This is a genomic window from Serratia sp. N21D137, assembly GCF_047530005.1.
GTDB classification, from domain to species: Bacteria; Pseudomonadota; Gammaproteobacteria; order Enterobacterales; family Enterobacteriaceae; genus Chania; species Chania fonticola_B.
In genome coordinates, this window is sequence record NZ_JBLJAJ010000020.1 from 57,672 (window position 1) to 101,287 (window position 43,616).

36 protein-coding genes and 1 pseudogene (1 of these 37 only partly in view) are annotated in these 43,616 nt (G+C 54.0%); 16 read left to right on the forward strand and 21 right to left on the reverse strand.

Annotation, left to right across the window (positions count from 1 at the left end):
* From otnC to ACMV5H_RS16345, 4 genes are all read left to right on the forward strand, one after another.
* Positions 1-430: the 3' portion of a 3-oxo-tetronate 4-phosphate decarboxylase gene (gene otnC / locus ACMV5H_RS16330; RefSeq protein ID WP_414822116.1), read on the forward strand. 203 nt of this gene lie to the left of the window's left edge; 430 of the gene's 633 nt are visible here — the last part of the coding sequence; its start codon lies off the left edge, out of view; it ends in the stop codon at positions 428-430.
* Between the two features lie 3 nt (positions 431-433).
* Positions 434-1,210 (forward strand): HPr family phosphocarrier protein, encoded by a 777-nt coding sequence (locus ACMV5H_RS16335; protein WP_021180527.1) that lies wholly within the window; start codon positions 434-436, stop codon positions 1,208-1,210.
* Between the two features lie 111 nt (positions 1,211-1,321).
* Complete coding sequence (locus ACMV5H_RS16340) at positions 1,322-2,692, forward strand: GntP family transporter (RefSeq protein ID WP_059200275.1); 1,371 nt, start codon at positions 1,322-1,324, stop codon at positions 2,690-2,692.
* Positions 2,693-2,791: 99 nt separating this feature from the next.
* Positions 2,792-3,322, forward strand: coding sequence for a GNAT family N-acetyltransferase (locus tag ACMV5H_RS16345; protein WP_021805116.1), 531 nt, complete (start codon positions 2,792-2,794; stop codon positions 3,320-3,322).
* Here the strand turns inward: ACMV5H_RS16345 and ACMV5H_RS16350 are convergent.
* Positions 3,305-4,180 (reverse strand): LysR family transcriptional regulator, encoded by an 876-nt coding sequence (locus tag ACMV5H_RS16350; protein WP_115159214.1) that lies wholly within the window; start codon positions 4,178-4,180, stop codon positions 3,305-3,307. The genes ACMV5H_RS16345 and ACMV5H_RS16350 overlap by 18 nt on opposite strands.
* A 94-nt stretch (positions 4,181-4,274) precedes the next feature.
* Here ACMV5H_RS16350 and ACMV5H_RS16355 point away from each other — a divergent pair, with 94 nt between their 5' ends.
* Positions 4,275-5,276, forward strand: a complete 1,002-nt coding sequence (locus ACMV5H_RS16355) for a nitrilase family protein (RefSeq protein WP_414822103.1) — start codon at positions 4,275-4,277, stop codon at positions 5,274-5,276.
* 118 nt (positions 5,277-5,394) lie between these two features.
* Here the strand turns inward: ACMV5H_RS16355 and ompX are convergent, their stop codons facing one another.
* Positions 5,395-5,913: an outer membrane protein OmpX gene (gene ompX / locus ACMV5H_RS16360; RefSeq protein ID WP_021180522.1), complete on the reverse strand. Its 519-nt coding sequence runs from the start codon at positions 5,911-5,913 to the stop codon at positions 5,395-5,397.
* Between the two features lie 393 nt (positions 5,914-6,306).
* On the opposite strand from ompX, the gene rhtA reads away from it, so the two are divergent.
* Together rhtA and nanQ are read left to right on the forward strand one after the other, a co-directional pair.
* Positions 6,307-7,194: a threonine/homoserine exporter RhtA gene (rhtA, locus tag ACMV5H_RS16365; RefSeq protein WP_414822104.1), complete on the forward strand. Its 888-nt coding sequence runs from the start codon at positions 6,307-6,309 to the stop codon at positions 7,192-7,194.
* 133 nt (positions 7,195-7,327) lie between these two features.
* Positions 7,328-7,795, forward strand: a complete 468-nt coding sequence (gene nanQ, locus ACMV5H_RS16370; RefSeq protein WP_021180520.1) for an N-acetylneuraminate anomerase — start codon at positions 7,328-7,330, stop codon at positions 7,793-7,795.
* A gap of 44 nt (positions 7,796-7,839) precedes the next feature.
* Here nanQ and ACMV5H_RS16375 read toward each other — a convergent pair whose 3' ends face one another.
* The 6 genes from ACMV5H_RS16375 to ACMV5H_RS16400 form a co-directional block, all read right to left on the reverse strand.
* On the reverse strand, positions 7,840-9,045 hold the full coding sequence (locus ACMV5H_RS16375; protein ID WP_414822105.1) for an aldose 1-epimerase family protein: 1,206 nt from the start codon (positions 9,043-9,045) through the stop codon (positions 7,840-7,842).
* Positions 9,046-9,315: 270 nt separating this feature from the next.
* Complete coding sequence (locus tag ACMV5H_RS16380) at positions 9,316-9,849, reverse strand: shikimate kinase (RefSeq protein WP_414822106.1); 534 nt, start codon at positions 9,847-9,849, stop codon at positions 9,316-9,318.
* Positions 9,850-9,915: 66 nt separating this feature from the next.
* Positions 9,916-10,878, reverse strand: a complete 963-nt coding sequence (locus tag ACMV5H_RS16385) for an aminoimidazole riboside kinase (protein WP_414822107.1) — start codon at positions 10,876-10,878, stop codon at positions 9,916-9,918.
* Positions 10,879-10,901: 23 nt separating this feature from the next.
* Positions 10,902-12,269 (reverse strand): carbohydrate porin, encoded by a 1,368-nt coding sequence (locus ACMV5H_RS16390; RefSeq protein WP_037375082.1) that lies wholly within the window; start codon positions 12,267-12,269, stop codon positions 10,902-10,904.
* Between the two features lie 182 nt (positions 12,270-12,451).
* Positions 12,452-13,885: a glycoside hydrolase family 32 protein gene (locus tag ACMV5H_RS16395; RefSeq protein WP_414822108.1), complete on the reverse strand. Its 1,434-nt coding sequence runs from the start codon at positions 13,883-13,885 to the stop codon at positions 12,452-12,454.
* An 18-nt stretch (positions 13,886-13,903) separates the two neighbouring features.
* Positions 13,904-15,145, reverse strand: coding sequence for an MFS transporter (locus ACMV5H_RS16400; protein WP_037375204.1), 1,242 nt, complete (start codon positions 15,143-15,145; stop codon positions 13,904-13,906).
* Between the two features lie 245 nt (positions 15,146-15,390).
* Between ACMV5H_RS16400 and ACMV5H_RS16405 the strand changes: the two genes are divergently transcribed.
* The 6 genes from ACMV5H_RS16405 (at position 15,391) to glnQ (ending at position 20,261) form a co-directional block, all read left to right on the forward strand.
* Positions 15,391-16,398, forward strand: a complete 1,008-nt coding sequence (locus ACMV5H_RS16405) for a LacI family DNA-binding transcriptional regulator (RefSeq protein WP_021805126.1) — start codon at positions 15,391-15,393, stop codon at positions 16,396-16,398.
* 365 nt (positions 16,399-16,763) lie between these two features.
* Entirely contained in the window at positions 16,764-17,267 is a 504-nt protein-coding gene (dps, locus tag ACMV5H_RS16410; RefSeq protein WP_021180512.1) for a DNA starvation/stationary phase protection protein Dps, read from the forward strand.
* Positions 17,268-17,421: 154 nt separating this feature from the next.
* Positions 17,422-17,688 carry a DksA/TraR family C4-type zinc finger protein gene (locus tag ACMV5H_RS16415; protein ID WP_021805127.1) on the forward strand — a complete coding sequence of 89 codons (267 nt, stop codon included), beginning with the start codon at positions 17,422-17,424 and terminating at the stop codon, positions 17,686-17,688.
* Positions 17,689-18,025: 337 nt separating this feature from the next.
* A complete protein-coding gene (gene glnH / locus ACMV5H_RS16420) occupies positions 18,026-18,769 on the forward strand; it encodes a glutamine ABC transporter substrate-binding protein GlnH (protein WP_021805128.1) in 744 nt (247 codons plus the stop codon).
* Positions 18,770-18,882: 113 nt separating this feature from the next.
* Positions 18,883-19,542: a glutamine ABC transporter permease GlnP gene (gene glnP, locus ACMV5H_RS16425; RefSeq protein WP_021805129.1), complete on the forward strand. Its 660-nt coding sequence runs from the start codon at positions 18,883-18,885 to the stop codon at positions 19,540-19,542.
* Positions 19,539-20,261, forward strand: a complete 723-nt coding sequence (glnQ, locus tag ACMV5H_RS16430; RefSeq protein WP_021180508.1) for a glutamine ABC transporter ATP-binding protein GlnQ — start codon at positions 19,539-19,541, stop codon at positions 20,259-20,261. The genes glnP and glnQ overlap by 4 nt, the downstream gene beginning before the upstream one ends.
* Positions 20,262-20,380: 119 nt before the next feature.
* Here glnQ and ACMV5H_RS16435 read toward each other — a convergent pair whose 3' ends face one another.
* From ACMV5H_RS16435 to ACMV5H_RS16490, 12 genes and pseudogenes are all read right to left on the reverse strand, one after another.
* A complete protein-coding gene (locus ACMV5H_RS16435) occupies positions 20,381-21,685 on the reverse strand; it encodes a methyl-accepting chemotaxis protein (protein ID WP_115159208.1) in 1,305 nt (434 codons plus the stop codon).
* 283 nt (positions 21,686-21,968) lie between these two features.
* Positions 21,969-22,934 carry a 23S rRNA (adenine(1618)-N(6))-methyltransferase RlmF gene (gene rlmF, locus ACMV5H_RS16440; protein WP_181817530.1) on the reverse strand — a complete coding sequence of 322 codons (966 nt, stop codon included), beginning with the start codon at positions 22,932-22,934 and terminating at the stop codon, positions 21,969-21,971.
* 93 nt (positions 22,935-23,027) lie between these two features.
* The gene (locus tag ACMV5H_RS16445; protein WP_414822109.1) at positions 23,028-24,047 is read right to left on the reverse strand and encodes a glycosyl hydrolase family 8; all 1,020 of its coding nucleotides are present in this window, start codon (positions 24,045-24,047) and stop codon (positions 23,028-23,030) included.
* Between the two features lie 2 nt (positions 24,048-24,049).
* Positions 24,050-24,535 (reverse strand): cellulose biosynthesis protein BcsD, encoded by a 486-nt coding sequence (gene bcsD, locus ACMV5H_RS16450; RefSeq protein WP_414822110.1) that lies wholly within the window; start codon positions 24,533-24,535, stop codon positions 24,050-24,052.
* A gap of 2 nt (positions 24,536-24,537) precedes the next feature.
* Positions 24,538-28,527, reverse strand: coding sequence for a cellulose synthase subunit BcsC-related outer membrane protein (locus tag ACMV5H_RS16455; RefSeq protein WP_414822111.1), 3,990 nt, complete (start codon positions 28,525-28,527; stop codon positions 24,538-24,540).
* A gap of 36 nt (positions 28,528-28,563) precedes the next feature.
* Complete coding sequence (gene bcsB / locus ACMV5H_RS16460; protein ID WP_115159206.1) at positions 28,564-30,990, reverse strand: cellulose biosynthesis cyclic di-GMP-binding regulatory protein BcsB; 2,427 nt, start codon at positions 30,988-30,990, stop codon at positions 28,564-28,566.
* Positions 30,987-33,098, reverse strand: a complete 2,112-nt coding sequence (gene bcsA / locus ACMV5H_RS16465; protein WP_414822112.1) for a UDP-forming cellulose synthase catalytic subunit — start codon at positions 33,096-33,098, stop codon at positions 30,987-30,989. Before bcsA ends, bcsB begins: the two co-directional genes overlap by 4 nt.
* A gap of 17 nt (positions 33,099-33,115) precedes the next feature.
* Positions 33,116-33,922, reverse strand: coding sequence for a cellulose biosynthesis protein BcsQ (bcsQ, locus tag ACMV5H_RS16470; protein WP_037375089.1), 807 nt, complete (start codon positions 33,920-33,922; stop codon positions 33,116-33,118).
* A complete protein-coding gene (locus ACMV5H_RS16475) occupies positions 33,913-34,446 on the reverse strand; it encodes a cellulose biosynthesis protein BcsO (RefSeq protein ID WP_094982957.1) in 534 nt (177 codons plus the stop codon). Before ACMV5H_RS16475 ends, bcsQ begins: the two co-directional genes overlap by 10 nt.
* 443 nt (positions 34,447-34,889) lie before the next feature.
* Complete coding sequence (ybiB, locus tag ACMV5H_RS16480) at positions 34,890-35,843, reverse strand: DNA-binding protein YbiB (protein WP_414822117.1); 954 nt, start codon at positions 35,841-35,843, stop codon at positions 34,890-34,892.
* A gap of 37 nt (positions 35,844-35,880) precedes the next feature.
* Positions 35,881-36,513 (reverse strand): annotated as a pseudogene (locus ACMV5H_RS16485) (FMN-binding negative transcriptional regulator).
* A gap of 220 nt (positions 36,514-36,733) precedes the next feature.
* Positions 36,734-38,152, reverse strand: coding sequence for an MFS transporter (locus ACMV5H_RS16490; protein ID WP_414822113.1), 1,419 nt, complete (start codon positions 38,150-38,152; stop codon positions 36,734-36,736).
* Positions 38,153-38,250: 98 nt separating this feature from the next.
* Between ACMV5H_RS16490 and ACMV5H_RS16495 the strand changes: the two genes are divergently transcribed.
* Positions 38,251-39,081 carry a helix-turn-helix transcriptional regulator gene (locus ACMV5H_RS16495; RefSeq protein ID WP_021180495.1) on the forward strand — a complete coding sequence of 277 codons (831 nt, stop codon included), beginning with the start codon at positions 38,251-38,253 and terminating at the stop codon, positions 39,079-39,081.
* Here the strand turns inward: ACMV5H_RS16495 and dinG are convergent, their stop codons facing one another.
* On the reverse strand, positions 39,082-41,283 hold the full coding sequence (dinG, locus tag ACMV5H_RS16500; RefSeq protein ID WP_059200254.1) for an ATP-dependent DNA helicase DinG: 2,202 nt from the start codon (positions 41,281-41,283) through the stop codon (positions 39,082-39,084).
* A gap of 364 nt (positions 41,284-41,647) precedes the next feature.
* Between dinG and ompC the strand changes: the two genes are divergently transcribed.
* Both ompC and ACMV5H_RS16510 read left to right on the forward strand, forming a co-directional pair.
* Entirely contained in the window at positions 41,648-42,742 is a 1,095-nt protein-coding gene (gene ompC / locus ACMV5H_RS16505; RefSeq protein WP_021805140.1) for a porin OmpC, read from the forward strand.
* 192 nt (positions 42,743-42,934) lie between these two features.
* Positions 42,935-43,492, forward strand: a complete 558-nt coding sequence (locus ACMV5H_RS16510; RefSeq protein WP_414822114.1) for a GNAT family N-acetyltransferase — start codon at positions 42,935-42,937, stop codon at positions 43,490-43,492.
* Positions 43,493-43,616: the final 124 nt, after the last annotated feature.

The following is a 43,616-nucleotide window of genomic DNA, read 5'->3' on the forward strand; positions in this document are numbered from 1 at the left end:
GATTTCTGGCGACAAGCCCTCGAAAGAGATCAGCTTTCACCGCGCGCTGTACCAGAACAACCCGGCGTGCAAGGCGGTAGTGCACCTGCATTGCACCTATCTGACCGCGCTTTCCTGTCTGCAAGGGCTGGATACGGCAAACGCCATCAAGCCGTTCACCCCTTATGTGGTGATGCGCGTCGGCCAGGTGCCGGTGGTGCCTTACTACCGCCCCGGCGATCTGCGGCTGGCGGAAGATCTGGGCAAGCTGGCCCCAAGCTACAAGGCTTTCCTGTTGGCGAACCACGGCCCCGTGGTCACCGGTGAGAGCCTGCGGGAAGCCGCGAACAATACCGAAGAAATGGAAGATGCGGCCAAGCTGATTTTCACCCTCGGCAACCGCCCAATTCGCTATTTAACCGATGATGAAATTGCCGAGTTACGGAGCTGAACCATGCCAAAATTTGCTGCCAATTTATCAATGATGTTTACCGAGCACTCGTTTCTGGATCGTTTTGATGCCGCTGCGGCGGCCGGATTTAAAGCGGTAGAGTTCCTGTTCCCTTATGATTACCCTGCCGATCTACTGGCGGATAAACTGCAACAAAATGGTCTACAGCAGGTGTTGTTCAATACCGCGCCGGGCGATGTGGGCGCAGGCGAATGGGGGCTGGCGGCATTGCCAGGCCGCGAGCAGGATGCCCGTGCGGATATCGATCGCGCTCTGGAATATGCCATCGCCCTCAAGTGCCCTAGCGTTCACGTGATGGCTGGCGTAGTGCCGCCAGGGGAAGATATTGCACGCTATCGGGAAACCTTTATCAGCAATATCCGTTACGCCGCCGACGCCTTTGCCCCTCACGGCATCAAGGTGTTGATCGAAGCGCTCAGCCCACCGATCAAGCCCAACTATCTGTTCTCCAGCCAGCATCAGGCGGCAGAGCTGGTGGCCGCCATCGATCGCCCGAACGTGTTTATTCAGTTCGACTTCTTCCACGCGCAGCTGGTGGACGGCAATATCGGCAATCTGATCGCCTCATTGGCCGGGCGCTATGCCCATATCCAGATCGCCTCGGTGCCAGACCGTAATGAACCCGATGACGGTGAGCTGAATTATCCTTGGCTATTCGCCCAGTTGGATAAGGTGGGCTACCAAGGCTGGATCGGTTGTGAATATAAACCTCGTGGAGAAACGACGGCGGGTCTGGGTTGGGTGAAACCTTACCTGTAATCAAGAACTCGTAGCGCCAACACCAGTTCCAATAACATAAAAAATAAACGCACCCGTATCGCCCCAGGGCGATCGCGGTGCCGGACTCTTACCTGAATTAAAGGCTATGCTATGTCTCCAACTATGCTACTGATCATTGCCGTACTGGGTGTCGTACTGCTGCTATTGATGGTCATCAAGGCGAAGGTTCAGCCGTTTGTCGCCCTGCTGGTCGTTAGTCTACTGGTCGCGCTTGCCAGCGGGATCCCAACCGGTGAAGTCATGAAAGTGATGACCGCCGGGATGGGCGGTGTACTCGGCTCGGTGACCATTATCATCGGCCTGGGTGCCATGCTGGGTAGAATGATCGAACATTCGGGCGGCGCAGAATCCCTGGCGCAGCGTTTCAGCAAAGCGCTGGGGCCAAAGCGCACCATTGCCGCGCTAACCAGTGCCGCATTCGTCCTGGGCATTCCGGTGTTTTTCGACGTCGGCTTTATCATCCTGGCCCCGATCATCTATGGCTTTGCCAAAGTGGCTAAAGTCTCACCGTTGAAGTTTGGCTTGCCAATGGCCGGTGTGATGCTGACGGTCCACGTTGCTCTGCCACCACATCCAGGCCCGGTCGCGGCGGCGGGGCTGTTGAATGCCGATATCGGTTGGCTGACCATTATCGGCCTGGTCATCTGTATCCCGGTGGGCGTTATCGGTTACTTCGCGGCAAAATATCTCAACCGTAAAGCCTACCCCCTCTCCATTGAGGTGTTGGAACAGTTGCAACTGGCAGCCCCTGAGCCAGCACCAGAGGGCAAAGCCCCACTCAGCGATCGGATCAATCCGCCGAGCGCCGGGTTGATTACCGCGCTGATCGTTATTCCTATCGCCATCATTATGCTGGGCACCGTTTCTGCCACCATGCTGCCACCAGGTTCAGCGCTGCGTGATGCCTTGTCATTAATCGGCTCACCGGGCGTAGCGTTAATGATCGCCCTGGTGTTGGCGTTCTATCTGCTGGCTATCCGTCGCGGCTGGAGCCTGCAACACACCAGCGATGTGATGGGAGGCGCGTTACCGACAGCGGCAGTAGTCATCATGGTTACCGGTGCGGGCGGAGTGTTTGGCAAGGTGCTAGTCGAGTCTGGCGTGGGTAAAGCACTGGCAGATGTGCTGACCACCATTGGCCTGCCGTTAATCCCGGCTGCATTTATCATCTCGCTGGCACTGCGTGCCTCGCAGGGGTCGGCTACCGTCGCCATTCTGACGACCGGCGGGTTGCTGTCCGAAGCGGTTATCGGGCTTAACCCGATGCAGCTAGTGTTGGTCACGCTCGCCACCTGCTTTGGCGGTCTGGGGTTATCCCACGTTAACGACTCCGGCTTCTGGATTGTCACCAAATACCTTGGCCTGTCAGTGGCCGATGGCCTGAAAACCTGGACGGTATTAACCACCCTGCTCGGTTTAAGTGGCTTCGTCTTTACCTGGCTGCTGTGGCTGGTAGTGTAACTTCCCGGTATTGCTAGAGCCAAAGCAGTTCGGCTACAGTGGTGAGTATCTTGAGGCGTTGCTCCGGCAGCGCCTTTTCTCTTGTTCAGGAAGCGAGCCATGACCATTCACACCGTTGCCCCCACCTTGATCACCGAACGTCTGATCCTGGATGCCCACCGGCTGGAAGATTTTGACGATTTGGCCGCCATGTGGGCCGATCCTGCGGTGGTGCGCTATATCGGCAGTACGCCACGCGACAAGGAGGACAGCTGGGGCCGCCTGTTACGCTATATCGGTCACTGGAAATTGCTGGGTTACGGCTACTGGGCGGTGCGGGAGAAAAACAGCGGCAGGTATATTGGCGGCATTGGCTTCGCCGATTTTCACCGAGATATTCAACCCGCACTCGATGTCCCCGAAATGGGCTGGACGCTGATCACGGCTGCACACGGTAAAGGCTATGCTACCGAAGCCTTGAACGCCGCGCTGGTCTGGGCCAAAGAGAATTTCTCACAGGACAAAGTCGTTTGTATCATCTCGCCGGATAACCGCCCTTCGCTTGGCCTGGCGAAAAAAGTCGGCTTTGTGGCAAGCCACCGCAGCGAATACCACCAACTGCCAACGGTGGTGTTATACCGACCGCTCTGAGTCCAAGATATCCTGGATAAAATTATCCCGTAGCGCATCAGGCCGCTGCGGGTTCCACGCCAGCCCAACCTGCCACTGCGTCTGCTCGCCGCTCAACGGCAGAATGTCGATCCCAGCCGGAGCAATAAACGCAATGCTATGTGGCAACAGGGCCACGCCTATCCCCGCCGCCACCAGCGCCAGCAAGGTTTGGATGTCCTCTGCCTGCTGCACCACGTTTGCCCGCAGCCCCTGAGCGGCAATAAAACGCAGCGCTTGCTCACTCAACCCTCGGCCACGCGAAGGTTCCAACTGCAACAGAGGCAAACGGTGGAAATCCGCCAACAGGTTCTCCTCCTGCAACGCCATCGTTCGCGGTGCGGCCAGCACCAGCCGATCGTTCAGCAAAGGCAGTGCCTGCAGAGGAGCAACAACGGGCAAACGCACAAAGCCAGCCTGTAGATCGCCACTTAGCAACAATTGGTATTGCCGTTCCGAAGGAAGATCCTCCAGGCCCACCACCACCGTAGGAAAGCGCTGGCGAAAAGCTGCCACCCGTTGCGGGGCCAGATGAAAACTGGAAAGCCCAAAGCCTAAGGCCAGACGCCCGGTTTCCCCCTTCACTACCTGCAACGCATAAAGATGAAACTGCTGGTAATGGGTCAATAATTCCCGCGCTCTGGGGAGGAGAGCTGTACCGTTGGCAGTCAGTTGTGCACCTTGCCGGCCCCGTTCAAACAGGCGGGTGCCCAACTGCAGTTCGATGGCTTGAATTTGCTTGCTCAACGCGGGCTGGGTGATGCAGAGCCGCTCAGCAGCCAGGTGATAGCGCCCCAGTTCGGCCAAGGCAACAAAGGCACGTAGTTGACGATTATCCATTCCATTAGGTTATCAAAATAGGATTTTAATTGATTATACAGTAATAGATACGGCTGCTGTAATTAACGGACAAAAAACCCCACAGGAGCTTGCTATGACCACGACCCTTCGTGCTGCGTCGGTACAATTTCAACACCGCGCCAACGACAAGAACTACAATCTCGGCGTTATGGAAGACTTTATCGCCCAGGCCGCCGCCGATAATGTGCAGGTCCTCGCCTTCCCGGAAATGTGCATTACCGGCTACTGGCACGTACGCCATCTGGCCGACAGCGAAATCACCGCTTTAGCTGAACCTATCGCCACCAGTCCTTCGTTGGCGCGCATCCGCCCACTGGCAGAACGGTACCAGATGGCCATCGGCGTTGGATTGATTGAGCAGGGTGAAGACGGCCAGCTGTACAACGCTTATGCGGTTTGCCTGCCGGATGGCCAAACCCATGTGCACCGCAAGCTCCATCCTTTTGAACACCCGCTAATCGCTAAAGGCGATAGTTATACCGTGTTTGATACCCCTTGGGGCGTACGCATGGGGATCCTGATCTGCTGGGACAACAACCTGGTGGAGAACGCCCGTGCCACCACGTTGCTGGGTGCCGATATTCTGTTCGCGCCTCACCAAACCGGGGGGACAAATTCACGCAGCCCGCACGGAATGAAGCCGATACCGCTGGCGCTATGGCAGCAACGTAAAGAAAATCCGACGGCTATCGAAGAGGCTTTTCGCGGCGAAACTGGCCGCGGTTGGCTACTGCGCTGGCTGCCTTCTCGCGCCCATGATAATGGCCTGTTTATTTTGTTCAGCAACGGCGTGGGGCGAGACGATGATGAAGTGCGCACCGGCAATGCGATGCTGCTGGACCCTTATGGCCGTATCCTGTCAGAGACCTGGGCGGCGCAGGACGCCATGGTCACCGCCGATATGGATCTGAGCTTAATCCCCATGAGCAGCGGGCGGCGTTGGATCCACGGCCGTCGGCCAGAGCTCTATGGGCTGCTGACCGAGCCGCAGGGATATGAGCGCGATCCCCGTACGGCGCGTTTTTCATTGCAACCGACCACGGTATTGGGCAAGCCAAATAAATCGATGGATTAACACGTTTGTCTGCAGTTTCAATCTGTTACTGGCAAAAAAAATCCGCCCCTAAGAGGCGGATTTTTATTGAGCATGGCCAGCAAGGCCACGCGCTCATGCCCGAAGGCATGGGGAAATCTTAGAAGCGGTAACCTACGCCCACGTTCCAGGTGCCAACGTCAACGCTGCGGATACGGCTCTGCTCGTAACCCACGTCCAGAGCAACCTGTTGCATTGGGTTGAACTGCAGACCAGCACCGTAGGTGAAGCCGTAGTCGCTGGTGTTGTTGTTGTCAGTACCGTTTTGAGCGTTGGAAGTGAATTTACCATAGCCCACACCGATCACACCGTAGATGCTCGCCCAATCGTTGAAACGATAAGCCGGGCCGGCAGTGATGGAGTTGTATTGTGCTTTGTTGTAGAAGCCGTCTTCAGAACCGTTCTTTTCCAGATGGGTGAAAGAACCGATCACACCCAGTGGGCTGTTGTCGTACTCGTAACGGTACTTCAGGTTGAAACCGTCGGCCTTGTTGGCAACGCCTTGGAGATCGCCCTGGGCATAGCCAGCGGACACGGTGCTCTCACCAGCAAATGCGGTACCTGCTGTTACGGCCAATACACAAGCTGCTACTGCGGAAAGACATGCAATTTTTTTCATAACCACCTCAAACGCGTTTTATTATTAAAGTGCTTCAATTTCTCATACATTGAAAATATAGCAAAAATTAGCGTGAAACTCTGCCTTTAAATGAGTGTCTAAATCTTTATATCGTGTAACAGAAGATTTCAAGAACACTATAGCATGCTAATTTTCCTACATTTTTCGCGAATTATACTCCTTTTTGTGACGCGAATCACCTATCCGAGTTCCAGAATACTCTTAAAAAAAGCGCACTTATTGCTTGCTTGAACCAAGTTGGCGCATATTTTTGACAGATTCAACTCGGCCCCCCGTTTTTCGCCAACACCTTGCTGCCAATTCCTTTACACTGTGCAACACCTGTACTCAATACCTTCCCAGACGTTGGGAAGCTCCATAAGGCCAGAAAGGATGTCTTCGTCTGTAACCACTAAAGCGTCTTCCACGCTGGTGCCCGTGTGTTTACTGATCATTGCAATGATCTCGATCCAGAGCGGGGCTTCATTAGCCAAAAGCCTGTTCCCGCTGGTGGGTGCCGAAGGCATCACCACCCTACGCCTGAGCATCGGTACGCTGATCCTGTTTATCATTTTCCGTCCGTGGCGCATGCGTTTCGCCGCCGGTAGCCGGTTGCCATTGCTGATCTATGGTCTGTCACTGGGGGCGATGAACTACCTGTTTTATCTTTCATTACGCACGGTGCCACTGGGCATTGCGGTGGCGCTGGAGTTTACCGGTCCGCTGGCGGTGGCAATGTTCTCTTCCCGCCGCCCGATCGATTTTATCTGGGTGGCGCTGGCGATTGCCGGTTTGTGGTTTCTGCTGCCGCTTGGCCACGATATGGGCAGTATCGATCCCGTGGGGGCAGCCTGTGCGTTGGGTGCCGGTGCCTGCTGGGCGATATACATTATTTTCGGCCAGAAGGCCGGGGGAGATCACGGACCGGGCACCGTAGCCGTGGGGTCATTGATCGCCGCCATCGTATTCTGCCCGATCGGTGCCTGGCAAACCGGCAGTGCGCTGTTGAACGTGGATATTCTACCGGTAGCGTTGGCCGTCGCGGTGCTGTCTACCGCGTTGCCTTACTCGTTGGAAATTATCGCGTTACCCAAGATCCCCGCCCGTACCTTTGGCACCCTGATGAGTCTGGAACCGGCAATGGCCGCCCTTTCCGGCATGATCTTCCTCAACGAACACCTAAACCAAACGCAATGGTTGGCATTGGCCGCCATCATTACCGCCTCGATTGGGGCCACGCTAACCATCAAACCAAAGCCAAAAGTTGAAAGCCTCTCGTGAGCCCGCTGGCGCCTGGCAGCAAGCCCCCGGCGCCTCGCTCAAAAGGTTGTATGATTGCAAGCCAGTTAACTTTTTTCCTGAACAATAATAGACATACTCTCTGCAGGTCTTTTATTTATTAGGGAGAATCAGGATGATCTATGGCAGTTTGTACAACCCCCGCTTCGGGCGTGGTCTCTCACCCGCTTTAGCCAATATCCTCAATACCGTACGTCAGTATGATTTGCCTAACCTGCCGTTGGGCCGGCACGAGATCGATGGTGATCGGGTGTTTATGAACGTGATGGAGCTAATGACGGAGCCAGCAGAAAGCAAACGCGCCGAGCTTCACCAGGAGTATCTGGATATCCAGATCCTGATCGGCGGCGAAGAGCGGATCGATTTTGGCCTGCCAGACAGTTGGGAAAGCAACGATCCTTACGATGAAAGCAAAGATCTGCAATGGCTGGATATCAAACGCGGCGCGCAAACCCTGAATCTGACGCCGGGCATGTACGTGATCTTTTTCCCATTGGAGCCACACAAGCCCGGATGCCAGATAGCTGGACCAAAAAACATCAAGAAAGTGGTGGTGAAAGTCCACTACGAACTGCTGCTTTGACGCCAAAGAGCCGGTCGCTTGACCGGCTTCCCCCTCACCAGACGCTATTCCACCGCAATTGGAGTATCGACCAGTTTAACGGCACGGTCACCTTGCAGCGTTTTTATCTTGTTTTGGTACTCTTTTACTTGTTCAGCATTTTTCAGCAAAGTGTAAGTCAGCTCGAAATCGGTACTCTTTCCGGGCTGTAACTGTTTGATTCGCCCCTGCTCACGTTCGATTTTTACCGGGTACGCATAGCTGGTCCCTGGCTCGATCCCGGTAACATAGCCCTGACGTTCAGTATCCGTGTTTTTCCACAACGTCAAAACCGGTAACTGTCGGGTATCAAAACCAATTGCCACTCCCCGATCCCCTTTCTTGTTGTTCATCATCGCCAGGGTTTTTCCTTGCGGATCACTGTAAGGCACGATGTTGAACACCATCTCATCGAAGCCTTTGGTAGGCCCCTGGTAAGTATGCCAGTCTTTCAAACCGCCCTTGGCATAATCATTAAACGGCGAAATCTCCTTGATTGCCGCACTGAACACGGCTCCCTCTTCCAGCAGCGGCTTACCGAAGTTACTGTGATAAATAATCTGATAGTCACGCGGATAATCAGCATGATTGGTTAGACGATCGTGAACCGTAAACTGCTGCGTGCCGGGAACGTAACGCAGCTCAGTCCAGGTTTCCAGATTACTTTTCTTAAAGGTATTCTCTTTCAGCAGGCCGCGGATACGGATTTCATACGGCGCTTTTTCAGCAATATCCACCACCACCTTGGAAGCCGGAGTATTTCCTGCACGGCCATGTAACGTATACAGTGTGCCGTTCTCTACGCCCGGATGCCCGGTCCATTCGTAGCCGCAGCGCACCATCATTTCGTTAAAGCCGTCAAGCCAACCCACCCCGTTGCGACTTTCCAGGTTGATATAAGCCGGATTGACCACTTCGGTCACCGGCGAATCCCACCCCAGCCTTACGCCGGAACCGTTGACATGCAGAATATCCATACCGCGCGTTGGGCTAAGAGTGATGGTCAACCCCTCACTCGTCAGGGTAAGGACTTTCGATCCCTCTTGCTTGCCACCGTGCAAGACTTGCTGTTGCAGGCTGAAACGCGGTGCGGGAATTTTCAGCTGTGAGCTGTCAATCCGCCAATTGCCAAGTTCAATACCGTTCTCACTGTCGGTCAATACGATAGTTTGAGCACCGGCATAGCCAGAAATCAAGGAGATAGCGAGCGAAAGTACAGTAAGCTTGTTCATTTATTGTTCCTTCCTGGTTAGCTGAATGGTTTTAGCAAAACCATCACAAACTAAGTTCTTAGCCCATTTTAAAATGCGATGAGGGTCACTTTTTCTACAATGAGCATGGAAAAAACAAAATTTGCGTGACTTATAGCGGGAAAAATTATGAATACTGAATCATATCTAACAAATTAATCAGATAAAGATCATGTTTATAGCTGAAGCAATTTCAGCTTAGACAGAGTTCCATACCTAGTGAACATAAAAAGCTGAATCGAATAAAGCTCCCTAGCAGAGGCTAGCCAGAAAAGCCGCGGTTTCCGCCGGAGAGCGCAGTTGGATAAAACGAATATGGCGATTGGCGGCATCCTGCTGCTCTGCCAGATACTTTATACGATTCTTGCGGTAGGTTTTGAGGGTCCACAGGATGATCGACTCACGGCTAAAGAAAGACCGGCGAAAGCTCTCGCAATTGCCAGTATCGGGCCATAGCTCAGTCTGGTGCCAAGCCCGCACCGCTGCGCGGCGAACCGCCTGCCACAGCGTGCGACAGAGTCCGTAGTCAACCCAGACAACCCAATCAACGTCCCGCCATTTCACGGCTTTGGTCCGGGTATAGTTGCCATCCAATACCCACCCCGCAGGGGCTGATACCAACGCCTGTTCGACCAGATGCAAAAACTCGTCATCCGAGGCACCTTGCCAGTTTGGCCGCCAGTAAAGCTTATCCATCTCGATATAAGGTACGGCTAGCTTTTGCGCCAATTGGCGGGCAACGGTGCTTTTACCGCTGCCGCTGGTGACCACCACGTTAATTTTCATGCTTTCCGACGATATCCATTTTAACTGACTTATAGACATCTTATATTACAATAGGTCTGCTGCATTTCACTCAAGAAGGTTTATAGAATTAACCTTAAATGTCAGTCTATGCTCAGATCCAATAAAACGTTTAACCCCCTCCGCATCGGGTAATGCTGATAAAGCTCCTTTTTGTGTCGTCGCCAGCGCGCCACAGGCGCTGGCTTGCGTCAGGGCTAATTTTAATTGTTCAAAATCAAGCAAACCATTTCCAAGAGAGATATTTGCCAATAGCCCAGCGATAAAGGCATCTCCTGCCCCCGTCGTATCTAAACTGTTCACCTTGTACGAGTCTACGTGTATGACCAAGTCTTGCCATAAGACAATAGCCCCTTGGATACCACAGGTGACAATTTTGAGGCTAGAAGGAAATCTCTTTAGTATTTCCAACGCTTTTTCATCATGAGTAGTACCGGTTATCCAGTATAATTCTTCTTCTGAAAGTTTTAAAATATCAGACTGATTAGCAAATTGCGTTACCGTTGCCAGCATCTCCTGTGGGTTTTCCCACATTGTCTCCCGCAGGTTGACATCAAAGCTCAACATGCCACCGCGTTGCTTTATTAAGCTCATCGCCTTGACCAAGGTCTCCCGGCTCTGCTTGGCAACCAGAGCCAACGAACAAAAGTGCAATATATCATCCTCAAAATCGGGTAGATTTTTAGAGGATAAAAACTGGTCGGCAGAAGGATTTACCAGAAATGTAAAACTGCGATCGCCATCATCCCCCAGCGCTACCAGCACGGTACTGGTATGATAGTGCTCATCAAATTGTATATACTGCGTTGCGACTCCCTCTGAATAGAGAGTTTGCTGGAGAAAGTGGCCAAATGGGTCATCACCGACTCTGCCAATAAAACCACAATCACATCCCAAACGAGCTGCCCCCACAGCAACATTTAACGGCGCACCACCAGCACAAGCTTTATATTGCCTATCTGGCTGAGGTAATAAGTCGATTACCGCATCGCCAACTGTCCACAGTTTCATAGTGTTTCCTTAACCACCCAATTTTAGAATAAATATTTGAAGCGCACCCTCATGCCATAGCGCATATCGGTGTCACCTGGATTTATCGTCGAAGCATCCAACCAGGAAGCATAAGCCCCTAGGTAGGTATTAAAGTTTGGCATATCCATAATATTCGGCAGTTGCCAGGAGGTATGAATGGTGTGGATATCGTAGTTTCCCGGTGCCAGGATCGCGCAATCGCTGTCACAGTCAGCATTCACACTGTTCATATTGAAACGGTCGATTTTGTTATGCGCGTAGATATAGCCCAACTCAACGCGATGCCATAGCGCATTGATACCGGCGCTGAAGTTCTTTTCATCCGTCGCATCAAGATATGCGGTGCTCAGGTTCACCACCGCCCCGTTCTGCGTATCGGTTTTCAGCGTATTCCAGCTCATGGTCATACCGTAGCCGGTACGCCTGGACTGGTCGACCCAAATGCCCTGCTGATTCTGATAGCCGTAGGCATTATTAACGAGGTTGCTCTCCAGCGCTGCAGCCACCGACCACTCGCCGGATTGCCACGCGGCAACAGGGCGCACGTAAACCACGTTTTTACGGCTATCCAGCGCGTTGCCGTGATAGTTCTGGTCGACAAACAGCGAACTGCCGTCCTCCACCAGCGTATTCACTTCAAAATACCAGTTATCAAGTGTTTTACTGAGCAGGAAGTTGCCGCCGCTGCTGCTGCGCCCGCGCCCCTCTTTCATCATGTAAATGTAACCGTAGCCGTCGGAATACAGGTCATTGGCCGTATTACCAGAATATTCAATAAAGGTATCCTGATTAAGCGGAAACATATCAAAGGCCTCAAAACGACCCATTTTAATCTTCCAGTCATCTTGCTGGCCGAAGAAAAATGCCGCATCATCAAGATTCATTTTGCCATTCATATCCGCCAGCGGCTGTACGCTGAAACCGGCATATTTCCCATTCGACCCTTTACGTAATCCATCAAAGCCAAGCAATATACGCCCGTTAATATCCCAGCGTTCCTTATCGCCCGGCGCCCAGTTTTTATTAGCGCTGGTTTTCAACGAGGTCAGGCTGCCGGTACGGCTAGCGCCATCCATATTAAACTCAACGTCACCATAGAATTTTAATTCACCATAGTCATTAAGCCGTAATGCCGGTTCGGTCGGCGTCGCGCTGGCCACCGTTACCGGTTTGTCCTGCCGTTTCAGCGCACGAATCTCCGTCTCCGCACGGACGGCCCGCTGCTCGGTCTCTTTCAGTCGCTGTTCCAGGTGCGCCAATCGCTCCTCGATAGATAGAGGTGCTTGAGCGTTCGCGCAAGCGCTTGCTAAAAACGTGAGCAAACATCCGACCCGGACTTTTTTTACCTGTAAACCATCATTATTTTTCATCGTTAATCCATTATTATTTAATTTATATTTATGCGTGAAACTCGATGATGAAGACAATAATTACCCACCCGCTATGACAAACGGGTTGTTAACACATTTAAATCTATGCTTTAAATCGTTCGGGATGCGGTACCCGCATGCGCAATACTTTATTTACCACATCCCTTGCATATAAAAATAGATTATTCGAGCTGCCAGGCCCCTGCCTCGGACAGGGAGGCCGAACCGCTCCAGGCAAATAGCATTAGCTCACGGCGCGCAGCGTCCGGGTAAATACGGCTGCTGAGGCACGCTTCGCCATCATTAGCAAAAACTTCCAAGGAGGAGCTATCAAAGAACAACCGCAGTTTCAGCGATGCTCCGGCTGTCAACGGTACGCTACGTACCCCGCAAAGGCCATACTGCGGATAACGGCGCTCCAGAACCAGACGCTGCATCTGCGCATCGACATAAACGCGCAGCCCCTCGCCGAAGCTGATGCCATACTGTTCTGCGCTGCTGTTAGCACAATCCCAGTTTAGGATCACCTCCATCGCTTCGCAGTTTTCTACCATCGTGGTCTGCTGATTTTTCAACGTACTCACTGGCCATGGGAACCATGCGCCGCGCAGACCTTCGACCTCTTTGGCCGGACGCATTTGCAGACGGTTATCTGCGCCGAGGCTCAGTTCTCGCGGAAGAGAGAGCATTCCCGCCCAGCCATCTTGCTGTTCGGGCAACGGCGATTCCCACATATCCAGCCAGCCGATAACGATGCGGCGGCCATCGGGAGTCAGGAAGCTTTGCGGTGCATAAAAATCGTGGCCGTGGTCGAGTTCAATAAACTCGCTTTTGCGAACAAACGGCTGCCCCGGCTGCCATTCACCGAGCAGATAGCCGCTCTGGAACAGATTACGGTTGTTGAAACCTTCAGCCGCCATCCCCTGAGGAGAAAACATAAGGATGCGTTTATCCCCGAGGGTGAAGAAATCTGGGCACTCCCACATATAGCCCATCTCTTTTTCCGCCTCATCAAGGACACCTGCATCATGCCACTGATGCAGGTCCTCCGAACGGTACAGGCGCACCTGGCCGGTCTCGCCATCGCGAGCGCCAACTATCATGTACCAGCTATCCCCTTCACGCCACACCTTAGGATCGCGGAAATGGTGCAGACCCGGCGGAGTATCTACCACGATCCCCTGACGCTCAAAACAGACCCCGTCGCGGCTAGTCGCAAGACACTGCACCTGATAAAGGTTAGCCTCATCGCTGGTGTCGCCATGGAATTTATGCCCGGTATAAATCAACGCCAGAGTATCGCCATCAACAACCGCCGAGCCAGAGAAGCAGCCGTCTTTATCTTCCGGGCCTTCCGGAGCCAACGCGACCGGCAGGTGCTCCCAATGAACCAGATCTTTACTGCGCGCATGGCCCCAGTGCATCGGCCCCCACTGCGTGGAATACGGATGATGCTGGTAAAAAGCGTGATACCAACCGTCAAACCAGACCAGACCGTTAGGATCGTTAATCCAGCCCGCGCGCGCGGCAAGGTGGTAGCGCGGATACCAACGCAAGTTCAGCGTTTCACATTTAGCCTGCAGTTCCTGTTCAGCCTTGGATATTGAATACGTCATAGTCTTTACTCTTTTCAATCATATAGCGGAAGGTTGCGACATCAGAGGATCTGAAGATAACTTACTGGAGCGCAACAGGAAGATGGAGATAAAGGTGGTGCAGAACACCAGTAGTCCCATAATCAGATAGGATTGGGCAAAGCCGTATTTTTCGTAGCTATAGCCTGCCAGCGGCGACAGTACCGAGGCGATAACCGAGCTGGTGCAGGCGAACCCCACTAGATAGAGAGTGGCAGACAGGCGTTTGTCGAAATTCAAACTGTTGTATTTAAAGATAGCGACCAGCAGAATCGGCAGTTCTACCGCGTGCAACAGTTTAGTGATGGAAATCAGCAGCGGCCCTTCGACCAGCCCGGAGGCCACCATACGCAACGCCATCACCATCCCGGCGAAAATCAGGCCATTTTTCGCACCGATGCGGTTAACCAACCACGGGGCGCAGAACATCCCGGCGGCTTCGAGGAATACCTGGAACGAGTTGAGGTAACCGTACATGGCGTTGCCTTCCTGCAACGTGGCGAATTGTGAAGAGAAGTAAACCGGGAACTGCTGATCGTAAACGCCGTAAATACAGGTACCGATGACGAAAAACACCAGCGCCCAGAAGCGGGGTAGCGTCAGCAGACGCAGCACGTCATCCAGCTTCACTTTGCCACCGGACACCGCCTCCTGCATCGCGTGCGGTGCAGAAGACACCCGCAACCGCGCAAGCAGGATAAAGAACACCAGTCCGGCACAGCTGGAGACTGCGAAGTTTAGTTTCGGGTTGATGTTAAACAGAAGTCCTGCGAAGAAGGTCGCTACCGCCCAGCCCAGCGATCCCCACATCCGCGCCTTACCGAATTCGAACTGGCTCTGGCGCGCCACGCGTTCGGTATACGATTCCAGCACGCCGATACCGCCGTTAAAGGTTATGCCGATATAAATCCCACCGAAGAGACTTCCGAGCAATATATTGATTTGTAACAGATAACTAAACAATAAATAGGCTGGTCCGGAAAGGATTAACAACCCGGTAAGGGTCCAGAGCAGGTTTTTACGCAGGCCGAGTTTATCCTGGATAAAGCCGTAGCAGATTTGCGCCAATAGCGCGGAGACGGACAACACCGCGTAGATAATACCGGTATCCCCCGCTTTCAGCCCCACTTCCTGGTGCAACCAGATCGAGAGCAAAGAGCCAGTTGAGGACCAGGACACGAAAAAGAAAAACAGTAATGCACTGAGTAGTGGGTAGCTATGAGAGTGATGCGCTTTCATTATGGCATTCTCGTATTGGAATAATGCTCGCATGGTAACGTTAACAAGTAAAAAACCGCTTGTCGTTTTGCTGAGATTCATGATGTTAATCACAAAAGTTAACGTTAACATCAAAAAAATGAGATCATGATCAAAAATCACTCGCTACGGTTCTTTTACTTTCTACGACAGAATAGCCGCTGAACCTTTTACATCAGCAACGTCGTCGTATAGCCTGTTGCCTGAAGGTAATGACGGGAGTAATAGATATGGCTTCTCTTAAGGATGTGGCGAAACTGGCCAATGTGTCGCTCATGACGGTTTCGCGCGCGCTCAATAGCCCAGAAAGGCTAAAGCCTGAGACCCTGGCACGCGTGCAGGTCGCCATCAAGGAGACCAATTACGTTCCGGACCTATCAGCGAAAAAAATACGCGGCGCCCATGCCACGCCGAATACTATCGGGGTGCTGGCCCTCGATACTGTGACCACGCCATTCTCGGTGGAAATCACTCTGTCTATCGAAGAGACCGCCCGGGCGTATGGCTGGAATAGTTTCGTGGTAAATATGTTCTCTGACGATAACCCAGATACCATTGTCGACCTTCTGCTTTCACACCGGCCAGACGGCATCATCTACACCACCATGGGGCTACGTCAGGTGCCGCTGCCGACCAAACTACTCACCCTCCCGTGCGTGCTGGCCAACTGTGAAAGTTTGCACGATCCCGTAGCCAGCTATATTCCGGACGACGAACAAGGCCAGTTTGAGGCGGTGCAGGCTCTGCTCGCAGCAGGTAATCGTCAACCACTCTGCCTGCATCTGCCACAACACCATCTTGCCACCTTGCGCCGCCGTCAGGGATTGGAGCGCGCCTGCCGGCAATCAGGTATCAACCCTGACACTCTCATGCATGTCTATATGGAGCATGGCGATGAGCACTACCTTGATATCCCGGCCATTGTGCTAGCACATATCAAACAGGGTAATCCGATGTTCGACTCGGTCATTTGCGGCAACGATCGTATCGCCTTTATGGTCTATCAGACGCTACTGGCGCAGGGCCTGCGCATCCCGCAAGATGTGTCGGTCGTGGGTTACGACAATATGGTTGGCATTGGCGAGCTATTCTTACCGCCGCTCTCGACGGTACAACTGCCGCATTACGAAATAGGTCGCCATGCTGCGCTGCATATTATCCAGGGCAAGACGGAGACCGATACGGTCAAAATACCCGCGCCCTTACTCAACAGAGACTCGATCCATTGCAACCTGTGATGGTACAAAAAAGAGTTACGGCGAACACCCTGAGGATAATTGGCTATCAATATGAATTAATGGGAAAATAATCCCTATTTCGACGTTCAGAAACACCCTGCAATAATTGCGCATTGAAATATCCCTTCAATCGGTGTCTATTATTAGTGGGGGATCTCAACCGTTACCCTCTAAAAGCTTAAAAAACGTTTATTATCAATATCTCACGAATCACCAAATATGTCATACGCATTTCTGATGAAAATATCCAGCAGTTATCACCTATTTATTTAATCGCCCTTTTCGCCCTGCAAAATAAATTTAAGCTGCTATAATTTCTCCCGTAACAAAATAGGATTACACCCATCAAGAAGAGGATATCTATTATGAGTACCGCTAAACTGGTGAAAACGAAATCTTCTGACCTGTTGTACACACGCAATGATGTGGATGAGAAAACCAAGCAGGCCGCCATCAAGGCGCTGAACCATCAGGTTGTGCAGTTTATCGATCTGTCGTTGATCACCAAGCAGGCGCATTGGAACATGCGTGGTGCCAATTTTATTGCCGTGCATGAAATGCTCGACGGCTTCCGCACCGCCATCACCGACCATCAGGATACTTTTGCAGAACGTGTCGTACAGCTCGGTGGCGTTGCGCTGGGTACGGTACAGGTGGTAAATGACAAAACCCCGCTGAAAAGCTACCCGACCAATATTCACAGCGTGCAAGATCACCTGAAAGCGCTGGCCGATCGTTATGCAGCCGTCGCCAACGACATCCGCCAAGCCATCACGGAAGTTCCGGATGAAGACACCGCAGACATGTTCACCGCCGCATCGCGCGATCTGGACAAATTCCTGTGGTTTATCGAATCCAACATCGAATAAAACCAGCCATCCTGGCGCCAAACAACAGGTTGTGGGCCTTGCCCCAGCCTGTTTTTTTATCTGCAAGCCGAGTTGTATAAAAAACGGGCTGGATTACACTGATGATGATCCAATCAGGATTGCAAGCATTCACAGGTTCAATAGTGAGGTGGGCATGGCAGGCGGATGGACAGCGGACGGCGCGGTGCAGGATCAAATCGACTCAACGGTAGATGATGCCGTACAACGTGCTCGCCAGGCGCTCGGCCACGGCGAAAGCGAACACTATTGCCAGGAATGTGGCACAGAGATCCCCGAAGCCCGACGTCTGGCGCTGCAAGGGGTGCGCTACTGCGTTAACTGCCAGGCGGAAATGGATAAAAAACAGGCTGCCAGCAGCCTGTTCAATCGCCGGGGCAGCAAAGACAGCCAGCTGCGTTAACCCTACTTCCCTTCAAAACACGCCTGTTTGCACCAAATGACATCGGACTATGGCTATAAAGTTAGAGTTAGTTATCATTATTGATCGATAATTGTTAATTATCGGTTGTTTCACGGCTATTGTTTAGTTGATGATAGCTCAATTGCACCACCAAGGTCTCACTGCACCATTTTGGTGCCCGTAAGTGGTGCATAAAAATTATAATTGGCTATCCAAACCCAACATCATAACGCAACCCCTTGTTTTTATAATGATTGCAAACTTGGCACGATTCTTCCATAGCACAAAATGCAACATAAAAAATGGGTAATCCGCAACCTGTACAGGAATTCCTCTCATGAAGTCTATTTTTAAAGTTTCCCTGGCCGCACTTTCCCTGGCCTTTGCCGTTAGCTCTCACGCAGCAGACAAGCTGGTTGTCGCCACGGACACCGCTTTCGTGCCGTTTGAATTCAAACAAGGTGATCAATACGTCGGTTTCGATATCGACTTGTGGGCGGCGATTGCCAAAGAGCTGAAGCTGGATTACACCCTGAAGCCAATGGACTTTAGCGGCATTATTCCTGCGCTGCAGACCAAGAACGTCGATCTGGCGCTGGCCGGTATCACCATTACCGACGAACGCAAAAAAGCGATCGACTTCTCTGATGGCTACTACAAAAGCGGCCTGTTGGTGATGGTCAACGCTAACAATGACAGCGTGAAAGGCATCCAGGATCTGGACGGCAAAGTGGTGGCAGTGAAGAGCGGCACCGGCTCGGTGGATTACGCCAAGCAGCACATCAAAACCAAAGATCTGCGTCAGTTCCCGAACATCGACAACGCCTATATGGAACTGGGCACCAAGCGTGCTGACGCCGTGTTGCACGATACGCCAAACATCCTGTACTTCATCAAGACCGCAGGCGCTGGCAAGTTCAAAACCGTTGGCGACTCCCTGGAAGCCCAGCAGTATGGCATCGCCTTCCCGAAAGGCAGCGACGAGCTGCGTGAAAAGGTGAACGCCGCGCTGAAAACGCTGCGCGACAACGGGACTTACAACGAAATCTACAAAAAATGGTTTGGTACCGAACCTAAGTAATTGATGAAGTTAATAAGCCAATAAGTTATTAATTGAGCACAGGGGAGGTGTACCCGCCCCCTGTGCTTTGTTGTTTATTGATCCCCTTGCTTGGATCACCGGGAGATAACACTATGCAATTCGACTGGAGCGCCATTTGGCCCGCCATCCCAATTTTGTTAGAAGGCGCCAAGATGACCCTGTGGATTTCGGTCCTCGGTCTGATTGGCGGCCTGATCATCGGCCTGGTTGCCGGTTTCGCCCGTACTTATGGCGGCTGGATCGCCAACCATGTGGCACTGGTATTCATTGAAGTGATCCGCGGTACGCCGATTGTGGTACAGGTGATGTTTATCTACTTCGCCCTGCCCATGGCCTTTAGCGATTTCCGCATCGATCCTTTCACCGCCGCCGTGGTCACCATCATGATCAACTCGGGCGCCTACATTGCGGAAATTACCCGTGGCGCGGTGTTGTCGATCCACAGCGGTTTCCGTGAGGCCGGGCTAGCGCTGGGTCTGTCACGCCGCGAGACCATCCGTTATGTGATCATGCCGCTGGCACTGCGCCGCATGCTGCCACCGCTGGGTAACCAGTGGATCATCAGCATCAAGGATACTTCGCTGTTCATCGTGATCGGTGTAGCGGAACTGACCCGTCAGGGGCAGGAAATTATTGCCGGTAACTTCCGCGCGCTGGAAATCTGGAGCGCCGTTGCGGTGGTGTACCTGATTATTACCCTGATGCTTAGCTTCGTGCTGCGTCGTCTGGAAAGAAGGATGAAAATCCTGTGATTGAATTTAGAAACGTCTCCAAGCACTTTGGCCCGACCCAGGTGCTGCACAATATCGATCTGCATATCAAACAGGGTGAAGTGGTGGTGATCATCGGGCCTTCTGGCTCCGGTAAATCAACCCTGCTGCGCTGCATCAACAAGCTTGAAGAGATCACCAGCGGTGAACTGGTGGTCGACGGCCTGAGAGTGAACGATCCGAAGGTGGACGACCGCCTGATCCGCCAGGAAGCCGGTATGGTGTTCCAACAGTTCTACCTGTTCCCGCACCTGACGGCGCTGGAAAACGTGGCCTTTGGCCCAATCCGCGTACGCGGTTTGAAAAAGGCCGATGCCGAAAAGCTGGCGCACACGCTGTTAGCCAAGGTTGGGTTGGCAGAGCGTTCTCACCACTACCCTTCCGAGCTTTCCGGCGGGCAGCAACAACGTGTAGCTATTGCCCGTGCGTTGGCGGTGAAGCCTAAAATGATGCTGTTCGATGAGCCAACCTCGGCGCTCGATCCGGAATTGCGTCACGAAGTGCTGAAGGTCATGCAGGATCTGGCCGAAGAAGGTATGACGATGGTGATCGTGACCCACGAAGTCGGCTTCGCTGAAAAGGTGGCCTCACGCCTGATCTTTATCGACAAAGGCCGGATTGCCGAAGATGGCAACCCTCATGACCTGATCAACAACCCGCCAAGCCCACGCCTGCGCGAGTTCTTGCAGCACGTTTCCTGAAGCGATAATAATAAGCCCCGTAAGGGGCTTTTTATTGATGGCAATGTTGCTCAATCACATGTTCAACCGCAGGGCCATGCTCGCTGCCCCCGTTTAACGGTATGCAACTCTGCAAAACCTCAGTGGATCACGTCACTCTGTTTGACAGAGGTAAACGCCTGCATCAGTTTGACCACGTCCTGCATACCCACATTGACCTGATTGATAACCTCCCCGGCATCCTTGGCTAGCGCCACGCCCCCGCCCGCCTGTTCCACACAGGTCACCATCTTGTTGATTGCCGCCGTTACCCCTTGCTGAATGGTTTTGGTGACTTGCTCAATCTCGCAGGCCGCTTTACGGGACTGTTCGGCCAAGGTACGCACCTCATTAGCCACTACGGAGAAACCGCGCCCATGCTCGCCCGCATGCGCCGCTTCGATCGAGGCGTTAATCGCCAGTAGATTGGTCTGGGCGGCAATTTTGCGGATCGCCTCAACCATATTGCCAATCTGTTGCGAACAGCGCCCCAAGTCGCTGACTACGTCCGAAGTCTGCCGTGCGGCCATCTCCACCTGCTGCATCCCCTGCACCGCCTGCTGCACAATGATCGCCCCTTGGGCAGCGGTTTTATCGGTCCCCATGGAGAGATGATGGACATTGCGCACCATTTCCTCTTCATGCTGCTGTTGGAAAGTCTGGCGGGTAATGTCCTGGGCGATTTTCACCACCTTTAATACCCGCCCTTCATTGTCGATGATTGGGTTATAGCTGGCCTCCAGCCATACCCGCTCTCCACGCCGGTTGAGGCGTTCGAAACGCCCGGTCAAAAACTCCCCCTGGGCCAACCGTTGCCAGTGCTGATGATACTCGTCAGAGTCGGCGAACTCTGGCGTACAAAGTATGCTGTGCGCCTGGCCGCGTGCTTCTTCCAGCCGATAGCCCATCAGATCGAGCATATTGTCGTTAGCATCCAGGATAATGCCGGTTGGCGAGAAGGTGATCATCGCCATTGAGCGATTCAACGCCGCTAACAGACTCTGATGCTCCTGAGCCTGAGTAATACGGCGGGTCACCTCGCTGGCAATCTTGATGATCTCCACCACCTCACCGTGCTTATTTAACACCGGGGTATAGGTTCCCTGCAGCCAGACTACTTCACCATCCTTGCGAATACGCCTGATATTATCGGTAATAGCTTCGCCGCTATTTAACTTTTGCCAATGCCGCTGATAGGCCGGGCTGGCGACATAGCGTTGATCGCAGAAAATACGATGATGCTGACCAATCACATCCTGGCGCTCATACCCCATCGTTTGCAAGAACAGATCGTTGGCACGTATTACGGTGCCGTCGGGTTTAAATACGATCATCGCTACCGCGTCTTCAATGGCTGCCAATTCAGCATGCCGCGGGCTATTTGACTGACGGAGGTTTAAAAACATCGGGTAAATCCTTCTGGCAGATGGAGTTAACGGCAAGCACTCTCTATTTTTCTGCATTTCTTGCTCACCTGTAAGCGCGCTATCGCCCTGAACATTGCGCACGACAATGCTCCAGATAAACTGGATACAAACGGTTATTAAGCTATGTAATTATTGTTTTTTTAACTAATGAGCAGCGTGGGAATTTATTAACAGTATTGAGGATAACGCAAGCCAGACGGAATGAAAGGAACTACAGAATAAATAATCGTTGCCGGCTCGATCGCCGGCAACGGTCGGGCAATTACTGCCAGCGTTCTGCCGCCCAGGCGGCTTGCTGCTCGGCATCAAGGAAGGTCCAGGCCACAAAGCGGCTAATCTTCTGCCCCTGTGCCATTTCGATGGTGCGCACCTCAGCGGCCCCGGCATGCTTAAGCGCATAATAAATGGCAGGCAGCGTGGTGTTTTTCGAGATCAGCGAGGTAAACCACAGGCAGTTCTTCGCTTTACCGACGCTCTCTTCCACCATCTTGCGCACAAAGGCCTCTTCACCTCCTTCGCACCACAGCTCATTGTTCTTGCCACCGAAGTTCTGCACCGGCTTTTCTGCCACCGCCCCTTTGCCCAACTTATGCAACTTGAGGCGGGTACTGGCGCGCGCTTCCTGCTCGGAACCGTGGAACGGCGGGTTACACAAGGTAGCATCGAAGCGCTCGGCAACACCGATAATGCCGTTGAAGATACACTCCTGCTGTTTCTGCTGGCGCAAGCGCACGGTATTTTTTAACGTCGGATTCATGGCCACGATCATCTTGGCAGCCCCCAGCGAGACCGAATCGGTTTCCGAGCCGGTAAAGCGCCAGCCATATTCGCGCTGGCCGATGATTGGGTAAATACAGTTGGCCCCCACGCCGATATCCAAGATCGCCACGCCTTTGCCACGAGGGATCTCGCCGCCGTTGCTGGTCGCCAGCAGATCGGCCAGGTGATGCAGATAATCGGCACGCCCCGGGATCGGTGGGCAGAGATAGTCGGCCGGAATATCCCAATGTTCGATGCCATAAAAGTGCATCAGCAAGGCACGGTTGAGCATTTTCACCGCGGCAGGATCGGCGAAATCCACCGAGATATCGCCCCAGGCGTTGGGCTTCACAAAGGGTTCCAACCCCGGACAGGTGGCGATCAGGGTAGGGAAATCATAGCGTGAGCGATGGCGATTGCGCGGATGCAGGCCGCTTTTCTGCTGCGGGAAACTTTTCTTTTTTTCCACCGTAACGGGCTCTCTGAAAGGGTTTTCTGGCGCGTAAGATAGCATAAAGCCCGGCGAGGCGCTTGCCGCTGAGGTGAAAAGCGCCAAGTTACACTAGAGTTGGCTGCGCTGTGCCCAGTAGGCCAGCAGGTGTAGGCTGGCAGAATAGTAATCCTCATCAGGTGCCAGGCGATCTTTTAGCGGCCCCCGATCCCCCACCGTCAGATCCCTGACCGCCCTCATCCCCTGACTTTGATTATAGTCGGAGCGCTGGCCGCTAAGCACATCTTGCCAGGCCGGTGTCGCCCGGCGATCAAAGCCGCGCCAAAAGCTGGCAAACGGACTCAGTGACAGGCTGTCAGCCTTGTCCCAATAGAGATAGAGCGGAACCCGCACCGCATCAAAACCAAATCGCGGCGCCCAGTCGCTGGCAGGAGCCATTTGCCCATTGGCCTGAAGCGTGACCCAGTCGCTGGGCAGATACTGTTTGCCAAAGCGCATTCTGCTGACCATCGTCATGCTATCGTCGATGAGCTTTTTCCACGCTGGCAAATGGCTTTCCTGGTAAAACGCGTGCCAGGCAGGAAAGACAAAATAGGAAGGATTAACGATCACCGAACCGTTCTGCCTGAAACCGCTAGCACCAGGCAACATCACCCGATAACCGGCATAGTCGATCACGGTGTGTTTGAGCAAGGCTTGCTGAATCTGCACCGAGGAGGCGAGATAGGCGGGAACATTCCAGCGTTTCCCCGCCGCCAGCAACGCCCAGGCGATAAAAATATCGCCATCGGTAGCGTTGTTTTTATCGGCTATCGGCACCGCCTTCCCCGGCTCATAGCGCCAGGAAAACAGGCCGATATCCTTGCGATACAGGGTGTTGCGGGTCCATTGCCAGAGGGTGTCAAACGCGGGGCGGTCGTCATTGTAAACCGCCAACAGCATGGCAAACCCTTGCCCTTCGGTATGGCTGACGTTGTTATTGCCGGTATCGACAATCCGCCCGTCAGCTAAGAGAAAACGCTGTTTGTATTGCGCCCAACCGCTGTCGGCAGCCTGGGCACCAAGGGAAAATACCAACCCCAGCCAAAGCAGGAGTACGCGGAGCCTACCAAACCTGCTTTTCGTCATCATGTTTACCTGCGTTGCTCGTTTCTATAGCAAAAAACCAGAGAGTTATCCTTGGCCGGGCTGCGCCAGCGCAGGGAAACATGCGCCTCACCGCCCTGAGCCAGCAGCCAGGCGTCATAGGCCCCCTCAAGCACCGTGGCAAAAGAGAGTGCCCAGACGTCCTCGTTGGCCGGATCGGCACTGTGCGGGTAGGCATAATGAGTCAGGATCATCTGTTCGCCATTCGCCTCAATCTGCACCCTGCCCCAGTCAAACTGACGTAGTAAGGCATTGAGAGCATCCTCCAACTCTCCCACCGTTTCCGCCTCAGGTAATGGCAGCTTCTTCGCCAGGTTGCTCCCCATCAAACGCAGAAAATCGCGGCTATCCGCAGCATCAGCAGAAGCCAGGATGCCGGAGAACACCACTTCGATCAGATCCTGCCAACCCGCCTTAAACTGACGCTGGCGATAATAATCAAGCTCATACCAGGTAGTGTTAATATCTTGCATGGTTATTTTCCATCTAACAGATATTTGAAATAGAGCAAAGCCGTGCTCTCGGAATAGCTGCCGAAAGTGTCATAACCCAACTGCCCCCCAACCAACACGCTTGGCGTGACCTTATAGGTTCCCCCCGCCTTCAGGCTGTAACCAATGCCACTCTTGTCCTCGCTGGCATATCTGGCCTCTTTGCCGTACCCCTGGCTGACCAGGCTTTCCAGTTGAGACTGGAGATTCGGATCGTTCGGGTAGTACAGGCTTTCCTGATTGTTATAGGTCTGATAACCGACGTTGCCGCTCAGCATATAGGTGAAGTTATTCTGCTTTTTGGTGTACTCCACCGGCAGCGAGATGCTGAGATAGTCCTGCGGGCTGAAGTAACCCCCTTGGCCATAGCTGAAATAGCTGAGGTTTTTGTCAAAATCCATATAGTTGACGTTAACGCCCACCTTCAGCTCGCTATCATCATCCTTATAAGGGCGGATGTAGGCTCCAAGGATGCCGGTCACGCTATGGTTATCTGCCACGTTATCACCCACGTAGCTGTAATATCCCGCGCCACCGTAAGCTCCGAGTACGCCATCATCGTATCCAAGATTTACGCCGCCGCCGTTCTTGGTCACCGCCCCCCATTTCTTGCCGGTGATGGTATCTTCGGTCCCGACATAGGAGAGCAGGCTATCTTTTACCGCGCGGCGCTCAAGCGTCATATCCAGCGTTGAGTGCTCGGTCAGCTTGGGTGACCATTTCACGCCACCCACCACCGAACTGATGCCGCTGCCCATTGGCGTACTGCCCACGTCCAGCTTATAGCTGTCGCCGCTTAACGCTAACGCCAGTTCAACCCCGGTATCTTGCTGCTGTCCCGGTGAGTCGGCATAGATATCGTTAGGGCCAAAGGTTTTCGGCTGCGTCACCAGGCCCGCCAGCGTCTGCCTTTCGTTAAAGGCCTGATCCTGCGCCACCGTGGCGGCGGCGCACTCTGGCGAAGTGGCGTCAATAGAACACAGGCTATCGCGGGTGGCATGCAGTTGCTGATAGCGCAGATCGGCGGCCTGTGCGGCAGCAATCGAGTTCTGTGAGGCAATGACGGAGGCCTGAGTTGCGGCCTCGATAGCCCTGGCCTGTTGCAGCGCCCCGGTACCAAAACGGCTGTTGGCGCTGTCGGATGGCGTCCCGGATTTCAGCATCACCGGCGTCACATCAACACTGAGCCTGCCATTATCGAACGGCATGCCTGACAGAGTGATCGGGCTTCTCACTTCCGTGATATTACTCAGGCCATTTTCACCACTGCTGTTATCGCGCAGAGAAATGTTTCCCTGTACCCAGGTGGCAGTCTTGTCCTGCACCTCGTCCATCAACTTATCAATCTGCTGCAAGGTAGGATTTTTCACCACCGCCGCAGGAGCACTAGTGTAACCCGGGGCAGCAACCTGCCAAGGCAGCACCTCACCGTAAGCCGAGGAGGAGGTATTCACGCTCGACGATACCGTGCTCTGCGAGGCAAACGGGTTATCCGCCAGCCGCAAACCGCCAATCACTGCCGGCCCCCCGCCTGGAGCACCTGTTACGCCATTGACCCTGTTTTTCGCCTCGCGCAGAAACACCATCGCCTGTGGATAGTTGCCGTCCGCTTGAGCAACGCGCGCCGCCAGCAGCAACTGATCCGGCGTTTTAAGCGCAGGCAAGCCGCGCAGCAACTGTTTGGCCCGATCGACATCGCCTTCGGACAATGCGACCCCAACGGCACCTTCGCGCGCCCCCTGGTTCAGACTGTCACGGCTGAGCAGGTAGTTGTAAACCTGCCCGGCCTCTTTGTTCATATTGCCAGACTGATAGAGTCGCCCCATCGCCAGCATGATATCGGTATTTTGCGGGTCGTTTTGCAGCGCGCCGATCAGCTTGTCATACGCGGCGCTGTACTGCCCCTGCAAACGCAGTTTATCCGCCTCATTGATCACGCTGCCGTTGCGCAGTTGGCCAATCTCGCGGGTTGAACTGCGCGCCCGCAGCGCCGGGTTATTCAGCCAGGCATCGGCCTCCTGGCTTAACCCAGCCTGATTGAGCACCGCGATCTGGGCCGCGTAATCGCCCGCATTCCCTTTAACCCCCAGGCGCATGTTGTCACGCACCAGTTGGACCGCCGTTGAGGTATCCCCCACCGTCATCAAATCTTTTGCCAGTTCCCCAAGGGCTGCGGGTTCAGTCGGCGGCTTCTGCGCCAGCTGCCGCAAGATGGCCGCTGCGCTGGTGGTATTGCCCTGGCGAAGATAACTTTCTGCACTGGCCCGCTGCTGGTTGGCCGATGCAGTGGCCGCCAGAGCCCGCATTCTGCTGTTCTGCCTCCCTTGCGGGATACGCGCCATCAGGGTGGAAACGTTCAGCCAGTCGTTACGTTCTGAGGCAAACAGCGCTGCCGCGTACAGGCTGTCTGGCGAAGCGCCAACCTGCATCAGCGGGGAGATCAAGGTTTGCGCCTGCAACTCTTGCCCCTGTTTGTTCAGGATGCGTGCCATATCCAGCCGCACCCAAACGTTCGATGGCTGCTTTTCCAGCGCCTGTTGCAGGATCATCATCGCTCGCTGCGGATCGCCATTCTGCATGGCAACCTCGGCCTGCCTGCGCTGAGGATCGACATTCACTCCCGCCACTGCCTGCGAGACTTTAGGCCGTTGATCGGCTGGAATAGTTTGCAGTATCTGCGCAGCTTCCGGACCTTTGTCACGCTGTTGCTGCAACAGATAATACAGCCCCAGCCTGGCATCATTATTCTGCGGATTTTGCGTCAGCAAGCCGCGATACATCTGCTCAGACGCTGTGAAATCCCCTTTCTTGCGAGCCAGGTCGGCCCGGAACAGCGTCGCCGCATTGCCCTTATCCCCGGTGGCTCGGCTCAAGGGCGCACTGATCGCCAAGGCTTCATCCAATTGCCCTGCGTTGGCAGCCTGCTTGGCTTTATCCAATGTCGCATAAAACGCCGCTTCCTGAGCCAAGGCTCCCCACTGCGCACTCTGTGGGCCGCCCTGTTTTGCCGCCTGGGTGAGGTAGTTTTCTGCCTGCGCGAAGTCTCCGCTGCGCATCGCCGTAAATCCCATCCCGGCCAAAGCATCTGCATCATTCGGGTTGCTCGCCAGGATAGCGGCAAACTGATCCTTGGCGCCGCCCAGATCCCCTTTATTCAGTTCGGAGAACCCAACGCCTTTGGCCGAACCGGCAATAGTCTGCTGATAATAGCCAGCCACGGCCTTGTCCTCCGGGTGCCGTTGCTGATAGGCATCATACAGCGGCTTGTCTGCCGGCAGCGGAGCCAGCCACAGCAGCGCCTGTTTCAACGCCTGGTCCGCTTCATTATTGTTCGGGGCCATCGCTGCCAACATATCGATCCCCTCACGGCGGGTCGATTCCTGATAGGTCAGCACCTTGCCCAGTACCACGCGAGTTTGCGAGTCATTGGGTTGAATAGTTAGCCGCTGCTTGAGGCCATCAATCGCCTCCTGCCTGCCAGCGGGTGACCCCGCCAAGGTGAGGTAATACTCGTTGGCGAGGTTATCGATTGGTGTCTTGCCGTTGAACACCGCCTGATAGGCCGCAGTTGCCTGGGCAAACTCCCCCTTGGCCGCCAACTGCCGAGCCTGCGCTAACAGATTCTTGGAGACCGATGGAGCGGCTTCGGTGTTACTCAACGCCTGGAGACGGGGATCGTTGGGCGCAACTGCACTCAGTTTTTTGCGCCAGATTTCGGCTTTGGCCTTATCCCCGCCCTGCATGGCATACAGGGATAGCAGATACATTGCCTCGGCGTTGTTCTCGTCGATCAACAGGATTTTCTGCAACGCTCCCTGAGCCAGTTCGTCATGCGATTTGTCATGCCAGTAAGCCGCCTGTTGAAACAGGGCTTTCAGCGCCGGGTTATTGTCATCCGCCAGCGCCGACACCGAAAAAATCGTCAGCCCGGCCAGGGAGACCCAATACAGTTTCTTTTTCAGCAATAGGTTCATTGGCGGCTCCTGTCTAGCTGCTGGTCGAGACGTGCTTTAACGTTCATCTTCTGCATCTCTCCCCAGGCGTTTGGCGGCGTGCTTGCGTAGCAAAATATACAGCCCCAGCCCCAACACCACGGAAATCCCCAAACCAGTCAGGGATAAAAGCACCACATGTTTACTGGCATACCAGATAAAGATCAGATACCAGGGCAGTTCCCCGCTCGGGAACTGTTCGCCAACCTGGAAACTGCGTACGCCGTTCTGATCGGTGATCACCGCCAGATCGCCACGCACCCCAGCGTTGATCCGGGCCGATTTCAGATCGCCATAGATCTTGTTCAAGCCATCGTCGGAAGAGGCGCTAGCCACCACCACCACCCGTTGCGGATCCCAACCGGAACGGAAGCTGAAAAATCCACGCCAGTCCGTCAATGAGGAGAGATAGCGATCGGCGTCGATGCCCTGGGTCCGCCAGTTACCTTTCAGGTAGGACTGCAATTTTTCCAGCGTAGACTGCGCCTTCACCACCAGCCCGCCGCTATCGTTTAGCGCAAAAGGCACCTGTTGCAACAGCCGCTGATAGAAGGCGCTCTGCGCCAGTGAGGCTACCACCAGCACGTCTTTGCCCTTGAAATCGTCCAACTCGCTCTCGTTGCCCCGCAGGCCAAAGCGGATATCCACGTTGCCAATCGAGCTGCCGGTAGCCGCACCTGAGCGAGCGGTCAGGTTCAACAGCATGCGTACTTCGCTGGCCGTGGGTTTTTCCGCCATTAACAGCACGGTTTGCGAAAAATCTGCCAGCTTGGAGAATGGGAAGGAAGCCCCGACGTAATACGAGAGATTGGGCAACTCGGTGAAATGGTAGGTATCGCTCAGATCAATATACGAGTTGGGCCCGATATGGCTCTTGAGGGTATTACTATCCGCCGGATCGCAGGAGGTACCGTTTTTCGGCACGATAGAGAAATAAAGCTCCAGCATGTTGTCGCCGTAAATCAGATACGGTGGCAGGGCCAAGGTGTATTGTTCCTGGCGAATGTCGCCGCCAAACTGGTGCCACAGCAGCTCCAGCAGTCCGTGTTTGTTCACCGAAAGGTTACGCAGGAAGGTGCCGTTCAGCGTGGCGCTGAGCTGGGATTTATTCTCATCGATCCAGTTGTCGGTGGGGAAACGGTAGTTGATTTGCAGCGGGACGTTTCTGCCATCCCACATAAACAGATCCGGGGCGGCACGAAAAGCAATGCGCACCGCATCATGGTAAACGCCAGTGACGGTCAGTTCCTCATTACTGGCCACCAGCTTATCAAAGCTGACCGGCTTGCTGGTATCGATCCAGCGCGGGGCGTCATAGGGCTGGCGCAGCGGAATAGTCACCGGCTTCACCGCCAGCGACGCGGTTTTCTCCGGCAACGGCTGGCTGACCAGACGATAGGCGGCCTGGCGCATCTCGGTGGCGTTACGCCCCATCACCAGCAGCAGCTTGTAAACCGGGTTCAGCGGATTATCAATCATCTGGATGGTAGGTCCATCGGCCTGTGGCAGAGTCAACTGGCCAATCTGCTCGCCGGGGCGCGCAAAGATAATGCCGTTCTGCTCAGGCAAGCTGTCCTGCAACACCTGGAAGCTCAGGTTGTTATGGCGCGTAATTTTCCCCAGATAAGAGCTGACGATAGCGGCTGCGGCCACCTCTTCCGGCCGTTTTTCCTGGCCGAAGATCACGTCCACCAGGGTGGGTTGCATGGCCTGAGGATCGAAGAACGGGTTAGGGAATCGGCCAAGGTTCGGGCTGATATTCAGCACCTGGTTTTCCAGATGCAACTGGCTGGTTGGCAGCACCTTGAGCCAATACTTATTGGCCGCCCCCTTTTCGCACAACATGGCCGCATTGCTGCCGTTGCCGATGCTGAAACTCAGGTTGTTGCGCGCCACAATCATCGCGGCAGGGATTGGCACCTGCAAACTCACCTTGGCTTCTTGCAATTGGTTAAGCTTCTGGGTGCTCAAGGGTTGTCCATTGAGCATCAGTTGCAGTTCGGTATCGGTTCCCATCAGCGCTGGGGAGATTTCGAGATCCAGCACCAGATTGCCGTCCGTCACCACCCAATCCGAGGGTAAGGTAAAGGTGAAGCCGGACTGCTGCTGCCAGTTGCTCAACGTCAAGCCGTTGCTCTGCCCCATCTCGCCCACGCTGAGCGTAGAAGCAACCGACTGGTTGAAAACGGTGGCCGGTGGCGAAGCGATATCAAGCGGAGCTGTTTGCTCAGCACTGCCCGGCACTGCCCCCGCTGGTTGAGCATCAGTTGGCCGCGGCAAAGTCGGAAAACCTGGTACCTCAACACTCTCGCTGGCATAAGGCGTTGCAGGCTGCGGATCGGCCGCTATCGCCAGACCAGAAAGCCCCATCCCCAACATCAGGCCGCTGACCAGGGCAATGAACGTAGATCTGCCTGTCGGCAATTTGGTTTTCACCCGGCTCATAGAGCTTGTTCCTTATCCCGCTTTAACTCAGGCCGTTTCTGCTGCTTTTTGGCCCGCCGATCGCGCCAGGAAAAATAGAACAACTCGAAAATGCAGCGCAGGACGCCCAGCAACGAACGCAGTGGCCGATCCTGTGGTAAAGGTTTGGTCTGGATCCAGGCATCCGCGCGCGCCAATACCACCCGTACCAACTCCCGCCGTTTTTCAATCGGCATCTCTTTGAACATTAAGCGGGTCACCGACTTGTCGGCATCGATCAGCTCTACCGGGAAACTGACGGCGCCGGACTTGAGCGATATTTCCACCTCTTCGATCGGATCGTTGAGGAAACGTTCGTCCGGCGTTTTCAATTTGACCCCGCCCATCGAAAGATCCAGGGTTTCGGTACGCATCGCCGCGCCGCTGGCAAAATACAGCACCGCAGGCAAAGTGGCATCGATACGGATGGTTTTTCGGACCTGGCGTGTTTCCCGCGCTACGGCAATGGCGGCCAGCAGGATAATCATACTGAAGCTGGCCCAGGCGATGTTCAGCATAATAACCTGCGGGTTGGCTCCATAGTGATCCGGCATCAACAGGCGGATCACCCCCCAGGCGGTACCGATTAACAGCAAGGACACGGCGATAATATGTGGCCGGACAATATGGAAGTCGAAATAGTTAACGTCCAGCAACGCGCCTTTATCCGTCACGTTAAACTTGCCGTGCTTTGGCGAGATCATCGTCAGCAGGGTTGGTATCACCAGATGGAAACACATCACCGTCTCATAGATTTCCCCCCAGAACGAATAACGATAGCGCCCGTTGGCTCTGGAATTGATATAGATAGACATCACCAGATGCGGTAACACATAGGCGAAAATCAGCCCGGCGGAGGAGGCAATGATATTGAGGTTGAACAGCAGATAAACCAGCGGAGCCACGCAGAATATCACCCTGGGTAAGCCGTACTGGAAATGCAGCATGGCGTTCAGATAGCATAAACGCTGCTGCCAGGTCAGGCCGCGCCCCAGCAAGGGATTATCCACCCGGAAGATCTGCGTCATGCCACGCGCCCAGCGGGTACGTTGGATCACGTGCAACCCCAAGCGTTCGGTAGCCAGCCCGGCGGCCAATGGCAATGCCAGGAATGCCGTGTTCCAGCCCCGGCGCTGCATCTTCAAAGCGGTATGGGCATCTTCGGTCACGGTTTCTACCGCAAAACCGCCCACCTCTTCCAGCGCCGAACGGCGGATCACGGCACAGGAGCCACAGAAGAAAGTGGCGTTCCAGTTATCATTACCCTGCTGCACCGGCCCGTAGAACAGTGCGCCTTCGTTAGGGACTTTGCTCGCCTCTGACAGGTTGCGTTCAAACGGATCCGGGGAATAGAAGTAGTGCGGAGTCTGGATCAACGCCAGGCGCTCATCCACCAGGAAGCTGCCGACCGTCGCCTGCAAGAAGGCGCGGGTTGCCACGTGATCGCAGTCAAACACGGTGATCAATTCACCCTGCGTCACTTTCATCGCGTTATTCAGATTGCCCGCTTTGGCATGGTGGTTATTGTTGCGGGTAATATAGCCTACGCCCGCATCGGCACAGAATACGGCAAACTCATTACGTTTGCCGTCATCCAGCACGTAGATTTTCATTTTGTCTTTCGGATAGTCAATGCACTGCGCCGCCAGGATGGTATCGCGCACCACGTCCATACTTTCGTTGTAAGTAGGAATATAGACATCTACCGTTGGCCATAGCGACGTGTCGTCGGGCAGCGGTTCAATAGTGCGTTTTAATGACCAGGTGGTCTGAATATAACCAAACAGCAATATCACCAGGGCATACAGCTCGGTGATAAACAGGGCAATACCTAGCACAGCCTCCAGAGTACTGTTGAAATGCAGGGTTTCTGTCGCGCGCCAGTAGATGTAACGTAATGACATCAGGGTCGACATCACAATCATTACCAGGGTAACTTTTTTGCTTTTACTTACCCCTAAGATAAATACGATCGCAATGCAGATCAGGCCAAAGATATACTGATTATTACTGCTCATGGGGGCAATGATAATCAACAGGATAAAAGGTAAGGCCAACAGCAGTAAGAAATAAAAGAGTATTTTATTCATAACTAACCAGACAATCCTTACGAAGAGCCATAAATAGACGTAGTATGATGATACGTCCCATCTCCAACACTAAGCCCTAAAATTACTGCGACCTTTTTACTGATCTGCTCAATATCAAATGCAGCAGCCGACACTGGGCTAATATCCATGATCGCCCGTTGCGATGCATTGGCCTCAGGGACACACTCATCGCGGTGGATGGTACCCAGTAGTTTGTCTTGCAAACGCTGCTCAAAGAAATGGGTCACATCCCTGCTCAACGTACGCCGCATGTCACTCTGGTTGACCACATAATACTCGCCGACCTCATTGCTGGCGGGCGCACTCATAAATTTATGCTGCTCAATAGTGGGCAATAAACTGAGCGATGCAGTATCGGCCAGCAACACCATAATGCGCATGTCCGCCGCGACCTGCATGGCCTGTACTGCTGCGTTACGCCCTGGCGGCATATCGGCAATTACCACCATGCCGGGGATCTTCAGCACCGCACTCAGGCCACGTTGGATAAACATTGGCTCATTGAGCAGATTGTCATCGAACTGAAGTCGCTGCTCATCGGTGACGTCACCGTAAGGTAAAACGAACAGGTTCGGCCCAACCTTGAGAATAAATTGGCTCCAATCGGATAAACTCGCCGACTGAGCAACAAAACCTCGGTTATCGGAAATAGGCACGCCAAAATGCAGCCTTAACGCATTCTGCGAGTCGAAGTCGACCACCAACACCTTACTGCCGCTACGGGCCAATGCATAAGCCAAATTAGCAGTAACCGTGGTTTTCCCTACCCCTCCTTTCGGAGAACAAACACAAACTAACGGCATGAGGCAATAGACTCTAAAAGTGGTTTGAGTAATGTATTGCGACCGGCATCCATCACCTCACCGGCAGTCGACATTTTCTTGCTGAACATCTGCTTGAAACGTTGATTCTCTGGCTGTGGGGCTGGCGATGGGGTGCTTGCAAGCGAATTAAAAGGGTTACCCTGAGCAGGAAGGGGACGTGAGCTTTCCGGCTGGGCATTTTTGGTAAGCTTAGGCTCCGCCGGAGGAGCGAAACGATCAAAATTATGAGGAATGTGGCCGGGCAAGGCGCTATTTTCTGTTATCACCGTCTTGGGTTGTACAGGTGGTTCGCCCGCTAAAGGTGCGCTGGAAAAAAGATCCGTACCAGCGATCGGCGTTGGCTGCGAGCTGTTGGTAGGGACACCCCCATTGCCTGCTACCTGCTCAACAATAGACCAGCGATACGGCGCCGATGCTACATCGTCTCGGGGAAACTCTTTATAATCAATCCCTTTGAGATTTGTCTTATCTTTAAATCCTTGGACATCATCATATTTACTCATAATCCCGACCTATAAGCTTACGCTTGGCACTGTATGAATACATACAAATCACGAATGTGAAATAGCGTGATCTATAACCCAAATACAGAATGGAAAATCGTCTATGTATTTTAAGCGCTTCTCTTCTTATGATTTAGATAGAGTAGCTTACAAGTCCTTTTTTACAACCAAGATGGAGCAAACCTCCGTCATCGATGGAAAGTCATGCAAGACCCCAAAAGCTGGTGAGCTGAGTGTAATCTACTTCTTTAAAGTTATACACTGAGTTTTAAACGTTTTTATCCCGTCTTATCACATATCCCACCAGCTTATGCCATAATTTAAGTGGTTAGTAATATATAGTCTGGTATTGGAGATTTTTTTACTTAAAATAACCAACATAACAGTGATAAATACTCGGAGCGAAGGTATTCACCCCGAGTAATAGCAGGTAATAAGGGAGATTATCGCAACCTGACCAGCCCCTGCTCCAATGTCTCCACTTGGCCGGTAGCGACCAGGCAGCAGGCAACCTGCCGAGCGATAGGCTCGGGAATGGCAACCTCACCAGCCAGACAACGTTCCGTCCAACGCGCCGTAGTTGCGGCATCCTTGGCGGCAGGCACCTCAGCCAACGCATCCTGTTCTGGCCGTTCCAGCAAAATCTGCTGCTGACCACCGACGATATAGTGGATTTTTGGACAGCGTTGCGGATTGGCGTAAGCCTCCCCTTCGGTGCCATGCATCAGCAATCCCCGTGCACCGATCTGGCAGAAAAATGAGGCAACGCGCTCGACGTATTCCGGATGAGAAACGCTGGCGATGCGCAGCACGTCCTGCTCACCAAATGGCGTCGCCAATTTTGCCAGGGTGTGGGCACTGTTACGCACGCCCATATTCCAGCGCAGGCCAAGCTGTTTTTCCAACGCTGGCGCAAGCGCCGACACGGGGATAAACACCGCATCTCCGCCGTCCAAACGCCGTTGGGCAGTCTGAGGATCTTCAGACCACGGCACCCCAAGCTCACGGAAAATCTCTGCGCTGGTGACACGCGTGCTGTCGTTTACTACGCCGTGAACCACGACCGGCAACCCTACCCTGGCCAGTAACAGCGCCAGTAACGGCGTCAGGTTGGCCTGTTTACGAGCGCCGTTGTAACTGGGTAGCACCACCGGCATCGGACGGCCCTGTGGGGGTTGCAACCGCATCACCTGCTGTTGCATTGCCTGATAGAAGCCAAGCATTTCCTCCTCGGCCTCTCCCTTGATACGCATGGCAATCAGGATGGCTCCCAACTCCAGGGGCGGCACAGCATCGGCCAGCATCGCCTGATAGAGCTCAAAAGCCGTTTGCCGATCCAGATCGCGCGCATGGTTCTTGCCACGGCCTATTTCTCTGATAATTTTGCTGTAATCCATCGTTCGCCCTGCAGATAACATTTGCACTAAGCATACCTTATCCGCGACGGCGCTCAACCTCATCGGCAAGTTGCTGCTGGCAATCGTCACCGGCTCGCAGGCCGTCGATCACCCCGTCGATATCTTCAGCGCTGCGGTTCTGGCTCATTTTCCATTTCCCTTCACGCCGGGTGACGGCGATTTCGATGCCAATAATGCCTTTGATATTGGCGGCAATATACTCCGCAGGCGCATCGTCAAGACGCCAAGGTTGCGGCTGGTTACCTTCATGCACCGCCGTCAGTTCCGTCAGCAACTGACGCAACCAGGCGCTATCTTGCGTGACCGTTGGCGTTCCCCACATGTGTACGGCGGCATAATTCCAGGTCGGCACCGCTTTGCCAGTGCGCCGCTTGGTTTCATACCATCCCGGCGAGATATAGCCTTCGGCCCCTTGGAATACTATCAGGCATTCTTGCCCGGCTTACAGCACCGACCAATGTGGGTTACCTCGCGATAAATGCGCCCTGAGTGTCAGTTGCCCTTGCTCATCGGTATCTATCAGAAAGGGGATCGGATCCGCCATCAGCCCTTGGGGTCCCTGGCTAATGAGCATCCCCAGTGGGTTGGCACGCACCAAGGTTATCTGGGCGTCCAAATCGTCTTCACGGAATGACGCTATCTGGTACATGGCTGACGTTCTCCTTTTTTTATTGATGAGAGCTTGCAGATATAGCGAGATCTAGTGGATTAAGGCAGTATCCGCAAGCATAGAATGATTGATTCCCCGTCATACATGGCATGAAAAATGGGGATCTATGTCGCTATAGCAGCGATCGCCGTAGCAGTGGGGTTCCGGTGATAACTGATAAATTACAACGCAGCGCCGGGCAAACCGGCGCAATAATGCTTTAATCGCCCCTAGCTAGCTGCCGATGGGTGAAGATCAGCAAGACCAAAGCAACCAGCATCGCCAACAGGTTGTAACCCATGGCACCAGCAAAGGCGCTGGCATAATGCTGTGGATCTGCGCTCCCGGCCAGCAACGGAACAAAGAACATGCCGCTGGCCGCAATCCCCAGAGCACCGCCTACCTGCTGCACCGTTGACACCAAGCCTGCCGCCATACCGGCCTGATGCTCCTTCGCCAAGCCAAGCACCCAATTAAGCAATGGCGTCATACTCAATGCCTGACCAAAGCCCAAAATCATCAGGCCGGGTAAAAGTTGTAACGGATGGCTGAACGCTCGCCCCCATAGCACCTGCACCACCAGCAATACCATGCCACTGGCGTAGACCACCACCCCGCCTGCCAACACAATATTCCCCCAACGTTGCCCCCAGCCCGGAGCCAAAAAGGAGGCCAGCATAAAGGCGGCACTGGCCGGAGCAAACAGGCAACCCGCCTGGAACGGCGTCAGCCCTATTCCGGCCTGTAGCAGTAGGGCAAAACAGAGAAAGAATGAGGATGCGGTGGAGTAAATCGCCAGCACAATTACCGTGCCGCGGGCAAAGTGACCTTGGCGAAATAGCGCCGGATCGAGCACCGCATCACCGGAGTGACGGGCAAGTTGCCGTTCCCAACGCACAAACCAGGCTAACAGCGCCACTGCCAGCACCATCATCGGCACGGTCCACCAAGGCCAGTGACGCGATGGGCCTTCCAGTAACGGGAACAGTAGCAGCAGCAAACCGCCAGCGGCCAGCAGCAGACCTTTAGCATCCAACCGCTGCGCCTGCTCCAGCCTAGACTCCGGAATACGTCGTGCCGCCATCACCGCCAGCACGCCAATCGGCAGGTTGATCAGAAAGATCATGCGCCAACTGCTGCCCAGAATATTGGCCTCGATAATAAAACCGCCCAACACCTGGCCACAAATCGCCGCCAGCCCCAGCGTCATCCCCAAACGAGCAAAGGCTCGCCGCCGCTGCTCCTCGCCATACAGTACGCGCAATAAGGCATAAATTTGTGGAAACAGCAGCGCCGCCGCCGCACCTTGCAAAAAGCGGGCAACAATCAGCACCCACAGCGAACCTGCCAAACCGCAAAGCGTCGAGGTCAGCGCAAAAGCCAACATGCCATAGCTAAACATACGCCGCCGACCGAAGCGGTCTCCCAAGCGCCCGCCAGCAATCAGCAAGATGCCGAAGGCCAGTTCATAACCAGCGATAATCAGCCCAACTTCAGCAAAGCTGGCGTTGAACTGTTGCTGGATCACCGGCACCGCTACGTTAACCACAAACAAATCGAACATGGTGACGAACCCACCGAGTAACAACACCGGCAGCCCCGGTAATCCGGCCTTTCTGTCAGACAAGGTATGCTCCATAACGCCTCCTGATAACATGATGGCGGCAGTATGGAACATGCTTTAAACTGTTACTATATAGCCAATTATACTATCACCAAGAGTAACAGGACCCGCCGATGCCACCACGTACCCTTAACCGCACCCGTCAAGAGCTGGCAGATTTCCTGCGTATGAAGCGTGAAAAACTCTCTCCCCAGGCCGTTGGCCTTCCGAGCGGCACGCGGCGGCGTACGCCTGGGCTAAGGCGTGAAGAAGTTGCCGCCTTGGCTGGCGTGGGCCTGACCTGGTACACCTGGCTGGAACAAGGGCGGGAAATCAATGCTTCGGTGGGGTTTCTGGAGGATCTGGCGCGGGTTCTGAAGCTGGATGCGACCGAACGCTATCATCTGTTTTTACTGGCGCATCAGCGGCCCCCGGTAATAGCAGGCCACCAGTGGTGCCAGGTCACGCCGTTGGTACGCCGCTTGCTGGACGATCTTACCCTGCGCCCGGCCTATGTGATGAACCTGAGCTGGGATATTATCGCCTGGAACCCGGCGGCAGACCGCCTGTTTGCCATCGCTGAGCGTCAGCCACAGCAGCGCAATATGCTGTGGATGCTGTTTGCCGATCCCGAACTCAATCAACGGTTGATGGGATGGCAGGAGCAGGCCCCGCAAATCCTAGCCAGCTTTCGCCGTGACTACGCCCGCGCCCCGCAAGATGCCACCATGTTGCAACGCATTCAGGCTCTGAGCGAAGTATCCCCTCAATTTCGCCAACTGTGGCAGCAGCACGATATTCATGGCCGCTGCCAGGGGCAACGTACTTTCCTGGTTGCAGGGGCAGGTGAAGTGACGTTTGAACACGCCTCGTTTATTGTCGATGAAGACAACCACCTGCGGTTGGTCATGTACAGCGCACAGCCTGATTGTCCTGCCAGTGCCGCCTTTGAGGCAATGCTGTAATCAGCGGGTACGGCGGCGAGCAAACGGATTCTTACGCTTTTTCTCTTTCTTGGCGGCCTCTGCCGCAGATTTCAATGCCGCCTTGTGGGCTTTGTCCGCTTCCGGCACTTCGCGCTGTTCGATCGGGAACACCGGCAGCGCCGCCAACAGGCGTGAACCATAGCTTTTGGTCAACAGACGGCGGTCATAAATCACGATTTCACCGTGGCACTCGTTGCTTCGGATCAGGCGGCCCACCTGTTGGATCAGGTTAAACGACGCGCTTGGCAGGCTCTGCACCTCAAACGGATAACGATTGAGGGATTTAAGCCATTCGCCCTCGGTGAGGATCACCGGGCTGTCGATCGGCGGGAAGGCAATCTTGTGGATATGCACCTGGGTCAGCAGTTCACCTTTCAGATCCAAGCCTTCGGCAAATGACTGTAGCCCGACCAACACGCTGGCAGTGCCCTTCTCTACCCGCTTACGGTGTTCTTCCACCAGCCGGTAGCGTGGCTGATCGCCCTGCACCAGCAACATCAGACGCAGATCGGTGACATAGCTGAGGAAGGTCTGCATCGCACGGTGGCTGCTGAACAGGATCAGCATCCCTTTATGTTGGCCGCTGGCCTGCTCGCCACGGAAAAAGCGCGCCATCTCTTCCAGATGCTCGGCCTCATTGGCCATCGCCGGTTCAAAACGCATCTTGGGAATGACGATTTTACCCTGTTCGACGTGATTAAACGGCGAAGACAGCGTTTCGAAGCGATCGCCCGCCTTCTCGCTCAGCCCGCTCATCTCTTGCAGCCGTGAAAAACTATTCAATGAGCGTAACGTTGCCGAGGTGACCACCACGTGTGGCACCTTGCGCCACAGCAGTTTTTCCAACTGATCGCTTACGCGGATGCCCACGCAATGCAGATAAAGATGGGTAACGTTATCGCGTAGTTCACGCGCAATCCATTTGGAGATCGGCGCATTGGAGGATTTATCCATCGCCGCCAGCCGCCACAGCTTGCTCATCGCTTCCAGGTAGCCCAGCGTGCGGCTCATCTGGATGATGGAACGATGCAACCGCACAATATCGTGCTTGCCGGTCTGCTCGGTGAGGTCGTTAAGAATAAATTCGGCCAGGCCGCGCAGGCCGTCCGTCAGTTTGAACAGACGCGCGCAGATCTCGACCATTTCGGCAGGAAGTTCACCCATTTCGAAGCGATATTCGGCGTTGCCGCTGTCTGGCGGCAGATAGGCGTTGGCCTGGTGCTCAAAAATCTGGATCAGCTCGCGCAATTCTTCACAGTGGTTTTTTAGCCGTTCGCTATTGGCCAACCCCGGCGGGTTCTTTGGCCGGTACTGCGTCATGCATTGTTCCACCTGGCGCACGATCATATCGAGCTGGAGGTTGGTTGACAGCGCGGTGATCTCACCGTCAATCTCCAGCGCATCCCGTGCCACCTCCGGCAGATGATGGCCTTCGTCCAGCACCAGCAGCAACTCTTTCGGGTTCGGCAATACCGACTCGGTTTCCAGCGCCGCCATCACCAGCGCGTGGTTGGCTACCACCACGTCGGCGGTTTCAATTTCTTTGCGGGCGATGTAGAACGGGCATTCACGAATATAGTGGCAGTTGCGCCCCAGGCAGTTGGCCTTGTCGGTACTCAGCTTGCCCCATAGGGGGTCATCGATCGATAGCGGGTAGTGATCGCGCAGGCCATCCCATTCATGGCGCGCCAGGGCTTTCGCCAGCTTTTGGCACAGCGCCTGCTCTTCACCACTGGACGGCGCCAGCTCGTCTTCGTCCAGGTACAGCATCAGATCGCCCTGTTCGACCACGTCGGTGCTCATCGCCGCCAGATTGCGCGGGCAAACATAGCGCCCACGGCCAAACGCGCCGGTGAATTTCAGATCGGGAATGATCTTTTTCAACAGCGGTAAATCTTTGCTGTAGATCTGATCCTGCAGCGCCACGTTGGCGGTACTGACCACCAACGGTTTGCTTTCGGCACGGCCAACGGCAATACCCGGTATCAGGTACGAGAGCGTTTTACCCACGCCGGTTGGCGCTTCGATCGCCAGATGGCGAGGGTAATCGCCGGCCAGAGTCTTCGCTACTTCAGCGATCATCTGTCGCTGAGGGGCACGGGAAATAAAATCCGGTATTTGCTGCTGCAGGGCTTTGTACCACTGGCCGATCTGATCTTTAACTGCGGGGGAAAGCGCCATTCAACTCTTATCTATACGAAATGATGGTGCTATTGTCCCACAGACCGCCCGCGGCGTCAGCCCGAGTTACGGTTGGCTTACCAACATTGCGAAACGCACCGCAATGCCCCCCTTCTCTCACAGTGGAACATTGAATTTTTTGCGTATAACCTCGCAAGTTTGCACAACAGAACCCCGCCCCTCTGAAACAAAAAACGCCTCTCCTGGATTATTTTTCATCCTTCGATATCCATTTACCTGACCTGTCATAAATACATCACACAACTGCGGTAAAAAATCTTCGCTGCGCTAACTCCGGCAGTAAAGTAAAACAGCGATACAGCTGATGATAAGCGTCTTTCAATCGTACAAAGCAGGGAACACCATGAAACCTAATCTTCTTGCCGTTATTGCGGCACTTTTTATTGCTCAGACCGCACAGGCAGCAGAGATCTACAATAAAGACGGTAACAAGCTTGATTTTTATGGCCGGGTAAAAGCACTGCACTATTTCTCTGACGATACCAGCAATGATGGTGATAAAACCTACGTACGTATCGGCTTTAAAGGGGCAACCCAGATTAACGATATGCTGACCGGCTATGGCCAGTGGGAATATCAGATCGCCGCCAACCATAGCGAATCGGATGGCACTAAAGACACTAAAACCCGTCTTGGTTTTGCTGGTTTGAAAGTGAAAAACTTTGGTTCATTTGACTATGGCCGTAACTACGGCGTTATTTACGACGTTGCTGCCTGGACGGATATGCTGCCGGAATTTGGCGATGACACCTATATCAAAACCGACAACTTTATGACCGGGCGCGCCAACGGCGTGGCTACCTACCGTAACAACGACTTCTTCGGCCTGGTCGATGGCCTGAAGTTCGCGTTGCAATATCAGGGCAAGAACGAAAACGATGCCCGCGCCAACAGCAAAGCTAACGGCGACGGCTTCGGTCTGTCTTCCAGCTACGAAATCATCGATGGCGTCAGCGTTACGGCCGCCTATGCCTCTTCTAACCGGACTACCGGTCAGAAACAGAGCAGCTATGGCAAGGGGGATAAAGCCGACGTGTGGGCAACCGGCCTGAAATACGACGCCAACAGCGTGTATCTGGCCGCCACCTATGCGGAAACCCATAACCTGACGCCAATTTCCGGCACCGCGACCATTAATAATACCCCTACCTCAGTAAGCGGGTTTGCCAATAAAACCCAGAACGTGGAAGTGGTTGCGCAATATCAGTTCGACTTTGGCCTGCGCCCGTCACTGGCTTATGTCCAATCCAAGGCTAAAGATATTGAAAATATCGGTGACACCGACCTGGTGAAATATATTGATGTGGGTGCTTACTATTACTTCAATAAAAACATGTCCACCTATGTGGATTATAAAATCAACCAACTCGATGACAACAACAAGCTAGGTCTAAAAAACGACGACGTGATTGCCGTGGCTTTGACCTATCAGTTCTGATTTACGCTGTGACACATAACCACTACTGCAATTTATAGCTACGGCTATTTCTGAAGTGACTTCGCCGGGCGAATTCGCCCGGCTTTTTCATCACGATGATTGCTCAAAAATCCGACACAAACAGCTTAATACTTGCCTGATTGGCCAATCGCAGCTAGATATAGAGGTCTCATCGCTGCCTTTGGAACCGCCATGCCTATCGATAGCCAGTTCGAGTTTCACTCCGCCTTGCACTACAGCAGCATGCAGCTGGCGCAAATACTCAGCCACTGTTTTGAGAACTACATTGTTCCCTTTGTGATCGACGGCGAAACCTTTAGCAGCCGCTTTGCCGCCGAAGACCTCAGCCTGAACCACAGCATTGTCGTCACCCACCAGCAGCACCCGGTGGCGCTGGCCCTGATCGCGCGCCGGGGCCAACATAGCCGTGTGGCGGCCTTATCTATCCGCCCGGAAATGCGTGGCAGAGGGTTAGGCAGGACGTTGATGCAACGCATTATTGCGGATGCCCATACGCGAGGCGATCGCCGGCTTTCGCTGGAGGTGATCGCCGGTAATCAAGCGGCTCTGGCACTGTATCAACAGGTGGGCTTAGCCATCACCCGCACGCTATGGGGATTTCACGCCCCCTTGGCAACCCCGGAACCCTCGGCAACCTTGCAACCGATCGACCCGTTGGCACTTGCCCAGCAGATGACCGCCGACGGCCAACATGGCTTGCCGTGGTTAATTGCCCCAGAGTCGCTGTAGCCCCATTCCCACTCGAAACGCAACAAAGTGACCCACTGGCCAGACCCGGATAAAATCACCGCTCTGGCCCTACTGGAGAGCCTGTTGCATGCAGGGAAAACATCTGACTCAGAAAGAGCGGTTC

Coding starts and splice junctions, on each gene's coding strand:
- ACMV5H_RS16375 (WP_414822105.1), bottom strand. CDS start 9,045: ATGAACAAGCTTACTGTACTTTCGCTCGCTATCTCCTTGATTTCTGGC.
- nanQ (WP_021180520.1), top strand. CDS start 7,328: ATGATCTATGGCAGTTTGTACAACCCCCGCTTCGGGCGTGGTCTCTCA.
- ACMV5H_RS16445 (WP_414822109.1), bottom strand. CDS start 24,047: ATGATGACGAAAAGCAGGTTTGGTAGGCTCCGCGTACTCCTGCTTTGG.
- ACMV5H_RS16475 (WP_094982957.1), bottom strand. CDS start 34,446: ATGAGTAAATATGATGATGTCCAAGGATTTAAAGATAAGACAAATCTC.
- glnP (WP_021805129.1), top strand. CDS start 18,883: ATGCAATTCGACTGGAGCGCCATTTGGCCCGCCATCCCAATTTTGTTA.
- ACMV5H_RS16350 (WP_115159214.1), bottom strand. CDS start 4,180: ATGGATAATCGTCAACTACGTGCCTTTGTTGCCTTGGCCGAACTGGGG.
- ACMV5H_RS16385 (WP_414822107.1), bottom strand. CDS start 10,878: ATGAAACTGTGGACAGTTGGCGATGCGGTAATCGACTTATTACCTCAG.
- rhtA (WP_414822104.1), top strand. CDS start 6,307: ATGTCTTCGTCTGTAACCACTAAAGCGTCTTCCACGCTGGTGCCCGTG.
- ACMV5H_RS16495 (WP_021180495.1), top strand. CDS start 38,251: ATGCCACCACGTACCCTTAACCGCACCCGTCAAGAGCTGGCAGATTTC.
- ACMV5H_RS16390 (WP_037375082.1), bottom strand. CDS start 12,269: ATGAAAAATAATGATGGTTTACAGGTAAAAAAAGTCCGGGTCGGATGT.
- dps (WP_021180512.1), top strand. CDS start 16,764: ATGAGTACCGCTAAACTGGTGAAAACGAAATCTTCTGACCTGTTGTAC.
- ACMV5H_RS16340 (WP_059200275.1), top strand. CDS start 1,322: ATGTCTCCAACTATGCTACTGATCATTGCCGTACTGGGTGTCGTACTG.
- bcsD (WP_414822110.1), bottom strand. CDS start 24,535: ATGCAAGATATTAACACTACCTGGTATGAGCTTGATTATTATCGCCAG.
- ACMV5H_RS16405 (WP_021805126.1), top strand. CDS start 15,391: ATGGCTTCTCTTAAGGATGTGGCGAAACTGGCCAATGTGTCGCTCATG.
- ompX (WP_021180522.1), bottom strand. CDS start 5,913: ATGAAAAAAATTGCATGTCTTTCCGCAGTAGCAGCTTGTGTATTGGCC.
- ACMV5H_RS16395 (WP_414822108.1), bottom strand. CDS start 13,885: ATGACGTATTCAATATCCAAGGCTGAACAGGAACTGCAGGCTAAATGT.
- glnH (WP_021805128.1), top strand. CDS start 18,026: ATGAAGTCTATTTTTAAAGTTTCCCTGGCCGCACTTTCCCTGGCCTTT.
- ACMV5H_RS16510 (WP_414822114.1), top strand. CDS start 42,935: ATGCCTATCGATAGCCAGTTCGAGTTTCACTCCGCCTTGCACTACAGC.
- bcsB (WP_115159206.1), bottom strand. CDS start 30,990: ATGAGCCGGGTGAAAACCAAATTGCCGACAGGCAGATCTACGTTCATT.
- ompC (WP_021805140.1), top strand. CDS start 41,648: ATGAAACCTAATCTTCTTGCCGTTATTGCGGCACTTTTTATTGCTCAG.
- ACMV5H_RS16380 (WP_414822106.1), bottom strand. CDS start 9,849: ATGAAAATTAACGTGGTGGTCACCAGCGGCAGCGGTAAAAGCACCGTT.
- ACMV5H_RS16455 (WP_414822111.1), bottom strand. CDS start 28,527: ATGAACCTATTGCTGAAAAAGAAACTGTATTGGGTCTCCCTGGCCGGG.
- ACMV5H_RS16435 (WP_115159208.1), bottom strand. CDS start 21,685: ATGTTTTTAAACCTCCGTCAGTCAAATAGCCCGCGGCATGCTGAATTG.
- ACMV5H_RS16490 (WP_414822113.1), bottom strand. CDS start 38,152: ATGGAGCATACCTTGTCTGACAGAAAGGCCGGATTACCGGGGCTGCCG.
- bcsQ (WP_037375089.1), bottom strand. CDS start 33,922: ATGCCGTTAGTTTGTGTTTGTTCTCCGAAAGGAGGGGTAGGGAAAACC.
- bcsA (WP_414822112.1), bottom strand. CDS start 33,098: ATGAATAAAATACTCTTTTATTTCTTACTGCTGTTGGCCTTACCTTTT.
- ybiB (WP_414822117.1), bottom strand. CDS start 35,843: ATGGATTACAGCAAAATTATCAGAGAAATAGGCCGTGGCAAGAACCAT.
- ACMV5H_RS16355 (WP_414822103.1), top strand. CDS start 4,275: ATGACCACGACCCTTCGTGCTGCGTCGGTACAATTTCAACACCGCGCC.
- ACMV5H_RS16415 (WP_021805127.1), top strand. CDS start 17,422: ATGGCAGGCGGATGGACAGCGGACGGCGCGGTGCAGGATCAAATCGAC.
- ACMV5H_RS16335 (WP_021180527.1), top strand. CDS start 434: ATGCCAAAATTTGCTGCCAATTTATCAATGATGTTTACCGAGCACTCG.
- ACMV5H_RS16345 (WP_021805116.1), top strand. CDS start 2,792: ATGACCATTCACACCGTTGCCCCCACCTTGATCACCGAACGTCTGATC.
- dinG (WP_059200254.1), bottom strand. CDS start 41,283: ATGGCGCTTTCCCCCGCAGTTAAAGATCAGATCGGCCAGTGGTACAAA.